This window comes from Pseudomonas syringae KCTC 12500 (assembly GCF_000507185.2).
Classification (GTDB): Bacteria; Pseudomonadota; Gammaproteobacteria; order Pseudomonadales; family Pseudomonadaceae; genus Aquipseudomonas; species Aquipseudomonas syringae.
Genome location: NZ_AYTM02000002.1, coordinates 205,172 through 262,842, shown reverse-complemented (window position 1 = coordinate 262,842; position 57,671 = coordinate 205,172). Strand labels below are relative to the sequence as shown.

49 protein-coding genes and 1 pseudogene (2 of these 50 running past the window's edge) are annotated in these 57,671 nt (G+C 60.1%); 27 read left to right on the top strand and 23 right to left on the bottom strand.

What is annotated here, in order from left to right; genetic code table 11:
- The 4 genes and pseudogenes from V476_RS01660 to V476_RS01645 all read right to left on the bottom strand — a co-directional run.
- A protein-coding gene (locus V476_RS01660; RefSeq protein ID WP_024960535.1) for an aldose 1-epimerase family protein crosses the window boundary here: on the bottom strand, positions 1-1,178 show its 5' portion. Its footprint begins 40 nt before the window's first position; 1,178 of the gene's 1,218 nt are visible here — the first part of the coding sequence; the start codon lies at positions 1,176-1,178; the stop codon falls past the left edge of the window.
- A 554-nt stretch (positions 1,179-1,732) separates the two neighbouring features.
- Positions 1,733-2,078, bottom strand: a pseudogene (locus V476_RS01655) (DUF7693 family protein).
- An 81-nt stretch (positions 2,079-2,159) separates the two neighbouring features.
- Complete coding sequence (locus V476_RS01650; RefSeq protein WP_024960534.1) at positions 2,160-3,092, bottom strand: hypothetical protein; 933 nt, start codon at positions 3,090-3,092, stop codon at positions 2,160-2,162.
- 65 nt (positions 3,093-3,157) lie between these two features.
- A complete protein-coding gene (locus V476_RS01645) occupies positions 3,158-4,318 on the bottom strand; it encodes a TDT family transporter (protein ID WP_024960533.1) in 1,161 nt (386 codons plus the stop codon).
- A gap of 128 nt (positions 4,319-4,446) precedes the next feature.
- On the opposite strand from V476_RS01645, the gene V476_RS01640 reads away from it, so the two are divergent.
- Positions 4,447-5,400, top strand: a complete 954-nt coding sequence (locus V476_RS01640) for a LysR family transcriptional regulator (RefSeq protein ID WP_024664520.1) — start codon at positions 4,447-4,449, stop codon at positions 5,398-5,400.
- Here V476_RS01640 and V476_RS01635 read toward each other — a convergent pair.
- From V476_RS01635 to V476_RS01585, 11 genes are all read right to left on the bottom strand, one after another.
- Entirely contained in the window at positions 5,334-6,749 is a 1,416-nt protein-coding gene (locus tag V476_RS01635) for a lipid II flippase MurJ (RefSeq protein ID WP_024960532.1), read from the bottom strand. The two genes, V476_RS01640 and V476_RS01635, sit on opposite strands and share 67 nt — an antisense overlap.
- A gap of 15 nt (positions 6,750-6,764) precedes the next feature.
- On the bottom strand, positions 6,765-7,586 hold the full coding sequence (locus V476_RS01630; RefSeq protein ID WP_024960531.1) for an acyltransferase: 822 nt from the start codon (positions 7,584-7,586) through the stop codon (positions 6,765-6,767).
- Positions 7,583-8,998 (bottom strand): O-antigen ligase family protein, encoded by a 1,416-nt coding sequence (locus tag V476_RS01625; RefSeq protein ID WP_003427162.1) that lies wholly within the window; start codon positions 8,996-8,998, stop codon positions 7,583-7,585. The genes V476_RS01630 and V476_RS01625 overlap by 4 nt, the downstream gene beginning before the upstream one ends.
- Positions 8,998-10,098: a glycosyltransferase family 4 protein gene (locus tag V476_RS01620; protein WP_024664516.1), complete on the bottom strand. Its 1,101-nt coding sequence runs from the start codon at positions 10,096-10,098 to the stop codon at positions 8,998-9,000. Before V476_RS01620 ends, V476_RS01625 begins: the two co-directional genes overlap by 1 nt.
- Positions 10,089-11,306 carry a glycosyltransferase family 4 protein gene (locus V476_RS01615; protein WP_024960530.1) on the bottom strand — a complete coding sequence of 406 codons (1,218 nt, stop codon included), beginning with the start codon at positions 11,304-11,306 and terminating at the stop codon, positions 10,089-10,091. Before V476_RS01615 ends, V476_RS01620 begins: the two co-directional genes overlap by 10 nt.
- Before the next feature lie 3 nt (positions 11,307-11,309).
- Positions 11,310-12,623, bottom strand: a complete 1,314-nt coding sequence (locus V476_RS01610; RefSeq protein WP_024960529.1) for a cellulase family glycosylhydrolase — start codon at positions 12,621-12,623, stop codon at positions 11,310-11,312.
- Position 12,624: 1 nt separating this feature from the next.
- Positions 12,625-13,803 (bottom strand): glycosyltransferase, encoded by a 1,179-nt coding sequence (locus tag V476_RS01605; protein ID WP_016568507.1) that lies wholly within the window; start codon positions 13,801-13,803, stop codon positions 12,625-12,627.
- Complete coding sequence (locus V476_RS01600; RefSeq protein ID WP_024960528.1) at positions 13,803-15,794, bottom strand: GumC family protein; 1,992 nt, start codon at positions 15,792-15,794, stop codon at positions 13,803-13,805. The genes V476_RS01605 and V476_RS01600 overlap by 1 nt, the downstream gene beginning before the upstream one ends.
- A 17-nt stretch (positions 15,795-15,811) precedes the next feature.
- A complete protein-coding gene (locus V476_RS01595; RefSeq protein ID WP_024960527.1) occupies positions 15,812-16,591 on the bottom strand; it encodes a polysaccharide biosynthesis/export family protein in 780 nt (259 codons plus the stop codon).
- Positions 16,592-16,723: 132 nt separating this feature from the next.
- Positions 16,724-18,181: a mannose-1-phosphate guanylyltransferase/mannose-6-phosphate isomerase gene (locus tag V476_RS01590; RefSeq protein ID WP_024960526.1), complete on the bottom strand. Its 1,458-nt coding sequence runs from the start codon at positions 18,179-18,181 to the stop codon at positions 16,724-16,726.
- A complete protein-coding gene (locus tag V476_RS01585; protein ID WP_003315821.1) occupies positions 18,181-19,617 on the bottom strand; it encodes an undecaprenyl-phosphate glucose phosphotransferase in 1,437 nt (478 codons plus the stop codon). The genes V476_RS01590 and V476_RS01585 overlap by 1 nt, the downstream gene beginning before the upstream one ends.
- Positions 19,618-20,140: 523 nt before the next feature.
- On the opposite strand from V476_RS01585, the gene yegS reads away from it, so the two are divergent.
- Positions 20,141-21,058: a lipid kinase YegS gene (gene yegS / locus V476_RS01580; protein ID WP_003315820.1), complete on the top strand. Its 918-nt coding sequence runs from the start codon at positions 20,141-20,143 to the stop codon at positions 21,056-21,058.
- Here yegS and V476_RS01575 read toward each other — a convergent pair.
- Complete coding sequence (locus tag V476_RS01575) at positions 21,042-21,704, bottom strand: response regulator (RefSeq protein ID WP_024960525.1); 663 nt, start codon at positions 21,702-21,704, stop codon at positions 21,042-21,044. The two genes, yegS and V476_RS01575, sit on opposite strands and share 17 nt — an antisense overlap.
- Before the next feature lie 166 nt (positions 21,705-21,870).
- Positions 21,871-22,302: a hypothetical protein gene (locus tag V476_RS01570; RefSeq protein WP_024960524.1), complete on the bottom strand. Its 432-nt coding sequence runs from the start codon at positions 22,300-22,302 to the stop codon at positions 21,871-21,873.
- 450 nt (positions 22,303-22,752) lie between these two features.
- Between V476_RS01570 and V476_RS01565 the strand changes: the two genes are divergently transcribed.
- Both V476_RS01565 and V476_RS01560 read left to right on the top strand, forming a co-directional pair.
- On the top strand, positions 22,753-23,679 hold the full coding sequence (locus tag V476_RS01565) for a chemotaxis protein CheV (RefSeq protein ID WP_003315817.1): 927 nt from the start codon (positions 22,753-22,755) through the stop codon (positions 23,677-23,679).
- A gap of 102 nt (positions 23,680-23,781) precedes the next feature.
- On the top strand, positions 23,782-24,591 hold the full coding sequence (locus V476_RS01560) for an MOSC domain-containing protein (protein WP_024960523.1): 810 nt from the start codon (positions 23,782-23,784) through the stop codon (positions 24,589-24,591).
- Positions 24,592-24,648: 57 nt separating this feature from the next.
- Here V476_RS01560 and V476_RS01555 read toward each other — a convergent pair whose 3' ends face one another.
- Positions 24,649-26,577 (bottom strand): transglycosylase SLT domain-containing protein, encoded by a 1,929-nt coding sequence (locus V476_RS01555; protein WP_024960522.1) that lies wholly within the window; start codon positions 26,575-26,577, stop codon positions 24,649-24,651.
- A gap of 204 nt (positions 26,578-26,781) precedes the next feature.
- Here V476_RS01555 and V476_RS01550 point away from each other — a divergent pair, with 204 nt between their 5' ends.
- A complete protein-coding gene (locus V476_RS01550) occupies positions 26,782-28,692 on the top strand; it encodes an ATP-binding cassette domain-containing protein (protein WP_024960521.1) in 1,911 nt (636 codons plus the stop codon).
- Between the two features lie 68 nt (positions 28,693-28,760).
- Here V476_RS01550 and V476_RS01545 read toward each other — a convergent pair whose 3' ends face one another.
- Positions 28,761-29,213: a universal stress protein gene (locus V476_RS01545; protein ID WP_003315809.1), complete on the bottom strand. Its 453-nt coding sequence runs from the start codon at positions 29,211-29,213 to the stop codon at positions 28,761-28,763.
- A 130-nt stretch (positions 29,214-29,343) separates the two neighbouring features.
- On the opposite strand from V476_RS01545, the gene V476_RS01540 reads away from it, so the two are divergent.
- The 7 genes from V476_RS01540 to V476_RS01510 all read left to right on the top strand — a co-directional run bounded on the left by V476_RS01540 (position 29,344) and on the right by V476_RS01510 (position 37,828).
- Complete coding sequence (locus tag V476_RS01540) at positions 29,344-29,781, top strand: hypothetical protein (protein ID WP_003391608.1); 438 nt, start codon at positions 29,344-29,346, stop codon at positions 29,779-29,781.
- 693 nt (positions 29,782-30,474) lie between these two features.
- Complete coding sequence (fadB, locus tag V476_RS01535; protein WP_004417184.1) at positions 30,475-32,640, top strand: fatty acid oxidation complex subunit alpha FadB; 2,166 nt, start codon at positions 30,475-30,477, stop codon at positions 32,638-32,640.
- A gap of 4 nt (positions 32,641-32,644) precedes the next feature.
- Positions 32,645-33,820, top strand: a complete 1,176-nt coding sequence (gene fadA / locus V476_RS01530; RefSeq protein WP_003370497.1) for an acetyl-CoA C-acyltransferase FadA — start codon at positions 32,645-32,647, stop codon at positions 33,818-33,820.
- A 102-nt stretch (positions 33,821-33,922) separates the two neighbouring features.
- Entirely contained in the window at positions 33,923-34,159 is a 237-nt protein-coding gene (locus V476_RS01525; RefSeq protein ID WP_024960520.1) for a DUF1653 domain-containing protein, read from the top strand.
- Positions 34,160-34,272: 113 nt separating this feature from the next.
- Positions 34,273-36,885 carry a type I DNA topoisomerase gene (topA, locus tag V476_RS01520; RefSeq protein ID WP_016568498.1) on the top strand — a complete coding sequence of 871 codons (2,613 nt, stop codon included), beginning with the start codon at positions 34,273-34,275 and terminating at the stop codon, positions 36,883-36,885.
- A 123-nt stretch (positions 36,886-37,008) separates the two neighbouring features.
- Positions 37,009-37,530, top strand: coding sequence for a DUF6586 family protein (locus V476_RS01515; protein ID WP_024684405.1), 522 nt, complete (start codon positions 37,009-37,011; stop codon positions 37,528-37,530).
- Positions 37,531-37,594: 64 nt separating this feature from the next.
- On the top strand, positions 37,595-37,828 hold the full coding sequence (locus V476_RS01510; RefSeq protein WP_003315798.1) for a hypothetical protein: 234 nt from the start codon (positions 37,595-37,597) through the stop codon (positions 37,826-37,828).
- Between the two features lie 14 nt (positions 37,829-37,842).
- Here the strand turns inward: V476_RS01510 and sulA are convergent, their stop codons facing one another.
- Together sulA and lexA are read right to left on the bottom strand one after the other, a co-directional pair.
- Positions 37,843-38,313, bottom strand: a complete 471-nt coding sequence (gene sulA, locus V476_RS01505) for an SOS-induced cell division inhibitor SulA (protein WP_003315797.1) — start codon at positions 38,311-38,313, stop codon at positions 37,843-37,845.
- Positions 38,314-38,322: 9 nt separating this feature from the next.
- Positions 38,323-38,931 (bottom strand): transcriptional repressor LexA, encoded by a 609-nt coding sequence (lexA, locus tag V476_RS01500; protein WP_003315796.1) that lies wholly within the window; start codon positions 38,929-38,931, stop codon positions 38,323-38,325.
- A gap of 257 nt (positions 38,932-39,188) precedes the next feature.
- On the opposite strand from lexA, the gene psrA reads away from it, so the two are divergent.
- From psrA to V476_RS01485, 3 genes are all read left to right on the top strand, one after another.
- Positions 39,189-39,905: a transcriptional regulator PsrA gene (gene psrA / locus V476_RS01495; RefSeq protein WP_003315795.1), complete on the top strand. Its 717-nt coding sequence runs from the start codon at positions 39,189-39,191 to the stop codon at positions 39,903-39,905.
- A gap of 107 nt (positions 39,906-40,012) precedes the next feature.
- Positions 40,013-41,023: a beta-N-acetylhexosaminidase gene (gene nagZ, locus V476_RS01490; protein WP_024960519.1), complete on the top strand. Its 1,011-nt coding sequence runs from the start codon at positions 40,013-40,015 to the stop codon at positions 41,021-41,023.
- 9 nt (positions 41,024-41,032) lie between these two features.
- Positions 41,033-41,773, top strand: coding sequence for an S-methyl-5'-thioinosine phosphorylase (locus V476_RS01485; RefSeq protein WP_024960518.1), 741 nt, complete (start codon positions 41,033-41,035; stop codon positions 41,771-41,773).
- 1 nt (position 41,774) lies between these two features.
- Here the strand turns inward: V476_RS01485 and V476_RS01480 are convergent, their stop codons facing one another.
- On the bottom strand, positions 41,775-42,314 hold the full coding sequence (locus V476_RS01480; RefSeq protein WP_004417189.1) for a cytochrome b: 540 nt from the start codon (positions 42,312-42,314) through the stop codon (positions 41,775-41,777).
- Positions 42,315-42,518: 204 nt separating this feature from the next.
- Between V476_RS01480 and V476_RS01475 the strand changes: the two genes are divergently transcribed.
- From V476_RS01475 to V476_RS01465, 3 genes are read left to right on the top strand one after another with little or no spacing between them, the layout of a single operon-like run.
- Positions 42,519-43,304 (top strand): endonuclease/exonuclease/phosphatase family protein, encoded by a 786-nt coding sequence (locus V476_RS01475; RefSeq protein WP_004417190.1) that lies wholly within the window; start codon positions 42,519-42,521, stop codon positions 43,302-43,304.
- The gene (clsB, locus tag V476_RS01470; RefSeq protein ID WP_024960517.1) at positions 43,301-44,551 is read left to right on the top strand and encodes a cardiolipin synthase ClsB; all 1,251 of its coding nucleotides are present in this window, start codon (positions 43,301-43,303) and stop codon (positions 44,549-44,551) included. Before V476_RS01475 ends, clsB begins: the two co-directional genes overlap by 4 nt.
- Complete coding sequence (locus V476_RS01465; protein WP_004417191.1) at positions 44,548-45,546, top strand: lysylphosphatidylglycerol synthase domain-containing protein; 999 nt, start codon at positions 44,548-44,550, stop codon at positions 45,544-45,546. Before clsB ends, V476_RS01465 begins: the two co-directional genes overlap by 4 nt.
- Positions 45,547-45,557: 11 nt before the next feature.
- On the opposite strand, the gene V476_RS01460 is transcribed toward V476_RS01465, so the two are convergent.
- Positions 45,558-46,466 (bottom strand): MurR/RpiR family transcriptional regulator, encoded by a 909-nt coding sequence (locus V476_RS01460; protein WP_003315787.1) that lies wholly within the window; start codon positions 46,464-46,466, stop codon positions 45,558-45,560.
- Between the two features lie 283 nt (positions 46,467-46,749).
- Here V476_RS01460 and V476_RS01455 point away from each other — a divergent pair, with 283 nt between their 5' ends.
- The 9 genes from V476_RS01455 to V476_RS01415 all read left to right on the top strand — a co-directional run.
- Complete coding sequence (locus V476_RS01455) at positions 46,750-48,687, top strand: bifunctional 5-dehydro-2-deoxygluconokinase/5-dehydro-2-deoxyphosphogluconate aldolase (RefSeq protein WP_024960516.1); 1,938 nt, start codon at positions 46,750-46,752, stop codon at positions 48,685-48,687.
- 62 nt (positions 48,688-48,749) lie between these two features.
- The gene (gene iolE, locus V476_RS01450; RefSeq protein ID WP_003348013.1) at positions 48,750-49,655 is read left to right on the top strand and encodes a myo-inosose-2 dehydratase; all 906 of its coding nucleotides are present in this window, start codon (positions 48,750-48,752) and stop codon (positions 49,653-49,655) included.
- Positions 49,656-49,668: 13 nt separating this feature from the next.
- Complete coding sequence (iolB, locus tag V476_RS01445) at positions 49,669-50,478, top strand: 5-deoxy-glucuronate isomerase (RefSeq protein ID WP_003348011.1); 810 nt, start codon at positions 49,669-49,671, stop codon at positions 50,476-50,478.
- Positions 50,479-50,506: 28 nt separating this feature from the next.
- Positions 50,507-52,009, top strand: coding sequence for a CoA-acylating methylmalonate-semialdehyde dehydrogenase (locus V476_RS01440; RefSeq protein ID WP_024960515.1), 1,503 nt, complete (start codon positions 50,507-50,509; stop codon positions 52,007-52,009).
- Positions 52,010-52,044: 35 nt separating this feature from the next.
- Positions 52,045-52,875 carry a TIM barrel protein gene (locus V476_RS01435; protein WP_024649387.1) on the top strand — a complete coding sequence of 277 codons (831 nt, stop codon included), beginning with the start codon at positions 52,045-52,047 and terminating at the stop codon, positions 52,873-52,875.
- A gap of 58 nt (positions 52,876-52,933) precedes the next feature.
- Positions 52,934-54,871 (top strand): 3D-(3,5/4)-trihydroxycyclohexane-1,2-dione acylhydrolase (decyclizing), encoded by a 1,938-nt coding sequence (gene iolD, locus V476_RS01430; protein WP_024960514.1) that lies wholly within the window; start codon positions 52,934-52,936, stop codon positions 54,869-54,871.
- A 68-nt stretch (positions 54,872-54,939) separates the two neighbouring features.
- A complete protein-coding gene (iolG, locus tag V476_RS01425) occupies positions 54,940-55,950 on the top strand; it encodes a bifunctional inositol 2-dehydrogenase/D-chiro-inositol 1-dehydrogenase (protein WP_003391656.1) in 1,011 nt (336 codons plus the stop codon).
- Between the two features lie 51 nt (positions 55,951-56,001).
- Complete coding sequence (locus V476_RS01420) at positions 56,002-56,862, top strand: sugar phosphate isomerase/epimerase family protein (protein WP_003349149.1); 861 nt, start codon at positions 56,002-56,004, stop codon at positions 56,860-56,862.
- 66 nt (positions 56,863-56,928) lie between these two features.
- Positions 56,929-57,671, top strand: partial view of a Gfo/Idh/MocA family protein gene (locus tag V476_RS01415; protein ID WP_024960513.1) — the 5' portion only. The gene runs 277 nt beyond the window's last position; the window shows 743 of its 1,020 coding nt (coding positions 1-743); the start codon lies at positions 56,929-56,931; its stop codon lies off the right edge, out of view.

Sequence of the window (57,671 nt, the reverse complement as noted above, 5' to 3'; positions counted from 1 at the left end):
ACTTCGGTCTCGCGACCGTCCTGAATGTGCTTGACCTGTCCAAGGGCTTTGTCGACCGCGCCTTTGTCAGCCAGCAGGCTGTAACTGATCTGGAACTGACGTTGCTCTTTCGGGGCAATGGTTGGTACCAGATTCAGTGGGCGCTGGAATCGGCGGTTATAGGAGAAGCTGGTCCCCGGTTCCAGCCCGGTGACGTAGCCCTGGCCTTTGGTGTCGGTGTTTTTCCACAGCGAGAACACCGGCAACTGCTTGGTATTGAAACCGACCGACACGCCCAGGCTGCCAGCCTTGTTGTGCAGCACGGTCAGCGTGTCACCCTTGGCATCACCGTAGGGCACGATGTTGTAGACCGTCTCGTCGTAATCCGGCGTCGGCGCGCGGTAGGTCTGCCAGTCGCCGAGATCACCCTTGGCTTTGTCGTTGAACGGCGAAACCTGCTTGACGGGCGCTTCGAAACGCGCCCCTTGCTCAAGGAACGGCGTGCTGAAGTTGCTGTGGTACAGCGCCTGGTATTCCTTCGGATAGTCGCCATTGTTGGTCAGTGTATCGTTGAGCGAAAAGCTTGTGCTGCCTGGCTCGGTGACCAGTTCGGTCTGCACCGAGAAGTCGACCTTCTTGAACGCCTGCTCCTTCAATTCGCCCTTGAGGCGGATTGCGTACGGCGGTTTTTCGTCGATCTGCAGTGTCACCTTGCTCGCCGGAATGTTGGCGGCACGGCCGTGCAGGGTCAGCAACTCGCCGTTGTCCATCCCCGGATGGCCCACCCACTCGTAGCCGCAGCGAGCCACCAACTCGTTGAAACCTTCCAGCCAGCCCAGGCCGCCGCGGCCATTGAGCTCGATGAAGGCCGGATTGACCACGTCCTTGACCGGCGAATCCCAGCCCATGCGCACATCGCCGACTGACGCCTGCAGCACATTCATGCCACGGGTCGGGACGACTGACAGCTTCATCGTGCCATTGTCGATATCGATGATGCTCACGCCCTCCTGACGACCGCCATGCAGCGTACGCATCGTGACAGTGAACGGCTTGTCGGTCTTGACGCCCAGTTGCTGACTGGTGATCTGCTGATTCTGCGCAGCCTTGTCGGTGTCGAGCAGCACGTAATCCCAGGCAAACACACTGGAAGCGGCTGTAAGAGCACCGAGGCCTACGAGCATAGGAAGGGATTTCATGGTGGTGGTCCTTCTGTAATTATTGGAATTATGGTGTTGCACATCGTCTGAGTAGCCATTTAACGCCGAGTTAAACGATTCAGCAATGGGCTTAGTCCAGGCAAAGCACTTTTCAACCACAATGGCACTGACGGCACAGAGTGTGAGGTTACTTTAGCCTCATCAAAATCACTCGCTGATGGTCGAAAAGGAGGCCTGAGTCGAAACCCCAGTCCACCTGAAATCGCAGAACCGCTGTGTGACGCAGAGCGTCACGAACTGCATTCCCACGCGCAGCGCTCAGCGTTATATACAAGTTCTAGAATGCCCGGAATAAAGGACTTACAGGCTTCTGCCCGAAGGGCGTGGAAGTGAGCCGGGTGACGCTTCGCTTGTTCGCGAAGACGGTGTTTCAGTCGATGTATTTTCGGCGATTATACAGCCCCCTTCGCGAACAAGTTCGCTCCCACGGCCTTCGGCCAGAATCAAAAGCAGACTTGTGTATAACGATGAGTACGGACGATGAGGAGCGAGAGGTGCCTCGGTCAAACATAACCAGGCAGTTAAAGCACCGCTCATTGAGAGTCAGGTGACTGCCCCCGGAACCTGATCGAGCCCAAGCTGCCCGGCTGCCGCCTCACCCAGCAACCGCTCGATCTGCGCATGCTCCCAGCCACTGAGCAAACTCACCGGATCAGTGCGCAGCCAGCTTTCGAACGAGCCTTCCCGACCCAGCGGACAGCGGCACGCCCGACAGCGGGTCGGGCTGCCCTCGGTGACTTCCAGCGTCAGTAGCCAGCCGTCGATGTCCACCTGTTGCAGCCCGAAGCCGGAGGGTGTGCCGGTAAACTTCAGCGACCGTGTACCCATCGCAGCATCCCGCAGTTGCTGATACACCTCACGAGTCGTCAAAGCTTTCACAGGCATCACCCAATTCCATTTTGCTGAGTAAAGCACGATTCCGAATCGTGCCGGTTAAAGCAGACATGCGGGGCAGATATATTAAAACGTCGACGGCGCACCAAACAGGCTTTCGATCTCGGGCCGGGTCTGGTTGATCGCACCCAATTGACGAATCAGCTCTGCCTGCCTGCTGCCACGCACACCAGCAGTGGTCATCAGCGCATCGCGTACGTAGGTGTAGACACCGCTGACACCGAACGGCGTGATGTAGCGAACATGCTTGCTGATGCCTTGAGTGATCGTCTTGAACTGCTCACTGGCATAGTAGGTCCGGCGCGTCCAGGCCGATTCGAACACCAACTCCATCATGACGATGTTCAGGCGCGACGCTTCGACCTCATGATTAACATCCGGCGCAGGCGGTGCAGGTTTGGCGTTATCGTAAGGTTGTGCGAGGTGCAGGCGCAGTTTCAGCACGGCATCGGAACCTGCCATGTCATGGGCCAGCTGCTCAATGGCTTTTCGCGCTGCAGGCAGGTCAGCGCTGGCGAGATGAAAGTGCAGATGCATCTTGTCCAGTGTGGCGGTTTCGTTGGGGATCGGGTCAGGCAGGCGATCCACCAGCGTGCTGGAGCCATCCGGTACGTCGTAGGCGATGGTTTCCTCGAACATGTTCTGCTCGTCGGAGAACAGCAGGGCGCTGGCATCCTTGAATTGTTTCTGCGCTTCGGCGGACAGAAAGCCGATCTCCACGCCACCATCCAGTACGTAGCCAGGCAAGGCCGTAACGCCTTCGATGACTGGCCACAGGTGGCCGTCCTTTTCCCGCGTCAGGTGATGCTGAACATACCAGCCCAGGCCTTCGAGCCTGGCGCACAGCGGGCCATGAACGTCGCGCCAGTAGGTCGCGAACAGCTCATGGGGAACGCCCGTCTTGCGCAGCACGGTGGTGTGGGAGTTGATGACGATGTTTTCATCGCGAGCGGCGTGGTTGCCGGAAAAGTGGCTGGCGGAAAATGCTGAGTTGGGCATGGAGGCTCTCTGTCATGAAGATATTCCTCTCAGGCGCCTCGCCGCCGAGGTAAGTTCAAGGAAACTTACCGACGGATGCACCCTTGTGCTGCGATGCAGGGCGAGACGAACAGGTAACCCCGGTAGGCGCCGGCCAGAGTGCGTATCGACACGACCGACCACATCAGCGCCAGCAGCGCCACGAGCCACGTGCCAAAGACATCGAAGAAGCCCAGATGCAGGGTGGCGCCGAGTTTGAGCGTCGCCACTGCGTACACGCCGAGTGGAAAGGTGAACGCCCACCAGCCCAGGTTGAAGCCGATACCCTGTTTCACGTAGCGCGCTGTAATCAGCACGGCCAGCGCCATCCACCACAGACCCAGCCCCCAGAACAGCATACCGACCAGCACACCGATGCCTGCTGCCACTGTACCGATGGATGCAAGGCCGTGGGCGGCGAAGACGGCCGGGGCGTCGCTGCCCATCACCAGCATGCCCAGTGCGCCCGTACCGATGGGACCGAGTGCCAGCCAGCTGGAGGCGGCCATGCTTTCGTGGGGCAGTTTATGCAGCGCCAGGCGCAACAGCAGAATCACCAGAATGCTCAACGCCACGGGCACCGAATAGGCCCACAGTACGTAGCTGGTGATCAGCACCGTGAACTGCGAGTCAGCACCCGCAAGATGCGTTGTCAGCGATCCCCCGCAGGCCGCTGCAACTTCTGCCGCGACCACCGGTAACAACCAGACAGCGGTCATCTTCTCGATGCTGTGCTCCTGACGGGTGAACATCATGAAAGGGATCAGCACCCCACACGCCAGGGCCATCGCCACGTCCAGCCACCACAAGGCCTCGGCAACCGGGACAATGGCGCTGCCCCAGCGCGCCGGCCCGAACACCAGCAGGCCGTTGATGATGGTCGCCAGGCCCATGGGGATGGTGCCGAAGAACATCGATACGGTGGAGTGCCCGAAGACCTGACGCGCTTCATCGAAAAACAGCAACCAGCGGCTGGCGTACATCACGCTGAACAGCGTGAACAGGGCGATGTTCAGGAACCACAACGCTTCGCCCAGTGCGCGCAGCGGAGCAGGGCTACCCGGCAGTTGAGCCAGCGCCAGCGACAGAATACCGGTGCCCATGGTCACGGCGAACCAGTTGGGGGTGAATTGCCGAATCGCCTCCCGCGGACTGGTCAGTGCTGCGAAGGGGGCGTTGCCCTTGATGAGGATTGCGAGTCTGCTCATGGCAGTCTCCTGCTGGTGATTTCGGGACGTGCCATCAGTCTACGGATCGACAGTCAATCTTCTAAATGGGTAATCTCTCTCATCGTTACCTGTTTTTCAGGTAGGTCTACCCGGCGAGAAAAACGGCCTTGAGAATCAACCTGCGGCAATTACAGATTTTTTGCGCGATCACCCGCTGTGGCAGCACCACCAGCGCAGGTAGCGCTCTGGCGCTGTCCCAGTCAGCCACCAGCGCGGCATTGAACGAGCTGGAAAGCGCGCTGGGTACGCGTTTGTTCGACCGGGTAGGCAAGCGTCTGCTGCTCAATGACAGCGGGCAGGCACTGCTGCCCCGTGCCATGAAGATGCTGGAAAACGCCCAGCAGATCGAGGACAGCTTTCTGTTGCCCGACGCGGCGTTGAATGCTCGCCTGCGCATTGGCAGTAGCAGCACCATCGGCAATTACGTTGTGCCGCAGATCGTCGGGGCACTGCGCGGCTCGACGCCTCAGTTGCGAATCGATGTGGACATCGGCAACAGCGCGCTGATTGCTCGCAAGGTCGCGCAGTTTGAAATCGACATGGGTCTCATCGAGGCTCCCTGTCATCTGCCTGAGCTGATCGCCGAGCCATGGCTGGTCGATGAAATGCTCATCGTCGCCGGCTGCGTCCATCCGCTGGCCGGGCAAGAACACGTGTCGCTGGGCGAACTGCAGAGCGCGGAGTGGTTGCTGCGTGAGCAGGGTTCGGGAACGCGCGAAGAGGTCGAACACTTGCTGCTCAGGCATTTGCATGACCTGCAGGACATGCGTCAGGTAGGCAGCTCGGAAGCGATCATGCGCACCCTCGCGCAAGGCATTGGCATCAGTTGCCTGTCCCGCCGTGTGGTCGCCGACCTGCTGGCCAGCGGGCAGTTGCGCACGCTCGCCAGCCCGCTGCCGCCGCTCAATCGCCGGTTCTTCATGATCAGGCACCGCGACAAGTTCATCTCGCCGAGCCTGGAGCGCTTCAGGGAAGCCTGCCGTCAGGCCGCCGATCAGGCTGACACGTTACGCCACGGCTTGAGCCACAACGCCAACCCGACCAGCAGTAGCGCGCCATAAACACAGCTCAGGCCCAGTTGCAGCCAGGTGTCGTGCAACGGATGCAGCAACAGGGCGGCGATAGCCATCAGCAGGCTGGCCAGCAACCAGTGGCTGCGCCACGGCAAGACATTCAGCAAAGACTGGCGGCGCATCAGCAGCACGCCGGTGACCAGCGCGCCGCCCAGCGCGGCAAGGGCAATGCCGGTCAGGCCGAAAGCGAAGGGCAGTGCGCCGAGCAGCAGCGCATTGCACAGACTGCCGACTAGTTCGCAATTGAGCGGCAGGCGTGTGTCACCGGCGGCGTAGGCATAGCGCGCCAGCAAGGCATTCCAGGCACCGAACATCAGCGGCACGGCAAACCAGGCCAGCAATTCCGGTAGCGGCCCGCCCTGGGTCTGATTGGGCAGCAACAGTGTTACCAGCGCCCCGGCCGCGCCGATCAGCCCGGCCACCGCCGGCAGAGTCAGCAATGTCGCGCTGCCCAGCCCGCGTTTCAGCAGCGACAGGCGCTGATCGCCGGCACTGCCGCTCATCAGGCCGAGTAACACCTGATTCAGGCTCATCAAGGCAATCAGCGGCAGGTTGATCAATTTGCGCGCCAGGTTGACCCAGGTCACCGCGCCTTCGCCGAGCAGCGAAGCCACCATGCGCTCCAGCAGGGCAAGCCCCTGGCTGGCCAGGTTGCTGCTCAGCAGCGGACCGATGCGCTGCAACAGCTCACGCATTGCGCCGGCTTCTGATTGCCACTGCCAAGGCCGCCAGCCCGAGCGATACAGGGCTGGCAACAACACACCCGGCATCAGCACGCTACCCAGCACGCACGCGCCGGCCAGCCCGGTCGACGTCGAGGCATGGCTTAACGTGGCGAGGTAGATGACCGGCGGCAGGTTGAACAGCAGCGAGCCGAGCCCGGCGAGCACGAAGCGCGAGCGAGCCTGCAGCGGTACGCAAAACAGCGCATGCAGCATGAAACCCGGTGCGCACCAAGCCAGCCAGCGCAGGCCGCTGGCAGCCTGCGCGTAGCCGTCGGCGTCCAGCCCCGGACCGATCAGGCGCACCAGCCCCCCGGCGCTCAACAGCAGAATGACACTCACTGCCAGCCCGGTCAGTAACAGACGCGGTGCCATGCCTCCCAGCCAGCGCTGTTGCCGTTCAACGCTGCGCTGCTGATAAAGGGGCAGGGCAGCGGCGCTGAGCAGGCCCGCCGCCAGTGACATGCGCAGCGCCTCGGGCAGGAACATCGAAACCAGAAACGCGTCGCTCTGGCCTCCGGCACCCCAGGCCGCCACCAATAGCCATTCGCGGGCAAATCCGGCAGCCAGCCCGGTAAGGGTGGCCAGTGTCAGCCAAAGTGTCGAACCCAGCATCGCCTGCGCTTCTGATCAGTGAAACAAGGTGAACAGGCCTTTGCCGCCCACCTTGTAGTTGAGGCCGCGAGCGCGCTCGCCCTTGATTTCCGCGTTCGGGCCACTGACGATGGCGTAGGGCGGAACCGGTTTGGAGACCACGCTGTTACCGCCCACCACTGCACCTTCGCCGATGTCGGCACCGAACGAAAGCAGCGCGCGGCTGCAGACCCAGGCGTAGTCGCCGATGAACACCGGCCCGCCTACTGCCCAGAATTCAGGCTCATTGAGATCGTGCCCGCCAGCGATGATCAGCACATGTGAAGCGATGGTGACGTGATCGCCGATCACCAGGCCGCCGCGTGCGTCCAGCTGGCAGTGCCAGCCCACCGTGCTGTCATTGCCGATGCGCAGGCTGTCGACGCCCAGCACCTCGGTATTGCGCCAGACCGTCGAGCCCTTGCCGATCTTTGCGCCGCCGATGCGCAGCCACAGCAGGCGCAGGGTGTGGCTGGGGATCTTGCAGATCAGGATGTTGTACGCCTGCTCCCAGGTCCGCAACATGCGGTCGCGCAGGGTCGGCCAATTGATCCCGTACAGTGGAATAAGGGGGCCTTTGGTTTCGATGGCCAGCAGCTTGTAGAAGCGTCGCGCCAGCGGGTGTTCGATTCTTGGCTCGATATTGAGGTAGCAGATGAACGACAGGGTACGATCCTTGATCCGCGTTTCAAAGCACACTTCGTTGTCCAGCATCCACTGGTAGGCGGCTTCCAGCTCGTCGAGCGGCACCGCCATCTTGCGCGCGTAATCGGGCAGTGCCTCCCTGAGATTATGAGAATGCATCATGCGGTGTTTCATGAGGAGGCTCCCGGCTCGTGTGAGGCTTCAAGATGTCTGGGTGTTGTGTAGGCGCTGGCGCGCAGGCGTCTGGTTTCGTACAGGCTGATGCCGACAAATAGCCAGAAAAATGCGACCAGCACACTGGTGAAACTGAAGTAATGGTCGAACAGGCCGCTGAACAGCGCTGCCAGCACACCGGTGGTGCAGCCCAGCGCAATGCCGTTGTCGCGAGTCAGCACGATCCGGCCGCTTCCGGGGCGCACTTCCTTCCACCAACTGACGGTGATGGCGATGAACAGCAGCATGCCGGGTATGCCGATCTTGTAGATGTAGTTCAGCCACAGGTTGGAAATGCCAAACTCTGTGTAGCCCAGTACCGGCGGGTCGGTCTTGAAACCGATGCCGAACGGGAAGGTGGCAACTGCATCGGGGAAATGGCTGTATTCCAGAAAGCGAATCGCGGTACTGGCGTCGTCATCGCTGAACAGCCCCATCAGGCGGTCTTGCAGAGGCGGGTAGAACATAAGCAGAACAATGCCGGCCACCAATCCACCCATCAGCAGCCGCCCCAAGTGCGGGATGCGTCGCCGGGCCATCAGCAGCATCATCGCGATCAGGCTCAATAGCGCACCGCGTGATCCGGTCAGCAACAGGCCGACCGCGCCCAGTGCGGCCACCGTCAGGCCCAGCTTGCGAGCCGCGCCGCTGCGCGTCATGCCGAAGCAGAAGGCTAGCGGCAGCAGCATCGCCAGCGCACCCCCGGCCACGTTGGGGTGCATCCACGGTGAGCCCATGCGGCTGGCGAGCGAAAGCAGGCTCTGGCTCAGGATGTCGGCACCGCTGTAGCCCAGGCTGCCGAGGATCGGAATAATTGCAGTGGCCGAGCCTTTGGTGACATAGACTCCGATCGAGAGCAGCAGCAATAACAGCGTCCCGCCCAGCAGCGCGATGACTGCATTTTCCAGCGTCTTGAGGTCGGTCAGCAGGCGTGGCACCAGAAACAGGATCGACAGGTTGAACAACCAGCGTATCCAGTTGATCGGTCCGTTGCCCTCGGCGACAACCGTCAACTGCCCGACCAGAAAAGGAAACGCGCTGAACAGCATCAATGCCACCAGCAGCCGTTCGGGTCGCAGCATATGGGGCACACGCTGGCGCTCCTGGAAGACTGCATGCAGCAGGTAGCTGGCCCAGGTCAGCATGATCAGCGCTTCGGACACCGTGGTGCGAATGCCGATTTGAACCGTCGAGTAGGGCAGGAAAGTTCCGATCAGGCAGAACAGCAGCAGCCCGCGTACCGGCCGACGCATGATCGTGGCAACCGCCACGATACCGATTGCTGCCGCCACCACGAAGGGCGCGGGCAACATCCAGATCATCACGCCGAACAGCAGGCTGAACAGCAGCCCCAGGGGTAAGGCCATTGGCATCAGCGCAATTCCTCCAGCGCCGCGTGCACGCGTTCGCTAAAGGCTTCCAACTGGTAGCGCTGCGTCCAGTCTTTGGCAATCGCCGGATCCTCTTCGGGCGCCTGAGAAAGTGAGCCCATCAACCTGATCAGATTACCGCTGTCGACTGGCGAAAAGCGCGGGCTGTCGGGCGGGGCGACTTCGTCCAGCGACGAGCCAGTGGCCACCGCAACCGGTGTGCCGGTGTTCAGTGCTTCAATCACCGGCAGCCCGAAACCTTCGCTTTTGGAGGGTTGCCAGAGCCGTTCGGCATTTTTGTAGACGGCGTGCAGTTCGGCGTCGCTCAGGCCGCTGAGCACATGCAGACCCGGTAACTGGCGCTGGGCCTCGGTCAGCGGATCATCGCCACCGACCAGTACCAGCTCCGGGGTATCGACGAATTGCATGCGCGCGGTCTGCCAGGCATCCACGAACCATTTGATGTTCTTGCGCGGTTCGCGCGTGCCCACGCACAGCCAGTAACGCAGCGGCAGGCGCAGTTGCGCGATGTCGGCCGGCTCACCCTTGAACGCCTCCACCAGCAGCGGTATGACGCGCAGCTTGGCCTTGATCCTGGGGAACATCCGAGCAGCTTCATTTGCCGTGAATTGCGAAGGCACCCAGATCTGGTCGGCAACCTTCAGCGACCAGGCAATCGACAGGTAGTCGGTCATCCGGTAGAGCCTGGCTTTCAGTTGCGAGCCGTGACTGTTGTGCTGCGTGAGCTGAAACAGATCGTGCAATTGCAGCACGTAGCGCATACCGGCCGGTTTGCGCCCAAGCGGCAGGCCCATGTTGATATTGGCCACGTAGATCTGAATACCGGCATCGCGCAGGGCTGCAGGCAGGAACTGGCCTTCGAAGCGCAAGCGATCGGGCAGCCGATGCACCGAATTCAATGGGGCGGCCCAGCGCGGGGCATGCATCAGGCGGCGTACCGGATGATCGTAGGGGGCCACGCCGAACAGCTGCAATTGCACGTCCGGATGTTCACGAAACGCCTGTTCCAGTGCCAGGTTCTGGCGTCCGATGCCGCTGGTGGGGTAGCCGGCTGCGGCGCGGTAGTCGAGTCCTATACGCATGAGCGCAATCCTTGCTTGGAGAACGAAAAACGGGTGTAAATCACTTCCAGCTGAGCGGCCGAAACGGACCAGTCATGCCGGGCGCGAACATAAACGCGGCCGGCTTCGCCAATCTGCTCGAGCTGCAGTGGTTTGTCGGTGTATTCAGCGATCAGTGCCGCCAGCCCGGAGGCATCCTCACTGCCCAGGTAATGTTCGCCATGCCGCACCACCAGCCCGGAAACCCCCTGCGCGGTGGTCACTACCGGCAGGCCAGCGGCCATGGCTTCCAGGGTCTTGAGCTTTGAGCCGCCACCCTGGCGCAGCGGCGCGAAGAACATCGAGGCAGTGGCCTGCAAGGCACGCAGGTCAGGCACAAAACCCAGCCAGTCAATGCGCGGGTCAGGCCAGCGCTCGCGCCAGGCCGGGGGCATACCGAAGCCGCCGATGGCAAAACGCACATGAGGTGCCAGGGCCCATACCTTTGGCATGATTTCGTCCAGCGCCCATTCGATGGCGTCGACATTCGGGCCGTATTCATAGTTGCCGATGAACAGCAGGCGATGGCTTTGGCGGTCCGCATGGACGCTGGCGTAATAATCGCAGTCGACACTGTTTACGACATAGGACGTGGCCCTGCCGCTCAGACGCGAAAGCGCCTTGGCATCGTCCTCGGTGACCGCGATCAACTCGCCGGTCTGGCGAAACACGCGGGTTTCCCAGCGCCGGTAGCGCCAGCGGTCATAGACCGCGAAGGCATTGGCCCAGCGAGGCAGACGGTCGTAGCTGGCGGCACCGAGGTCCGATTCGACATTGTGCTCGGTCAGCACGAAGGGCTTGCCGGAGCGCTTGAGCGCGCGCTCGAAGGGCTGAAAGGCATAAGTGTGCTGCAACTGGATAATGTCCCAGTCCTCCTCCAGCAACTGTTCGAAGACCTTTTCCAGTTGCGGCGCGTAGCCGTTCACGCTGGCCAGCATCGGTGGCGCGGCAAACGCCACGGCCAGCAGGGTACGCAGGCTGAGCAGAGGGCGGCGATCAATCACGATCAGGCGTTCCAGCCACGGCTCCAGTGCCGCACGAGCGTCGTCGTCCAGCGGGTTCTTGGACTGCACCAGCAGCGTGATGCGATGGCCACGCGCTGCCAGGTTGCGCAGCAAATGGTATTCCCGGGTCTTGCCGCCACTGGTGGTGGGCCAGGGCAGGTAGGGGAGCGTCCACAGGATTCGCATGGCTCAGGGCTTCCATTCCAGAATTTGCAGAGTCGGCTTCAGCAGCAGGGTGACGCCCTGGCTGCCGGACAGCGGGGTGCGGCTACCGGTCAATGGATCGTGAACTACAGCGTCGGTGATAGCCGGGAAATTCAGCGACGTGCCCGCCGCACTCCAGAACATCAGCAGATGCGTGCCATCTGCACGCGTCCACGGAACGGCATAAAGGTCGTCCGGGACGCTGCTTACAGCTGGGGGTTCGGCGGGTAGCAGGCGCGGGCCGGTGATTTTCAGAAAGTTCTGCAGCGCGGTGTAGACCGGTTTGGGACTGGCTTGCAGGTCAAGCAGTCCGTAGCCCTGATCGCGGGCCGAGGCGCGCTCGTCCAGATCGCTGAGGTTGAACAGGAAGATGCGCTGGAAATCCATGGCGCTCATCAGCGCCAGACGTCGCAGGGTATAGTCAGCCTGGCCGGAGGTGCCAATCAGGTGCTGCATCTCCACCGGGCCTGCATAGCTCGACCAGCCCCATTCAGTGGCCCACACCTGCTTGACGCCGTTGCTGTGCAACAACTGGTTCATGGCATTGGCGCGCACCAGAAAATCGCGATCCGGTGTGGAATCGCCTTCCGGGTACTCGGAGTAGGGGTGATAGGCCGCGACGATATTCTGCTGGCCCAGGCCATTATCGAGCAGGGTCTGCAGCATGTAGCCGGAGGTGCTGTGCATCTGGCTGTAGTAAGCCATGCCCGCAGTGACGATCGTCTTGTCCGGCAGGGCGGCGCGTATTGCGTTGGCAGTGGTGGTCAGCAAACGGCTATAGGCAGCCGGGTCCTCTTTGGGCAGCCAGACGATGTTCGGCTCGTTCCAGACCTGCCAGTTGTTGACCTGAGGATAGCGCTGGGCCAGGGCGGTCATGCGTGCGGCGAACACGTTGAAATCGGTTGGCGGATATTGATCGCGGGCCTTTGCCCCGGCCGGCGCGCTGCTGGCGAAGGGCGCTGACCCGACCAGGTACGCCAAGGTGTTGTAATTATGCGCCTTGATCGCGGCCATGGCGGCGTCCAGCTCGGTCAGGGCGTAACGATCCTTTTGCGGCTCGATTACTGGCCAGTGAATGGTCAGCCGCACCCAGTTCAGGCCCAGTTCATCCAGACGGCTCATCTGCTGTTGATAGATGTCAGGCGCGAAGTACTGAAACTGCACGTTGACGCCCAGAAAGTCTGCCCATACTACCTCGCGGGGAGCCTTGAGGACCGTTGACGCTTGCGCGGCACAGCTCAGCGCTGCGCCGAGCAGTGCGCTGGTGACGAGTTGCCCGAATCTGCATGGACGCTGCATGTCACTTCTCCTGGCAAGCCTGGCGAAATACATTCTGAAAATGTTCTGCGGTATGGCTCCAGACCCTGGCCTTGCCCATCTGCGCAGCGTTATCGGCCCATTGCCTGACCAGTTCCGGTGTTGCGCAGGCGCGGGCCAGGGCTTGCGTCAGCCCGTCGACGTCGCCTTGCGGGTAGATCATGCCGTTACCATGTGAGACTTCTTCGGCAAACGAGCGTGCATCCGAGGTAATGACGCCTCTGCCACAGGCCACTGCCCACGACAGCGCGCCACTGGTGCCGCGCAGCTTGCCAAGAATCTTCAGTTTGCTCGACTCGCGATAAGGCAGGACCATGACGTGGTGGGCCTGGATAACCTGCGGGATCTGTTCGGCAGGCAGGTCCAGTTGCCAGTCGATCAGATCGACAAGGCCCAGTTGGCGGATGCGCAGTCGCAGTTGTTCCAGATAACTGCCGGAAGGGCCGAAGGCCATTTCCGGCTCGCTGCCGCCGGCCAGGGTCAGGCGCACGGTCGAGCGCAGCGCAGGCTGGGCAGTGAATACACTGGACAGCGCATCGAGCAGGTCCTCGATACCCTTGCCGCGATAAATGAAACCGAAATACAACAGGCGCAGGGGATTCAATGGCGGCAACGGCGCGGGGGCGATGTCGAGGTTGCCGTGATTGATGACCGCCATCTGCGCCGCTGTCAGCCCCATGCGCTGGCGCAGGCTCTGGCTGCCCGCCTGGGTCAGGGTCACCAGGCGGGTCATGTGCCGCGCTAGCTGCCGTTCTTCATGCAGGCACAGCGGGTCGGCCAGTACCGTGGCGATTTCCGGCAGCGGCGAGCGCATGCCGCTGACCATCGACAACGGCCAGGGCAGTTTTTCGCGCCGCCAGACCAGCCGCTCGGGATCGTGTACGGTCGCGGTCAACGGCAGCTTGGGGAAACGCCGACGCAGTGCGCGCAGCGCTTGAAACTCTGCCAGTCGCCCACCGCCCAGTTCAGCGTGGACCAGATCGATGCCGCTCCAGTCAGTTTCGGCCACCCGCTGCTCTGCGGCACGGGGATCGTTGCCGACGCCCTGCAGCGGTGTAGTGACCTGCAGACCCAGGCCTTCAAGCGCGTTGCGCAGATGTCCGGCGTAATCGGCGATGCCATTCTGCTCGGGTGGCAGCGGCGCCAGCAAAGCTATTCGCATCAGCCTCTGCTCCCGATTCGCTTGAGAAAACTCAAGACTTTTTCAGGCACTTCGAAGCGCCGACGGTTGATGATGATGCCGTCGACTTTCTTGAACGCGGTGTTGAGGTTGTTCAACGTGTCTTCCAGCATCGGCACGGTGGTGTCCTGGGCGCGAACCACCAGCACGATCAGGTCAGCCTTGCGCAACAGCACGAAGGCGTCCTGATTCGCTGACAGTGCCGAAGCGTTGATCAGCACAATTTCGCCCGGAATGGCCGGACTGCGGCCTTCGGTACGCACCCGATGGCCCTGTTCGATCAACAGCGTGCTCAAACGCGCGATCACGAACGACACGCCGGCCCCGTACTTCACCGACGTAAAGCCAATGGTCAAACCGCGTTCTTCTACCTGATCCAGCGGCAGAATGCCGTACACCCGATGCAGGTTCGAGGTAAGGGCTGCACTGCGTTCCTGGGCACGTTCCAGGTCGGGAAGGCTGGTCCAGACCGGAACACCGAAGCTGCTCTCGATCTTGTCGCCGTCATGAATGCGCTGGTCCAGCAAGTAGAAGGAGTACAGCGCCACGGCACCGACCACGACGCTCAGCGGGAACGCCAGAAACAGCATCATCAGGCTTTTCGGGAATACCCGGCTGGGGTTGAAGGTCGCCTCCTCGATGGTCGCGATATTACTGATCTGACTGTTGTCCAGTTCACGGTCGATACGCGATTTTTCCAGGCTGTTTTTGTACAGCGCATAGCTTTTTTCTGCCGCATCCAGCTCGTTCTGCAGGCGTGACAGCTCCGGCTCCAGATTCAGTGCCTGCTGGCGGTCACGTTCCAGCTGCGCGATTTGCTCGTTCTGCTGGATGAACTGGGTTTGCAGGCGTGCGTAGCTGGTCTGCTGGTCGGCGTACACGTTCTGCATGCGGTTGTAGATCGGGTTGGGCGTGATGCTTTCGGAGCGCTGTACGGTGGCGTCCTGTTCCTTGAGCAGCTTTTTGAGGTTACTGACTTCCTCATTGATCGCACGAATCGGCGGCGCCTCGTCCTTGAACGAGCGGAGCATCTCCTGGCGTTCCACTTCCTTGCCGTTGATGCGGTTCTGCAAGTCCTGGCGATTGGGGTTGAGGGCCAGTTCGCGGCCTGCCGAGACGGTCTTGGGCTGCTCTGCCAGTTGTTTTTTCAGCAGGTCCAGACCTGCCTTGGTCGAGGCAATCGAGCGGGTGGTGTTGTTGCGCTCGGTGCGCAGATCGTTGAGCGCCTGCGAGGTGTCCGCCAGACGCTGGGAAATACTTACCGCGCTCAACTGGTTCAGGTAGTTCTGGATCTGCTTCTTGTACTCGATGATGTTCGCACCGGTCGCCTTCACTTCCGCTTCGTAGAACGCGTACAGGCTGACCCGGCCCAGCGTCTTGGTGCGCTGCGTCTGGTACTCGGCGATCCAGGTCTTGAGCACGGTCTGCGCGACTTCCGGGTCGCTCCAGGTAAACCTCAGTTCCATCACCGACGAGCCAGGCTCATGGCTGACCTTGAAGTTTTTCTCCAGATCCTCCGCCAGGCGCTCGGCCTGGGAGCGGTGTTCCACCAGCCCGATGAATTGCAGAACGCTGCGCACGCCGTTGACGAGCGCCCCGACGACGGTCTTGATGCCGTTCTTCACCGAGGCCAGAGCGCCCGTTTCAGGCGGCACCATGGACAGCTCGGCGAGGTATTTCTCGGAAACGGCACGCATGATCGGCCGCCCGCTTAGCATGCGCTCCTCGTCGAGCAGCGGATCGCGCAGGCCGCTCGGTATCACGATGGCCTGTCGGTCGGACAACTCGATAGGCACCGTGCTGCTGTCGCGGCCGGGCTTGACCAGCAGCAGGGCGGTGGACTCATAGCGGTTGGGGAGCAGAAACGCGCCCAGAAGAATGATGACGAACGTCGCCAGTACGGTAATCCTGACTTCGCGCTGGAAGATGAAGAGCAGGCGCAGCAAGTCGCGGAATGAGCGGATGTTGATCATGTCTGTTTCCCTGACAATTAATTGTTATTGCGCAGCTCGTAGTTCAGGCCCAGGCCGATCGACTTCGCGAAGGGGATCAACTGGTTGAAATACAGGGACACGCCGTCAACCTTGTTGCCGACCGATGATTTGGGAACGAACACGATATCGCCGCGTTTCAACAGGACCGGTGCGGTAGGGCCATCGACGCCGCCCGCCCAGAGGAACTTGCTGTAATCGAAGAAGTAGGTCTTGTAGAGCCCGTTTTCTTCCTGACGCAGAAGCGCGACCTGACCGGCATCGGCATCGAGCGCCACGCCGCCCGCGCCGACGATGGCCTGGTCTAGGTTGGTGGCGACGTTGACCGGCAAGGTGACCGAGTTGCGCACTGCGCCACCGACAAACACCGTGTTGCCCGGCGACTGGGAAATGTTGATCGTCAGCGCGGTCTCGCGGTAAACGGTCTGCAGTTTGCTTTCCAGCAGGTCGTTAAGCTGCTGGAGGGTCAGGCCCGCGGCTTTCACCGTGCCGATGTAAGGGTAGGAAAAGGTGCCGTCGTTGAGCACCTGAAACAGGGTCAGTTCATAGATGGAGTTGGCGGTAAACGCCGAAATCGACGGTGCCTCGCCACTGTTGCGCACGATGCGCAGCGTGTCGCCGGGGCGGATTCGCTCCGGCGGCAGTGGCTTGCCAGCCAGTGCACGGCCCGCAGCCTGGCCGGCCTCGATTTGCGCACGGTCATCGGGCAGGCCCACCCTGGAAGGGGTATTGCACGCACTCAACAGCAATAAGCTGGCGATCAGCATCATGCTTTTCATTGTTCCTGAGCTCCTGTCATGCACAAATACGGCTCCCTCGCGGGTAATAAATTCATGTAGGCGGGTCATACCTGTTCCGGGTGCAGTCGATTGCGTGGCGCTTGAATCAAGCGACGCTTGTTGCTGCGCCGATCAGCTCTTCACGGCCTTGTCGGGTACACGTCCATAAATGTCGGTAAAACGCACGATGTCGTCTTCGCCCAGGTACTCGCCGCTCTGCACCTCGATCATCACCAGATCGATGACGCCGGGGTTGACCAGACGGTGTGTGTGGCCCGGCTTGATAAAGGTCGACTCGTTGGTATCGAGCATGAACTCGCGCTCGCCGTTGGTGACGGTGGCCATGCCGCTGACCACGATCCAGTGTTCGCTGCGGTGATGGTGCATCTGCAACGACAGGGACGCCTGCGGGCGAACCACGATGCGCTTGATCTTGAAGCGCTTGCCCTCTTCGAGGACGGTGTAGGTGCCCCATGGGCGTGTGACCGTGCGGTGCAGGCGGTAGGCATCATGGCCTTGGCGCTTGAGCTCCTGAGCGATGATCTTGACCTCTTGGCTGCGGCGACCGTCGGCGATCAGCAAGGCGTCGGGGGTGTCGATGATGATCAGATTGTCGAGGCCGATAGCGCCCACCAGACGCTTTGGGGAGTCGATGTAGCAGTTGCTGACGTCGTGCAGCACGGCTTCGCCATTGCAGTAGTTGCCTTGAGCATCGACCGGAGACAGCTCACGCACTGCCTGCCACGAGCCGATATCACTCCAGCCAAGCTGGCAGGGCACCACGGCGACTTTTTCGGAGCGTTCCATCAGCGCGTAGTCGATGGAAATGTCCGGTGTCAGGGCAAACGATTCACCGTCCAGCTCGACTTGCAGCTCACGATTGCCTTCCTTGCGCGGGCTCGATTCCAGGCACGCGCTGACGGCGCTCAGGACGTCCGGCGCATGCGTGCGCAACTCGCGCAGCACGGCGTCGGCGCGCATGCAAAACATGCCGGCATTCCAGAAATGCTGACCGCTGTCCAGATATCCTTGGGCGGTGATCGCATCGGGCTTTTCGACAAAGCGGGCGACCTGACAGGCGTCCGCATTGAGTGCCGGGCCTTTCTCAATGTAGCCAAAACCGGTTTCCGGTGCGGTCGGCAGAATGCCGAATGTCACCAGCCAGCCCTCGGCAGCCAGCTTCTGTGCAGCGCTCACCGCTCTGGAGAATTCCCCCACGTCGGTGATCAGGTGGTCGGCAGGCAAAACCAGCAGTTGCGCCTCGTCGCCATACAACTGACTGACGTGCAGCGCCGCAGCGGCAACCGCAGCTGCCGTATTGCGGCCGAAGGGTTCGAGGATGAAATCCAGGCGCGCATTGCCTTTGTTCAACTGGCGGTAGTCGTCCACCGTACGGAAATACACTTCCCGGTTGGTCACCGTCAGCAAACGCTCGACGCCGGGCAGACCCACCGCACGCAGAAAAGTCTTCTGCAGCAGGCTCTGACCGTCTGGCAGGCGCATGAACGGTTTGGGCATGGCTTCACGCGAAACCGGCCACAGGCGAGTGCCGGAGCCGCCGGCAATAATGCAGGGAATGAGAGTGCTCATCAGTAAGCCTCACGGGTGAATAGCACTGCAGGCACAGTGCGCATAAGGATGTAGAGGTCGAACCAGACGGACCAGTTTTCTATGTACTCAAGGTCGAACTCGACGCGTTTTTCGATTTTTTCAACGGTGTCGGTTTCGCCCCGATAGCCGTTGATCTGCGCCAGTCCGGTAATGCCTGGTTTGACGCGATGCCGCGAGGTGTATTCCTTGACCGCCTGCTCGAACAGAATCCCCGCAGCCTTGGTCGCCGTGGCGTGCGGGCGCGGCCCGACCATCGACATGCTGCCCGCCACCACGTTGAACAATTGTGGCAGTTCATCAAGGCTGGTCTTGCGAATGAAGCGTCCTACCCGGGTGATTCTGGCGTCGCCGCGGGTGGTTTGCCGTTCGGCGGTTGCATCGGCCTGGTGCTGATGCATGGAGCGAAACTTGAATACTTCGATCAAGCGATTGTTGTAGCCGTAGCGCTTCTGACGGAAAAACACCGGGCCTGGGGAATCGAGTTTGATCGCCAGTGCGACCAGCAGCATCAAGGGTGACAGCGCCAGCAATGCCAGCGATGACAGCACGATGTCTTCAGCACGTTTGATGAACGGCGACCAGCCACTGAGCGGCAGATCCGAGGCATTGAACATCGGCAGCCGGGCGACTTCAGTGATGCGGTTGTGGGTGTGTCGGAAGGCAATCATGTCCGGCACCAGCAACACGTTGACCGGTAGCCTGCGCAATTCGCGGATGATGTAGTCCATGCGGTTTTCTGCGGTCCAGGGCAGGGCGACCAGCACCTGAGTCACTTTCTCTTCGCGGATCAGCCGTTCCAGATCGCTGGTATTGCCCAGCAGCGGCAGGTTGGCCACGGTCTTGGGCATGCGGCCGATACGGTCGTCGATAAAACCGGTCACGCCTGAACGAATGTCCTGATGTTCAAGCAGGTATTCGGCCAGACGCTGGCCGTTCTCCGTCGCGCCCAGAATCACCGCGTGCTGCAGGAAGACGCCCTTGCGCATCTGATGTTTGAACAGCGTCAGTAACAGCAGGCGAATGATGCCGAACAGTGCAAGGCTGGTCAGGTACCAGATCAGCAGTTCTTCGGGTGGCAGGTAGCCGAACAGGCCCATTGCCTGCTGCATGAACAGCAACAGTCCGAAAGCGGCGGTCCAGGCCAGCGCCATCGCGCCCATGCGCAGATCGTTGCTGAACAGCGCTTCGGAATAGACGCCCATGGCTTGAAATACCAGCACCCCGACACAGCCGAAAAACAGCAGCATGGTCAGGTAGCTCTGATGAGCGTCCGTGCCGCCGTCCTTGATCAATAACATGATCACCAGGCCCGGCAGTATGCAGGCGATGCCATGCGCCAGGCGGATGCCGAAAAGAAAGTATTCGACCAGGCTGGTGCGGGTCAGCGAAAGACTGTCGACGGGCTGCAACCTCATAGAAATCCCCTACTCCCTGTATGCGCCTGAATTCTGCTGATTCAGGACAGCTTTCTACTGTCTGCCTGCAACACCCTGGAGGTGTTTATGCGTGAACTGTGTCCAAGCGTAGCCAGTTACACATCGTGCTGATGAGGAATCCAGATCGTCTTTTGTGAATAGCACTTTATGTATGTCGTCCCTGACCGGATTTTATTTAAGCCTTTTCAATCATTTGTGAAGGAAATTTCCCTCAGTTGAGGGTGATGCTGTCAGTAAAGCTCATGAAACGAATAGCGACAGTACAAAAGTGCTTCATTCATGACGCAGGCGTTGATCCGGACCGCCCGTTAAGTGGCTCTCGCCAGTGCCTGCGGGGCAAAACGAGCGGTTGCCAGGGTGAAAAAAATTTCCGCATCGGATGGGCTTTTTCCGACCGCCCGGGGTCACAGTCATGCGTCGTGCGAAATGTAAGCGGGCGCCGATAACAGAAAAGAGCGTCGCTCGCAGGTTTCAATTCGTAGGGTTCGGCAGAGGAGGTGTCATGACACAACGCAGGGCAATGCTCATTCTTCACGGTAAACAGGCACTCAATGAAGACGTGCGTGACGCAGTGGCAGACAAGCGTAAGCAGGGCTGGGAACTGGACGTGCGACTGACCTGGGAAGCCGGCGATGCCCAGCGCCTGGTCGACGAAGCCTTGGCCGCCGGTCATCGGCACATTGTCGCAGGTGGTGGCGACGGCACCTTGCGCGATATCGCCGAAGCTCTGGCACTGGCCGAAACCAAGGCCAGCCTGACTATTCTGCCGTTGGGGACTGCGAACGATTTTGCCCGTGCGGCCGGCGTGCCTCTCGAGGTCTCCAAAGCCCTGCAACTCATGGACGTGGCTCCGCGTGCGGTCGATCTGGGTGAGGTGGGCGGCAAGCTGTTCCTCAATATGGCGACCGGCGGGTTTGGCAGCCAGGTCACGGCGAACACGTCCGAGGACCTGAAGAAGGTGCTGGGCGGTGCTGCCTACCTGTTTACGGGCCTGACCCGATTCAGCGAGCTGCATGCGGCGCATGGTGAGCTCACCGGGCCGGATTTTCATTGGCGCGGTGACTTGCTTGCACTGGGTATCGGCAATGGTCGGCAGGCGGGCGGTGGACACGAGCTGTGCCCGACCGCGATGGCCGATGATGGTCTTCTCGACATCAGCATCCTGCCAGCGCCTCAGGAAGTGGTCGGCACGCTGAGGAGCCTTCTGGAGGGCGGGCTGGGTATCGACAATATGTTCATTCGCGCGCGTTTGCCTTGGGTAGAGCTCAAGTCCGCCCAAGGCCTGGATATCAATCTGGACGGTGAGCCGCTGTCGGGCGAGGACCTGCGTTTCGAGGCCCGGCCGGGGGCGCTTCATGTTCACCTGCCAGCGGACTCTCCGGTACTGGGCGGTGCACCGAAGCTCAGTCGTCCAGACTGATAATCCGTTCGCGAACGCAAAACAGCACCAACCCGGCCACGTCGAATATCTGCAGGCGTTTCATGACCTGGGCGCGGTGAGTCTCGATGGTCTTGACACTCAGCCCCAGGCCATCGGCGATCTCCCGAGTAGACTTGCCGCGCACGATCAGGCGCAGGATTTCAAGTTGGCGAGCGGTCAGGTGATAGCGCTCTTTCGCCGCCTGAGCCCTTTTCGAGGGTGTACCGCGCAGTGCGCACTCGATGACCAATTGAGCAATGGCCGGGCTCAGGTAACGCTCGTTGCTACGTAACGCTTCCAGTGCCTGTTCGAGTTCCGCAGCCGTCGTGTCCTTGAGTAGATAGCCTTGCGCGCCGATGTCGAGCGCACGCACGATCATGTCCGGATCATTGTGCATCGACAGGATCAACACCTTGCAGTGCGGTTGCACCTTCAGCAGGTGCTCAAGTGCAACCAGGCCGTCGATGCTTTTCATGCAGATGTCGAGCAGGATGATGTCGGGCTTGAGGCGCTGCGCAAGACTCGCCAGTTGCGAGCCGTCAGCCGTTTCGCCCAGGATGGTGTATCCAGGCATGTCTGCAACCAGCGCTCGCACGCCGGCTCTGATAAGGGAGTGGTCGTCGACCAATAACAGATTGCAGGTCATTGTGATTTCTTGTGCAAATGAGACCGCTCAAACGTGTGTGCAGCCTCGGGTCATACTTGAATAGGATGTTAGCTGCAATAAAGACAATGAACGGAAAATGCTGACGTGACAACGCTGCCTCAATGACATCGCGATGTGACTCTCAACGGCCGGATGTGATCGAGTGTTATTGGCGGGTTGCATCTTTCGGCGAAGCCGATTGCGCGGAGACGCTGGCCAGTTTTTCCAGCAGTTCAAGCTGTTCGTTGTCGTCCATCGTCAGCTCGCCGGTTTGCGGATCGAGAAGCTCGACTTGCCAGTACATCAGTGTCAGGCAGTTCTTGACGGCGAGCAGGGCTTCCTGAGAAAGCTCGTTGGCCTGGCCGCCGGTTTTCAACAGCTGGCACAGCTGGCGGGAAAAATCGGCGATACACGGCACAGGAACGGCTTCTGCCTCCTGCGCGAGCTTGCGCAGGGTGGTCAACAGGCAGCCGGTAGCGTCCTCATCGTTGGGGATCAGCTCCAGATGCGAAAGACATTCTTCCGACTTGTGCAGAAGTGCCTGAGACAGGCTCAGGAACTCGTCGTGCTTGTGCTGCCAATCGTTGTGGCTCAGCATCCTTTGTCTCCACTGATCATGGATAGCGAACTTCCGCCCGCGGCGAATGGCTGACAGTTAATGTCGATTTCAAACAAAAGTATGTAGGGCGTTTCTGAATGTTGCCAGCGCCACTCGATTGCAAGTATTGGGACGCGGACACAAATCAAACGCCATTCATGTAGTGAGAATGCCGTCACAATAGTGGCAATTAGATGTCGATCATATCAGGTTATCCCTGATTGACTTTTTGCAGATATTTGATTTGGTTTTGGTCGCAGAGAGGCACCGAGGCATTTTCGGTGCTGGTTTGGAGCTGCATTTGCGTGTCTTGAAAGCGACATCAGTAAAGCATGATGGTAAAATGACATCAATGCTTGAGAGTGGCCGTTCATCGCCATTAAGGTCCGGCTGATTTCAGCCGATACATGCTCAACAGAATCAATGTGACCATCGCTTCAGGAGCTAATAATGGCAGGCATTCTCGACACAGTAGATCAGCGCACACAACTGGTGGGCGAGAATCGCCTGGAAATCCTCATGTTTCGCCTTGCCGGTCGGCAGTTGTTTGCGATCAACGTGTTCAAGGTCCAGGAAGTATTGCAACTACCCAAACTGACCCTCATGCCGCAACGTCATTCGTTTGTGTGTGGCGTGGTCAACCTGCGCGGCCAGACCCTTCCGGTCATCGACCTTTCCCAGGCCATCGGCATGCGCCCGCTGGTGCCGGGTCCGGGCAGCACGATAATCGTCACCGAATACAATCGATCGGTTCAGGCCTTTTTGGTTGGTGGTGTCGACCGCATCGTCAACATGAACTGGGATGCAATCATGCCGCCGCCGGTCAGCGCCGGTCGTCAGCATTACCTGACCGCGATCAGCAAGGTCGATGATCAACTCGTAGAGATCATCGACGTTGAAAAAGTACTCGCCGAGATCGTCCCTTACAACGCCAAGGTGTCCCGCGAGAAGCTCGAAGACCCGGTGCTGGAAAACGCCCGTGGCCGCGAAGTGTTGCTGGTCGACGACTCCAAGGTTGCGCTGGCGCAGTTGCGCGACACGCTGTCTCAGTTGGGCCTCAAGCTGCACGTCGCCAGCGATGGTCTCAAGGCGCTGAACATGCTCAAGGCCTGGGCGGATGCAGGCGAGAACGTGCATGAGAAGCTGCTGATGGTGTTCACCGATGCGGAAATGCCGGAAATGGACGGCTACCGCCTGACCACCGAGATTCGTAACGATGCACGTCTGCGTGGTCTGTACATCGTCCTGCATACCTCATTGTCCGGCAGTTTCAACGAATCCATGGTCAAGAAGGTCGGCTGTGACAACTTCCTCTCCAAGTTCCAACCCGACAAGCTGGTCGAGGTGGTGCGCGAACGTCTTTTGATGATTGTCTGACGCCGCGCTCGATTCTTCATCGCGAGTGCCGTCGGCTCCGGCTTCGGATAAGCTTTGCTGTCTGCATCAAAGCTTATCCAGCCCTCAAAGGAATCGGCGCCCATGTTACGCCTCAGCTCGCTCTATCGTTTCCCGCTCAAATCCTGCAAGGCCGAGTCGATGCAGCGTGCATCGTTCGATGCGTTGGGGTTGGCGGGTGATCGACGCTGGATGCTGGTCGACGCCAGCAATGGCCGGTTCTTCACTCAACGCGCGCTGCCGCACATGTCCCAACTGTCGGTATTGTGGAACGCTGGCGGCGGTGTGACGCTTTCGGCACCTGGCTTCGAACCCCTGGACGTCGCGGTTCCGCTGAATATCGAATTGAATCTGCGTGGCGTCACCGTCTGGCGCGACTCGTTGCAGGTACCGGATGCGGGCGATGAGGCAGCCGAATGGGTCAGCCGGTTTATCGGCAAGCCCACGCGTATGGTCTATCTGCCGGCGGAGCGTGCACGCTGGATCCCTGGCGGCTATCAGACGGTCAACGATCGGGTGAGCTTTGCCGATGGTTTTCCACTGTTGCTGATCGGTCAGGGCTCGCTCGATGACCTGTCAGCGCGTATGGGCAGGCCTCAGGAAATGCTGCGCTTCAGACCCAATCTGGTGATCGAAGGGGCCGAGGCCTTTGCCGAGGATGGCTGGAAGCGCATCCGCATCGGCGATATCGAATTCCAGCTGCTCACGCCTTGCGCGCGCTGCATCCTGACCACTGTCGACCCGGCAACCGGCGAGCGCAGTGCAGATCGCGAACCGTTCGCCACGCTCAAGACTTATCGGGAAGTGGAAGGCAACGTGCTGTTCGGCCAGAACGTGGCCAACGAGGGGTTGGGCGAGCTTGAAGTGGGCATGTCCGTCGAAGTGCTGGAGTAGGGGCGGGGACTGCCGTTGTCCGGCAGGAGTGCTGAGCGCAGCACTCCTGCCGACCGGTCACTGGTCGTCGAAAAACCGCTCGTGCCAGTCCACCAGAGGCTGGGGCGAGTTGAGCTTCTGGCCGTAGATCACCGAGTACGACAACACGTTTTGCACGTACTGACGGGTTTCATCGAACGGAATGCTCTCTACCCAGACATCGAAGGCCAGATGGTTGGCACCTTTAAGCCATTGGCGCACGCGCCCCGGGCCGGCGTTGTAGGCCGCTGAGGCGAGCACCCGGTTGCCGTTGAACTGCGCATGCACCGAGCTCAGGTAGGCGGCACCCAGCTGGATATTGGTGTCCGGGTCCAGCACCTGCTGAGGCGAGGCCAGCGGGATGCTGTACTTGCGCGCGGTCTCCTTGGCAGTGGCAGGCATCAGTTGCATCAGCCCGCTGGCACCGACGCCCGAGCGAGCATCGTCCATGAAGGCGCTTTCCTGGCGCGTGATGGCGAACACCCAGCTCGAATGCAGGCCACGCACCTTGGCTTCGCGTACCAGCGTGTCGCGGTGTGCCATCGGGAAGCGAATATCCAGATCGTCCCAGTATTGCGCCTGGCTGATGGTACGGATTGCCGGGAAATACCATTGCATGTCGTAGGCCAGCTTGGCCTGGGCAACCATCTCGTCACGATTGAACAGGCGGCTCACGTGATACCACTCGCGCCGACCGTTGACGATCTCGCCGCGATCGTGAAACTCCAGCGCGCGACGCACGCCCGGCGTGTTGCGTACCTTGTTGATCAGCGCCTGGCTCAGCACCAGCGGCTTGTTGTTGAGCTGGTAAGGGCTCTGGGTGCGGTCGGCAGCCAGAAAGCCGTAGAAGTCACGCTCTTTGGCGACATCCTTGTACAGCGCGGCAATCAGCGGGCTGTTGGGTTGTGCCAGTTCCAGAGAGCGGGCTTCCCAGTAACGCCAGCGATTGGTCGCTGCCAGATCCTTGGGCAGTCGACGCGCGAGCTCGTAGGCATCTTCCCAGCGACCCAGACGCAGCAGCAGGCGCAGGCGCCACTCGGTCACGGTGTCGTCACGCAATTCGGGGTCGTATTTGGTCATGACCTCCAGCGCGCGATCGTCATAGCGACGTGCCAGGGTCAGGCCGATTTCCTTGGCAATCTCGACCTGCTCTTCGCGGGAGAAATGCATGGTCGCGGCGTAGCCATCGAGCATCGACAGGGCTTTCTGCGGGTCCTGCTTGGCGAGTCGGCGCAGGCCGAGACCGACCACGTCGGACATCGCTTCGTCTACCGGGGTAAATTGCGCCGGGTTGTTGACCATCTCGGGTTTCTGCGCGACAGCCAGCAGCAGGCGTCCTTGCGGTGCCAGCCAGTTGAGGCTGTCCACCAGCGTGCTGGCCAGACTGTAATTGCGCGTCTGCGCCGCCAGCTTGGCACGCTGCCAGCGCTTCTGTTCCGTCAACTGGCCTGCGGCCGCCCACTGGGCAAAGAAACCGTCACAGGCAGCAGGTAATGTCTTGCCGGTCATCCAGAGCTTTTCGGCACTGGCGAAACCTTCGGCGCGCTTGTTGCTGTTCAACTGATACTGCCCGTACAGGCAGTCCAGCTCGACGAATTTCATCTTCGGGTCGTAATACTTGACGAAGGTTTGCCAGTCGCCACGCTCGGCCAGCCAGCGCAACCAGCGCAGCTTCATCCAGTTGGCTTGCGGCAGGTCGCCGTGCTCGGCAAGAAACTTCTCGATTTCGGGATTGCTTGCCGTTTTCAGGCGCGCCGTCAGTTCGTCGTATTCGAGGTAAGGCTCCAGCGGATAGTCGGCCAGGGCCGTGGCGTACATCTGGTAGGGGCCTGAATCGCCCTTGGCCAGTGCGCGCTTGGCTTCGTCGTAATACTTGCGTTGTTGGTTGAGGTCTACCGCATGAGCAGTCTGGACGGCGGTGGCGGAGAGGAGCAGGCACGATAAAAAGCTGAACAAACGACTGCGCATGAGACTTCCGAGCAGATGAGTCGGTGAAAAGTATTGCTAGCTTAGCCTTTTGCCAGCTCTTGGTGAAAGCATTGCCGACGAGCTTGTCTCATATGGAAATAATTGGCGGTCATAAAGTCTTGTCGAGGCGCGCGGCGGTGCCATGAATGCCGACATCTGCCTGCTATCTCAGGTAGAATGCGCGCCCGGTTTTTGGAGAAGCTCATGACCCTGCTCAAATTCAGCGATGTGTCCCTTGCTTTCGGCGCCATGCCGTTATTGGACAAGGTGTCCTGGCAGATCGCCCGTGGCGAGCGGGTGTGCATCATCGGCCGTAACGGCACAGGCAAATCCAGCATGTTGAAGCTGGTAAGAGGCGTTCAGAAGCCTGATGAAGGAGCCGTCTGGCGCGCGCCAGGGCTCAAGATCGGCGAATTGCCCCAGGAATTGCCGGTAGCCGACGGACGGACGGTGTTCGACGTGGTTGCCGAAGGTCTGGATGGCGTCGGTGCCTTGCTGGCCGAGTACCACCACCTGGCGCAGAACTGCGTCACCGAGGAAGACCTGAACAAGCTGATGCATGTTCAGCAGGACCTTGAAGCCCGTGATGGGTGGCGCCTGCAGCAGTTGGTCGATAGCACTCTCAGCCGCTTGCAGCTGCCTGCCGACAAGACCCTGGCCGAATTGTCCGGTGGCTGGCGTCGCCGTGTTCTGCTGGCCCAGGCGCTGGTGTCCGAGCCGGACCTGCTGTTGCTCGACGAGCCGACCAACCACCTGGATATCGGCGCCATCGCCTGGCTTGAAGAAGCCCTCAAGGATTTCCAGGGTGCAGTGCTGTTTATCACGCACGACCGGGCATTCCTGCAAAACCTTGCGACCCGCATCCTTGAGCTGGACCGCGGCGGCCTGATCGACTGGGACGGCGACTACGCCAGTTTCCTGGTCCATAAGGAAGCCGCGCTGGCTGCCGAAGAGACCGCTAACGCACTGTTCGACAAGCGTCTGGCCCAGGAAGAGGTCTGGATCCGTCAGGGCATCAAGGCGCGTCGTACCCGTAACGAAGGTCGCGTGCGGGCGCTCAAGGAGCTGCGTGTAGAGCGCAGCGAGCGCCGTGAGCGTACCGGCAAGGCCAACATTCAGCTGGACACTGCCGAGAAATCCGGCAAGCAGGTCATGATCCTTGAGAACGTCAGCTTCGCTCATCCGGGCGGGCCGACCCTGATCAAGGACTTTTCCATGGTCCTGCAGCGCGAAGACCGTATCGGTCTGCTCGGTGCCAACGGTACCGGCAAGACCACGCTGCTCAAGCTGATGCTCGACAACCTGCAGCCGACTGCCGGCAAGGTTGAAGTCGGTACGCGTCTGGACGTGGCCTATTTCGACCAGTTGCGTCACCAGCTCGATCTGGAAAAGACCGTAATCGACAACGTTGCCGAGGGACGTGATTTCATCGACATCGACGGCCAGAGCCGTCATGTGCTGAGCTACCTCGGCGACTTCCTGTTCAGCCCGCAGCGTGCCCGCACGCCGGTCAAGGCGCTGTCCGGTGGTGAACGAGCCCGTCTGTTGCTGGCCAAGCTGTTCAGCAAGCCAGCCAACCTGCTGGTGCTCGACGAACCGACCAACGACCTGGACGTCGAAACGCTGGAGCTGCTCGAAGAGGTTCTGCTGACCTTCAAAGGCACCGTGCTGATGGTCAGTCACGACCGGGCATTCCTCGACAACGTCGTCACCAGTACTCTGGTGTTCGAAGGCGAGGGCAAGGTTCGCGAATACGTGGGTGGTTATCAGGACTGGCTGCGTCAGGGCGGTTCGCCGCGTCTGCTGGGCGTCGCCGACACCAAGTCGGGCAAGGCCGAGCTGGCCAGCGCTGTGGTGCAGGCCGCGCCGGTCGCCGCTCAGGACATGCCGGTGGCGAAGAAGAAGCTCAGCTACAAGCTTCAGCGCGAACTGGAGGCGTTGCCTGCGCAGATCGATGAAGTCGAAGGCAAGATGGCCGCGCTGAACGCGGAAATGGCCGAGCCGGGCTTCTATCAGCGCTCTGCGGAGCAGACTGCAGCCGTGCTGGCGCAACTGGAAAACCTGCAGGCCGAGCTGGACAAGCTGCTGGAACGTTGGGCCGAGCTGGACGAGTGATCGTCCGGCGCGTTCCTGACATGCAAAAAAGCCCGGGTTGACCGGGCTTTTCGCTGTGGCGGGTCAGCTTACTCGGGCTTCTTGAGGCTCACCGCCAGCACATCGCAGGGTGCGCCGTGCAGAACGTCGTTGGCGGTCGAGCCGAGCAGCAGGGCCAGGCCGTGACGGCCATGGCTGCCGACAACGATCAGATCGCATCCTTTGCTTTTGGCCAGCTTGTGGATCTCCTGGCGTGGCTGGCCGAACACCATTTCGTCTTTGCTCTCGCTTTCGCTGTTTTGCAGTTGCGGATGCTTGAGCTTCAACTTATCGAGTTTCTCCCGGGCCTGGTCGATCTGTTGCTGTTGTAACTGTGAAAGGTCCATCGGCACGTCGCCGCCGAACGCCATGGCGATCGGTTCGACGATGTGCACGACCGACAGTTTCGCCCCGCTGGCCTTGGCCAGCCCGCTGGCGCGAAGTATGACCGGGTCACACTCATCGGTGAGGTCGATGGCAACCAGAATGTGTTTGTATGGCATGAGGGTGTCCTCCGGGAGAATTGCAATGATGAGAGTATGGCTCTTTCGTTCGCATCTGGGCAGACCCATGTGCAAGTCATTGTTTTCTAGAATGTTGTAACGAGCCTGAAATCGGCTGGGGGCAAGAAATATGACGGTCTGGATAGTCCTGTCAATCATTGGTGTGATGTTGAGTCCACTGGTGTGGCTGCGTCCCTCGCGCCAGCAGAGCGGCAGGATGGCGTTGCGCATGCAGGCGCGGCGCCTGGGCATGGGCATGCAACTGACCCCGCAGGAGTGGCCGCACTGGCTGAGCAAGGAGCCGCCCAGCCCTTGCGCGCAGTACCATCGCCCGCGCCTGGGCTCACATGCAGATGCCTGGGTGTACTGGCAAAGCGAGCCGGGCGTGTGGCGCAACCGCTGGCGCGAGCCTTGCGAAGACGCGAAGCTGCTGCCTTACCTGCAAACATTGCCCGTGGATGCCTACAAGGTCGAGGCTGACGGGCAGCTGGTTGCGGTGTACTGGGCGGAGCGGGGCGAGGCAGAAGTGTTACAGCGTATTGATGCGCTGCTCAAGGCCTTGGCCTGATCCTGAATCGCAGGCATTAAAAAGCCCGATAACAACATCGGGCCGGGGTTGGCCAGGCAGGCCGATAATTCGTCGCGTGCCGACAGGCTTTCGCCGCCATGTCGGCTTTCGCTGTTGCGCACCCGCAAATCAGCTGCATTGCGAGCCTCTTGTGGCGCAGTGCTGCGACTCTAGACCTTTTGCTCCTTTTTGTCGCGATTCCTGCAAATATTTTTTGCGCGTGCCCTCGTACGGTGCGTTCGTGGCTAATTGTTCGCTGCGCCTATCGAATGTCACGCGGCGTGGCTATCGTCATACAGATGCCCGCCAGGCCTTGCGTGGCGGCGTATTACCGCGTGCCCCATGCGGCAGCTGCATGGCATTCGAATGGCCACTATCATTACTGCGAATGATGGAGGATCGTAGGTCTTCGTGGGCATTATGAAGCCTGCGCATGCTCCTGTTAAAACGTGGATTTTCAGGCGTTTTGTCGAATTGACAATCGTGTGGTTATGCCTGATGGTGTGCGTACCCAAATCAAACGGGCGTATGAAATGAGCGTTTGGTCGTCAGATAGCTCTGACAGAATCCCGACTACCACGTCGCGGCGGTAAGCGTGTGATTTGGCGTGTTCATCGACGGCGACGTCGTAGCCCCGTCGGACATTGAGGTCCGGCGGGTATTGTTCAGCTTCCATATTGTGGAGATCAGTTGATGATTTACGAAGGTAAAGCCATCACGGTTAAGGCTCTTGAAAGTGGCATCGTCGAATTGAATTTCGACCTCAAGGGTGAGTCCGTCAACAAGTTCAACCGTCTCACCCTCAATGAGTTCCGCCAGGCAGTCGATGCGGTCAAGGCCGACGCATCGATCAAGGGCGTGATTGTCACCAGTGGCAAAGATTCATTCATTGTCGGCGCCGATATCACCGAATTCGTCGACAACTTCAAGTTGCCGGAAGCTGAGCTGGTCGCCGGCAATCTGGAAGCGAACAGGATTTTCAGTGATTTCGAAGACCTGAACGTGCCGACTGTCGTGGCAATCAACGGTATCGCGTTGGGCGGCGGTCTGGAAATGTGCCTGGCCGCAGACTATCGAGTCATCGCCAGCAGCGCTCGCGTCGGTCTGCCCGAGGTCAAGCTGGGCCTGTACCCGGGTTTCGGCGGCACCGTGCGTCTGCCACGCATCATTGGTGCCGACAACGCGATCGAGTGGATTGCCTCGGGCAAGGAAAACGCTGCGGAAGATGCGCTCAAGGTGGGTGCCGTGGACGCGGTAGTAGCGCCCGACAAGCTGCAGGCCGCCGCCCTTGATTTGATCCAGCGCGCCATTTCCGGCGAGTTCGATTACAAGGCCAAGCGTCAGCCGAAGCTGGACAAGCTCAAGCTCAATGCCATCGAACAGATGATGGCATTCGAAACCGCCAAAGGTTTTGTCGCAGGTCAGGCCGGCCCGAACTATCCGGCCCCTGTCGAAGCCATCAAGACCATCCAGAAAGCCGCCAACTTCGGTCGTGACAAGGCACTGGAGATCGAAGCCGCCGGTTTCGTGAAAATGGCCAAGACTGCAGCCGCGCAGAGTCTGATCGGCCTGTTCCTGAACGATCAGGAACTGAAAAAGAAAGCCAAGGGCTACGACAAGATTGCCAAGGACGTGAAGCAGGCGGCCGTACTGGGTGCCGGGATCATGGGCGGCGGTATCGCCTATCAGTCGGCAGTCAAAGGTACGCCGATCCTGATGAAGGATATCCGTGAAGAAGCCATTCAGTTGGGTCTGAACGAAGCGTCCAAACTGCTTGGCGGTCGCCTGGAGAAAGGTCGTCTGACCGCGGCGAAGATGGCGGAAGCGCTTAACGCCATTCGTCCTACGCTGTCCTACGGCGATTTCGGCAATGTCGATCTGGTCGTCGAAGCAGTCGTCGAGAACCCCAAGGTCAAGCAGGCGGTACTGGCCGAAGTCGAAGCCAACGTGGGTGAAAACACCATTCTGGCGTCCAACACCTCGACCATCTCGATCAGCCTGCTGGCCCAGGCCCTCAAGCGCCCGGAAAACTTCGTCGGCATGCACTTCTTCAACCCTGTGCACATGATGCCGCTGGTGGAAGTGATCCGTGGCGAGAAATCCAGTGAAGAAGCGGTCGCCACGACCGTTGCCTACGCCAAGAAAATGGGCAAGAACCCGATCGTGGTCAACGACTGCCCGGGCTTTCTGGTCAATCGCGTGTTGTTCCCGTACTTCGGTGGTTTCGCCAGACTGGTCAGTGCGGGCGTGGATTTTGTGCGCATCGACAAGGTCATGGAGAAATTCGGCTGGCCGATGGGCCCTGCCTACCTGATGGACGTGGTCGGTATCGACACCGGCCACCACGGTCGTGATGTCATGGCCGAAGGTTTCCCTGATCGCATGAAAGATGATCGTCGCTCTGCGATCGATGCTCTGTACGACGCCAAGCGCCTCGGGCAGAAGAACGGCAAGGGTTTCTACGCGTACGAGACCGACAAGAAGGGCAAGCCCAAGAAGGTCAATGACCCGGCAGTGCTGGACGTGCTCAAGCCTATTGTCTATGAGCAGCGCGAAGTCAGCGATGAAGACATCGTCAACTGGATGATGATCCCGCTGTGCCTGGAAACGGTCCGCTGCCTGGAAGACGGCATTGTCGAAACCGCTGCCGAGGCTGACATGGGCCTGATCTACGGTATCGGTTTCCCTCCGTTCCGTGGCGGCGCGCTGCGCTACATCGATTCCATCGGTGTTGCCGAATTCGTTGCCCTGGCTGACCAATACGCCGAGCTGGGTGCCCTGTATCAACCGACCACGAAGCTGCGTGAGATGGCCGCCAAAGGCCAGAGCTTCTTCGGTCAAGCGTCTTCCGAGGAATGAACCAATGAGCCTTAATCCAAGAGACGTCGTGATTGTTGACTTCGGTCGCACCCCGATGGGCCGCTCCAAGGGCGGCATGCACCGCAACACCCGCGCCGAAGATATGTCCGCGCACCTGATCAGCAAGTTGCTCGAGCGCAACAACAAGGTCGACCCGGCTGAAGTCGAGGACGTGATCTGGGGCTGCGTCAACCAGACCCTGGAGCAGGGCTGGAACATCGCGCGCATGGCGTCATTGCTGACCCAGATCCCGCACACCTCGGCCGCCCAGACGGTAAGCCGTCTTTGTGGTTCGTCCATGAGCGCGCTGCACACGGCTGCTCAGGCAATCATGACCAACAACGGTGATGTGTTCGTCATCGGCGGTGTCGAGCACATGGGCCATGTCAGCATGATGCACGGCGTTGACCCGAACCCGCACATGTCCCTGCACGCTGCCAAGGCCTCCGGCATGATGGGCCTGACCGCCGAAATGCTCGGAAAAATGCACGGCATCACCCGCGAGCAGCAGGACGCTTTCGGTCTGCGTTCCCACCAACTGGCGCACAAGGCGACGCTGGAAGGCAAGTTCAAGGACGAGATCATCCCGATGCAGGGTTACGACGAGAACGGCTTCCTCAAGGTCTTCGACTACGATGAAACCATCCGGCCGGACACGACCCTGGAAAGTCTGGCGGCACTCAAGCCTGCCTTCAATCCAAAAGGTGGCACCGTGACTGCCGGTACGTCCTCGCAGATCACTGACGGTGCATCGTGCATGATCGTCATGTCGGCCCAGCGTGCCCAGGACCTCGGTATCCAGCCGATGGCGGTGATACGCTCCATGGCAGTGGCCGGTGTCGACCCCGCAATCATGGGCTATGGTCCGGTTCCGGCCACCCAGAAAGCGCTCAAGCGCGCCGGCCTGAGTATTGCCGATATCGACTTCTTCGAGCTCAACGAAGCCTTCGCTGCACAGGCCTTGCCGGTGTTGAAAGATTTGAAAGTGCTCGACAAGATGAACGAGAAGGTTAACCTGCACGGCGGCGCCATCGCTCTGGGGCATCCTTTCGGGTGTTCCGGTGCACGCATCTCCGGCACTCTGCTCAACGTCATGAAGCAGAATGGCGGCACCTTTGGTGTATCGACCATGTGTATTGGTCTGGGTCAGGGCATCGCGACCGTTTTCGAACGCGTCTGATTCCCGAGTGTGATGCGAGCCGGGGCTTGGTGCCCCGGCTTTTGTTTTTTGAAAAAATGGTTTCAGGCAAATTTTTTGGACGTGTTACAAGGGGACCGCAACATGCAGCTGCAACCAGGGCTCTATCGCCATTACAAGGGCCCGCACTACCGGGTTTTCAGCGTTGCAAAACATTCCGAAACCGAAGAGGAAGTCGTGTTTTATCAGGCTTTGTACGGCGATTTCGGCATGTGGATACGTCCCTTGAGCATGTTTCTGGAGTCGGTCGAGGTTGACGGCGAGCACGTCCCGCGCTTTGCTCTGGTTGAGGCTGAACCCAGCCTGTTTTCCCGAACGTGAGAGGCGATTGCACAACAGGCTGTGCTTGACCTCACCTTGTAGCCACTATATATAGCGTGGCCTTTACAAGCTCCTCACTGTCTTTCATCTAGTATTCAGGAATTTTCTGATCCATGGGCAAATCGCTGGTCATCGTGGAATCCCCGGCTAAGGCCAAGACCATCAACAAGTATTTGGGCAACCAGTACGTGGTGAAGTCGAGTATCGGCCATATCCGAGACCTGCCCACCAGCGGTTCGGCGAGTGCCGCCAAAGATCCTGCCGCCAAGCGTGGCAAGGCTGCCGCGGGCGAAGGCCCGGTGCTGACGCCGAAAGAAAAGGCGCAACGCCAGCTGGTCTCGCGCATGGGAGTCGACCCGGAACATGGCTGGAAAGCCAAGTACGAGATCCTCCCCGGCAAGGAAAAGGTCATTGAAGAGCTGCGCAAGCTCGCCAAGGATGCCGACATCATCTATCTCGCGACGGACTTGGACCGCGAAGGGGAAGCTATTGCCTGGCACCTGCGCGAAGCCATCGGGGGTGATGACAGCCGCTACAAGCGCGTGGTGTTCAACGAAATCACCAAGAAAGCCATTCAGGAAGCGTTTTCCAAGCCAGGCGAACTGGATATTGCCCGGGTCAACGCCCAGCAGGCGCGTCGCTTCCTCGACCGCGTCGTCGGCTACATGGTCTCGCCGCTGCTCTGGCAGAAAGTTGCCCGTGGCTTGTCTGCCGGACGTGTGCAGTCGGTCGCAGTAAAACTGGTAGTCGAGCGCGAACGTGAAATCCGTGCGTTCAACCCCGAGGAGTACTGGGAGATCCACGCCGATCTGGGCACTGCCAAGGGCGCAAATGTGCGTTTCGAAGTGGCGCGTGAAAATGGCGAAGCGTTCAAGCCGCTGAATGAAAGCCAGGCCATGGCCGCCCTTGAAAAGCTCAAGGCGTCCAGCTACAGCATCGTCAAGCGTGAAGACAAGCCGACCAGCAGCAAGCCGTCGGCGCCATTCATCACTTCGACCCTGCAGCAGGCGGCGAGCAATCGTCTGGGCTACGGCGTGAAGAAGACCATGATGATGGCTCAGCGCTTGTACGAAGCGGGCTACATCACTTACATGCGTACCGACTCGACCAACCTGTCGGCTGATGCCGTCAGCATGGCGCGCGACTACATCGAAACCGAATTCGGCAAGAAGTACCTGCCGGAGTCGCCCAACGTCTACAGCAGCAAGGAAGGCGCGCAAGAAGCTCACGAAGCGATTCGTCCTTCCGACGTCAACACTCACCCGAGCAAACTGACCGGGATGGAGCGTGACGCCGAGCGTCTTTACGAGTTGATCTGGCGTCAGTTCGTGGCCTGCCAGATGCTGCCCGCGCAATACCTGTCGACCACCGTTACGGTCGCCGCGAGCGATTTCGAGTTGCGCGCCAAGGGCCGAATCCTCAAGTTCGACGGTTACACCCGTGCGCTGCCGCAGATGGCCAAGCCGGGCGATGACGACGTTCTGCCGGACATGGCCCAGGGCGAAACCCTGAAACTGAACAAGCTCGACCCAAGCCAGCACTTCACCAAGCCGCCTGCGCGTTACTCGGAAGCGAGCCTGGTCAAGGAAATGGAAAAGCGTGGCATCGGTCGCCCGTCGACCTACGCAGCGATCATCTCGACCATCCAGGATCGTGGCTACGTGGCGTTGCATAACCGCCGCTTCTACTCGGAAAAGATGGGCGACATTGTCACTGGACGTCTGTCCGAAAGCTTTTCCAACCTGATGGACTATGGCTTTACCGCCGGGATGGAAGAAAACCTCGACGACGTGGCTCAGGGTGAGCGCGACTGGAAGAACGTGCTGGACGAGTTCTACGGCGATTTCCGTAAAAAGCTTGAGGTGGCCGAGGCCGCTGATGGCGGTATGCGTGCCAACCAGCCAGTGATGACCGATATCCCGTGCAAGGTGTGCGGCCGTCCAATGCAGATCCGTACGGCCTCGACGGGCGTTTTCCTGGGTTGCTCCGGCTACAGCCTGCCACCCAAGGAACGCTGCAAGGCGACCGTCAATCTGACTCCCGGCGACGAAATTGCCGACGATGATGAGGGTGAGTCCGAGTCGCGTGTTCTGCGCGGCAAGCATCGTTGCCCGATCTGCAGCACGGCGATGGACGCCTACCTGCTGGACGAGAAGCACAAGCTGCATATTTGCGGCAACAACCCCGATTGCACCGGTTACGAGATCGAGGAAGGCACTTATCGCATCAAAGGCTATGAAGGTCCGAGCCTGGAGTGTGACAAGTGTGGCAGCGAGATGCAGCTCAAGACCGGCCGTTTCGGCAAGTTCTTCGGCTGCACCAACCCGGACTGCAAGAACACCCGCAAACTGCTGAAAAGCGGTGACGCGGCGCCGCCGAAGATGGACCCGGTGAAAATGCCGGAGCTCAAGTGCGACAAGGTTGACGATACCTACATCCTGCGTGATGGTGCTTCGGGTCTGTTCCTGGCTGCCAGCCAGTTCCCGAAGAATCGCGAAACCCGCGCACCGCTGGTCATCGAAATCGCTCCGCACAAGGACGAAATCGATCCCAAGTATCACTTCCTTTGCGAAGCGCCGAAGAAGGATCCGGACGGTCGTCCAGCAGTGATCCGCTACAGCCGCAAGACCAAAGAGCAATACGTCCAGACCGAAGTAGAAGGCAAGCCTACCGGCTGGCGTGCGTTCTATGACGGCAGCGCCTGGAAGGTTGAAGACAAGCGTTGATCGCAAGCGCCCGGCTCAAGTGAGCCGGGCGCTGTTTTCGATAGGCATCCGCCTGTTTCGCCGGACGGCCCAAGTGCCGCAGGCTATGCTGTTCTCTATCCTATCGTTATGGAGAGTGTCGCCATGGCTCATGAGCTCTATACCCGTACCAACCAGAAAATCTATTTCGCAGGGCTCTCGCTCGACGCGTTGGGCAGGGCGGAGAAGGGGCAGGCGGTGAACTCTCCTGCGTTGCTGCAGGCAGAACGCGAGTCCGCGCTGTTTCATCTGTATGGTGCGCTGCTGGGCCTGTGTCATGAGATCGCAGGTTACTACCGTCTGCCGCAAGCCAGTGCGCGACGTGCGGAAGAGTTGTTGACGCAAGAGGTGCTGAACGCCATCGCCATTCCGGAAATGGCCGAGCTGGTAGAGCTCGCCCAGAATCGCCAGACATGGCTTGCGCAACTGCTGGCAGCCTATAACGCGTTGTATGAGCCACCACGAGCGCCGAAAAAGCTCAAGGGTGATGTCACGCAGCCGATGATACAGGCAGTGAACCTGGACGCAGAGCCGGAGTCTGAACTCTCACGTGAAGAGCTCGAAAATTGGCGCCAACAGCTTAAAGGGTTGGCCATCCGTTTTCGTGAAGGCCTGAGCGAGTGCTGAAAACCAATGAAGTAAGGGCTGGCAGGCTGTTACAATGCCGGCTTATCGCGGAGTAACTGTACCAATGCCTACCTCTTTCCTGGAAATTGTCGAACTACCTGACGGACGTATCGAGCTGCGTCGTGCCGATGACGAGGGTTCTCTGGTAACGCTTGATTTCTCTGCGGATGCCAAAGCGTTCATGCAGGGTCAGCATGTCGAAGTCGCCAAAGCCATGTTGAGTGTGGGTGTGCAGATGGCTGGCCGCTTGGCGGAAGGCGAAATCGAAAAGGATGATGTGCCTCACGTTCTGCATTGATCGACGACTGGGCCTTAGCCCAGCCGGATGTTCAGGCTCTGTGCTTCCCCGATTTTTGCTGCACTGATCAGTTGCTGACGCGCTATGGCGCCTAGCGGGTTGATCCAGCTCACCACCGTATGACTACGCCCCAGTCTAAGTGCTTCGCGAGTCAACTCCAGTACGCTTTGCGTGCCGCGTGGCTGCAGAAGAAGAATCCGCTCCCTGTTAAGCCCGGCATCGCGCAGCCATGTCTGCGTCAGGCTGGATGGCGGTGCGATCAGTGTCAGCCAGCGCGCATCCAGCTCCTCACTCAGTTCCCGAAGAATAGGGGCCAGAAGGTTGAGGCAGTTCCCGGCAGCGCCGCGCAATGACAGTTCACTGAAGGGCTCTGGTTCATCGCCCCACGGCGTTTCGACTGCATCTGTGAGCAGCGGGGCGATGGGCTGAGCCAGAAACGCCTCGAACAGCGGCAATTGCGAATGCGGTGCTTGATGGAACTGCATAACGTCTCCTTAGCGGCGAATGACGCCGACGCTCAAACCTTCGATCACCAGTTCCTGATCCTTGAGATCGACCTCGATGGGGGCGAAATCAGGGTTTTCCGCCAGCAGCCAGACCTTGCTGCCTTCACGCTTGAAACGCTTGACTGTCACTTCATCGCCAATCCGGGCAACCACGATCTGGCCGTTGCGGGCCTCGCGTGTGGTGTGCACGGCGAGCAGGTCGCCATCCAGAATGCCGACGTCCTTCATACTCATGCCGTGAACGCGCAACAGGTAGTTGGCGCTGGGGTGGAAGAAGGAAGGATTGATGTTGCAGGACTCTTCGATGTGTTGCTGGGCCAGGATCGGTGCACCTGCTGCAACGCGGCCGATGACTGGCAGACTGCTGTCATCCGGCCGCGCTTCGAAGCCGGGGATGCGAATACCGCGTGAAGCACCTGGGGTCATTTCGATGGCGCCTTTACGCGCCAGGGCTTTCAAGTGTTCTTCCGCCGCGTTGGGCGATTTGAAGCCCAGCTCCTGAGCGATTTCCGCACGTGTCGGCGGGAACCCGTTGTCTTCCAGGCAGCGTTTGATGAAACCCAGGATTTCAGCCTGGCGTGGCGTCAGTTTGATCATGAGGGGCGCTCTGGCTTTTTATACAGTGACTGGGATTATATACAGTGAAGGCGCGTTGGCAATCATCCATTTCATTTTCGCTGCCGAGCGGTGGCCCTACTCATGCAGCGCCTCCCGTCAAAAACCTCGGCAATACCTGAGGTTTGTCATTTAACATCCATTACCGTGACTGTTCGGCCACAAAGTGAACGCGCCGACTTGACAACCGAGGCGTTTGATACGTATGTTTCAAACGTTCGTTTGTTAGGCAGAGAGCCATGGCCCAGTCGGAAACCGTTGAACGCATTCTTGATGCTGCAGAGCAGTTGTTTGCAGAGAAAGGCTTTGCCGAAACGTCATTGCGTCTTATCACCAGCAAGGCGTCGGTCAATCTGGCTGCAGTGAATTATCACTTCGGCTCGAAGAAGGCGTTGATTCAGGCCGTGTTCTCGCGTTTTCTGGGACCGTTCTGCATCAGTCTCGATCGCGAGCTGGAGCGTCGCCAGGCAAAACCCGAACACAAGCCAAGCCTTGAGGAACTGCTGGAGATTCTCGTCGAGCAGGCGCTTGTGGTGCAGCCGCGCAGCGGTAACGACCTGTCGATCTTCATGCGCCTTCTGGGGCTTGCCTTCAGTCAGAGCCAGGGCCACCTGCGCCGCTACCTCGAAGACATGTACGGCAAGGTGTTCCGTCGCTACATGACGCTGGTCAACGAAGCCGCGCCGCGCATTCCACCCATCGAGCTGTTCTGGCGCGTGCACTTCATGCTCGGCGCTGCGGCGTTCAGCATGTCCGGTATCAAGGCCCTGCGCGCCATTGCCGAGACCGATTTCGGCGTCAATACCTCCATTGAGCAGGTCATGCGCCTGATGGTGCCGTTTCTGGCCGCCGGCATGCGCGCCGACACCGGGGTCAGCGACCCTGCGATGATCGCCGCCCAGCTCAGGCCGCGGACCAAGAGCAGCACCAGCGCGCCTGCGGTCGCCAAGGCCTGAAGCCTCTGTATTGATCCGGCTGTAGCGGCGTGTCGGATTGCGTCGGGCTTCAGGATCAAGCACCATGCCCGGATTGTGAACGAGCACTGGTGTGTAAGGGTTTTTCTATGAGTTCTGGCCTGCAAGGCTCCTTGATGGTCGATGTCGCCGGCACCTGGCTGACCAGCGAAGACCGTCAGTTTTTGCGCCAGCCCGAAGTGGGCGGTTTGATCATCTTTGCCCGAAACATCGAGCATCCCCGTCAGGTTCGTGAGTTGAGCACCGCGATTCGTGCTGTGCGCCCGGACCTGCTGCTGGCCGTCGATCAGGAGGGCGGCAGGGTGCAGCGCCTGCGTGAGGGCTTCGTACGCCTGCCGCCGATGCGCGCCATCGCCGACAAGCCTGACGCCGAGCTTCTGGCTGAACAGTGTGGCTGGCTGATGGCGACCGAAGTGCTGGCGGTCGGACTGGACCTGAGCTTCGCTCCGGTACTGGACCTCGACTACCAGCGCAGCGCTGTGGTCGGCACGCGTTCGTTCGAAGGCGATCCGCAGCGGGCGGCGTTGCTGGCAGGGGCGTTCATTCGTGGGATGAACGCTGCGGGCATGGCTGCCACCGGCAAGCATTTTCCCGGCCACGGCTGGGCTGAAGCCGATTCTCATGTGGCTATCCCGAATGACGAGCGTAGCCTGGAAGAGATCCGCGCCAGTGATCTGGTGCCGTTTGCTCGTCTGAGTCAGCAGCTGGCTGCAGTGATGCCAGCGCATGTCATTTACCCGAAAGTCGATTCGCAGCCCGCAGGCTTTTCAAGGCGCTGGTTGCAGGACATTCTGCGCGACGAACTGCAATTTGACGGTGTTATTTTCAGCGATGACCTGTCGATGGCCGGGGCTCATGTCGTCGGTGATGCGGCCAGCCGTATCGAGGCAGCGCTGACAGCCGGATGCGACATGGGCCTGGTGTGCAACGACCGGGCGGCCGCAGAGCTTGCGCTGGGCGCTGCGCAGCGTCTGAAGGTCAAGCCTTCGCCACGTATCGCGCGTATGCGCGGTCAGGCGTCGGCCAGCACCGACTATCGGCAACACCCGCGCTGGCAGGCCGCGCTCCAGGCTCTGCGTGCTGCTCAACTGATCGATTAAGGATTTGCGATGACTGTTTACGCGATTATTGGCGGTACTGGCCTGACCCAGCTCGAGGGCCTGAACATTCGGCAATCCCTGCCGATGAACACCCCTTATGGCGCACCGTCCGGCGAAATCCAGATCGGCGACTATGCCGGTCGTGAAGTGATGTTTCTGGCGCGCCACGGCCACCCGCACCGCTTGCCGCCGCATCAGGTTAACTACCGGGCCAATATCTGGGCACTCAAGCAGGCAGGTGCCGAAGCGATTCTTGCGGTCAACGCAGTCGGTGGCATTCATCCGGCCATGGGCACCGGGCATTTCTGTGTGCCGCATGATCTGGTCGACTACACCAGCGGTCGTCAGCACACCTTCTTTGCCGATGATCTGGAAGCGGTCACGCACATCGACTTCAGCTATCCGTACAGCGAACCGCTGCGTGCTCGGCTGATTGCGGCGTTGGCGGCAGAGGGATGCGCGTTCTCCGATCGGGGCGTCTATGCCTGTACCCAGGGACCGCGTCTGGAGACTGTTGCCGAAATCATTCGCCTGGAGCGTGATGGTTGCGACATCGTCGGCATGACTGGCATGCCCGAAGCCGCCTTGGCGCGTGAACTGGAGCTTGAATACGCCTGCCTGGCGCTGGTGGTCAATCCGGCAGCGGGCAAATCGACGACTGTCATTACCATGGCGGAAATCGAACAGGCCCTGCGCGAGGGGATGGGCAAGGTGAAGGCTACGCTTGCCCAGGTTCTTTCGGCGTCCTGAGTTACAGCATGCGCTTGAGGGTATCGTCCTTGCGCACCAGGTGGTGCCAGAGCGCAGCGATCACATGCAGACCGATGACATAGTAGAAGATCGAGCCCAGCAACTTGTGCACGTCTTCGAACGTTTCGGCCAGGTGGTCCGAGGTGGCCAGCGGCCAGGGAATCTGCAGGTCGGTGAGGGGGATGGGCAGTGCGCCTTTCTCCACCATCACCGTCAGCAGGCCCAGTAACGGCTGAGCAAACAGGAACGCATACAGCGCGTAATGGGTCAGGGTTGCGACGATGCGCAACGCCCCTTCAAGCGGCGGTGTAATGCCGGGTGGACGATGACGTCGACGCTCGGCGGCACGGAAAAACGCCATGATCAGAATCAGAATGCCGACCCAGTAATGGCTCTGCACGACCAGCAAACGGTATTCCGAGCCCTTGCTGAACTGGGTGCGGCTCAGAATCAGGGTGTACGCCAGCACGATCAGAATGGCCATTGACCAGTGCAGCCACCTGGCCCGGGCGGTGTAGCGTTGAGAAGTCGATGCATCCACGGTTTGATTCCTTGTCTCTTTGTTTGCAGGTCTGGTGCACAGCTTAGGCTGTCGATCGGGCGCCTGCGTTTCATGTTGGCCTGATTTTTTTCACGTGCCTCTCCGGCCACTAAATATGGCAAATACACAGCACGTGAAATACGCGACGGAACCTGTGCCCACGGGTGGCTTCATATGCCGTGAATATTCACCCGGGAGCAAGTCTTGACCAGTGCCAATCCGCCTGTCGGCCCAGCAACACCAGTGTCCGCCAGTGTTTCATTGAATGTACTGACCATGAACATGCACATGGGCTTTGGCATTTTCAATCGCCGCTTCATTCTGCCGGAGTTGCGTGAAGCTGTGCGCACTGTATCGGCCGATATCGTGTTTCTTCAGGAAGTGCACGGCGAACAACAGAGCCATGCGCGCAAGGTCAAGGACTGGCCGACGATTTCGCAGTACGAGTTTCTGGCCGACAGCATGTGGAGTGATTTTGCCTACGGCCGCAACGCGGTGTACCCGGATGGCGATCATGGCAACGCGTTGCTGTCCAAATACCCGATCATCCAGCATGAAAACCTTGATATTTCCATTCATGGCACCGAGCAGCGCGGCTTGTTGCACTGCATTCTCGAGGTGCCACACGCGGGCCGGGTGCATGCGGTCTGTGTGCACCTGGGGCTGCGTGAAAGCCATCGTCGTCAGCAGCTCAAACTGCTTAACGAGCTGATGGCACGTATTCCCGAGGGCGAGCCGGTGATCGTTGCCGGTGACTTCAACGACTGGCGCCGGCGCGCCGATGCATCGCTGCAGGGCAGCGGGCTGCATGAGGTTTTCGTCGAGCGCTTCGGGGCACCGGCCAAAAGCTTTCCGGCCCGTTGGCCCTTGCTCTGCCTGGACCGGATCTATGTCCGCAATGCGACGTCGCACCGGCCGAAAGTGTTGTCCAGCCGACCGTGGTCCCACCTTTCCGATCATGCACCGCTGGCGGTGGAGTTGACCTTATGAGCGATACGACAGGGCAGTGGCGTGACGGCAACTCGGTAGAGTTGCTGATCAATGGCGAGGATTTCTACGCCCGGGTATTCGAGTGCATACGTGCCGCGCGCAAAGAGGTGCTGATCGAGACCTTCATCATCTTTGAAGACCGAATCGGCGAAAGTTTGCAACAGGCATTGCTCGAAGCCGCCGCGAATGGCGCGAAGGTGGTCGTCACGGTGGACGACTATGGCACTTCGGACCTGAGTTCGACGTTTGTCAGAACCATGATCGACGCCGGTATCCAGATCCAGTTGTTCGATCCGCGCCCGCGGTTCATGGGCATGCGCACCAACTTGTTCCGTCGCCTGCACCGCAAGGTGGTGGTGATCGACGGCGAACTGGGTTTCATCGGCGGCATCAACTACAGCGTCGATCATATGACCGACACCGGGGTGACGGCCAAACAGGACTACGCCGTTCTGGTCCGCGGGCCGATTGTTGGCGATATTCACCACAGCGCGTTGAATATGCTCAGCAAGGTCGTTCGTGACAAATTGCCACCCATTGAACTCAAGCTGGACCGCGCCGGTGACGCCAGTATGCTGCTCGCCGAGCGCGACAATGACGAGCACAGCACCGATATCGAAGAGCAGTACCTCGAGGCGATTCGCGCTGCGACGCAACGCATCACCCTGGCCAATGCATATTTTTACCCCAGCTACCGCTTTCTGCGTGAGCTGCGTAATGCCTCACGGCGGGGCGTCAAGGTCACCCTGATTCTGCAGGGGCAGCCCGACATGCCGTTCGTGCGGGTCTGCTCGCGGCTGACCTACACCTACCTGCTGCGCGATGGCGTGGCCATTCACGAATACAAGCAACGTGCATTGCACGGCAAGGTCGCGCTGATCGACCAGGACTGGTCCACCGTGGGCTCCAGCAATCTCGACCCGCTGAGCCTTGCGCTGAACCTGGAAGCCAACCTGTTCATTCGTGATCGCGCGCTCAATGAGCATCTGCAAAACCATCTGATGGAACTTGCCGCTGCGCACAGCAAGCAAATGAGCCTCAAGGGGGCGGCGCGTGGCCAGTGGTGGCGTGCGCCGATGATCGTATTGAGTTTCTTTTTCCTGCGCCGTTTCCCGGCCATTGCCGGTTTGTTCCCGGTTCACGGTGTGCGCCTCAAGCCACTGCGTGCCGGTGATGTAGTGCCCGAAGCGAAAGTGATCGAACAGCAGCAGAACAACCATCCGATGGACCAGGAGAAAACCCTATGACCCAAGCCACGCAGGCAGCGCCGCAAAGTGCGCAGGGAACCAAGTGGAAGTGGGCAAAGCGGGTGTTCAACCTGTTTTTCTTCATCGCCGTCCCGGTTCTGCTGTTTATGTTGGTCAAGAAGCTTGACTGGCAAGAGGTGAAACAGGCGTTGGCGTCCTACAAGGCCAGCACCTTGGCCATCGCGGCGGCGGTGGCTTTTGCCAGCTACGCGACCTACTGCGGCTTTGACGTGTTGGCGCGCTATTACACCCGGCACAAGTTGTCGATCAAGCAGATCGTGCCGGTGACGTTTGTCTGCTACGCGTTCAACCTCAATCTCAGTTCCTGGGTCGGCGGCATCGCCTTGCGTTACCGCCTGTATTCGCGACTGGGGCTGGACGTTTCGACCATCACGCGGATTCTCAGCCTGAGCCTGATTACCAACTGGCTGGGCTACATGCTGCTGGCCGGTTTTGTGTTTTCGATGCGTTTTCTGGAGTTGCCCAAGGAGTGGTCGATCGGCACCACAACGCTGCAACTGATCGGCTTCGGACTGTTGGCCGTGTGTTTTGCGTACCTGCTGGCCTGCCGGTTTTCGAAGAAACGCTCATGGACCATCCGTGATCAGGAATTCAATCTGCCATCGATGAAACAGGCGCTGATGCAGGCCAGTCTGGGCGCTCTGAACTGGTCGTTGATGGCTGCGGTAATTTACACCCTGCTGCCGGACAAGGCGTTTTATCCAGCGATTCTCGGTGTGTTGCTGATCAGCAGCATCGCCGGGGTGATCACTCACATTCCAGCAGGCCTCGGCGTGCTCGAGACTGTGTTTATCACCTTGCTGGCGCACCAGTTTTCCAAGGGCAGCCTGCTCGCAGCGTTGATCGGTTACCGCGCGATCTACTTCCTGCTGCCGCTGCTGCTGGCGCTGGTGGTGTATCTGGTGCTGGAAAAACGCGCGAAGAAAATGGGCGAGAAGAACCAGCAGCGCATGGGCGAGGAAGCCAAATCCTGAGGGCTCAGCCCTCAGTCATCAAACCCGACCTGCTCGTGTATTTCATCGACCTTGAGTTCCAGGCGATACGCCACGGCAATGAACAGCGCCTGGCACAGGCATAGCGTGGCGCTCAGGGAGCGGAAGGCGAACGAGCTGCCCTCGTTGACCAGCAACACCGAGTTGGCGCGCTTGGCCAGCGGCGACAGGTTGCTGTCGGTGATGATCAGCGTCTTGGCCTGATGATGCTGGGCAATGCGCAGGCAGTGCTGGGTCTCCTTGCCATAGGGCGTGAAGCTGATGGCAATCACTAGGTCATTGGCGCGCACACTGCGCATTTGCTCGCGATAGCTGCCACCCAGGCCAGAGATCAGGTGAATGCGCTTGTTGGTGTGTTGCAGGTTGTAGACCAGATAATCAGCCACCGCAAACGAGCGGCGCACGCCCACCACATAGATGTTGTCGGCGTTGACCACCAGGTCCACGGCTTTTTCGAATTCATCGTCATCCAGTTCGACACTCAGGCGTTCCAGGCCAGAGAGGGTGGCGCTGACGCATTCGCGTGCCAGATCGCCTGCGTTGGCTTTCTGTGACTTGTTGGCGATCAGGCTGCGGATACGCTGCTGGTAGTTCTGCACCGGCGTGGTCTTGTGCGTATAAGCCTCGCGAAATAACGCCTGCATCTCGCTGAAACCGCTGAAGCCGAAGCGCTGGGAAAATCGCACGATGGCCGAAGGGTGGACTTCGCACTCGCGGGCGATGTCGCTGATCCGGTCAACCATGATCCGGTCGCTCTGCTGGCTCATATAGCTGGCGATCCGCTTGAGCTGACGTGGCAGTCCCTCGTATTCATCAGTGATCAGCCGCAACAAGCCTTCGGCACTGTTCGGCGGCATGTCGACGCTCGTCCCGGGCAAAGTGGGCTGATCGGCGCTGGTCATATTCACATCCTATCTGCTTGTTCTTTTTCAGGGCAACTTCGTGCACAGCACGACTGTTGTGGGCCTGACGGTGGAGGCTGCCTTGGGGCAGGAGCGACGACTATATCCTACCCGCCTGTGCAGCGTGCCAGCACTTGAGTGGCGGCATGGAAAAAATATTCCAATAAAAATAATTATAGAAAAAATATTGATTGATGCGCGCTTACGTTTTACGCTGCATTCACAAAGCAGCGTGTACACATGATGCAGGCGCTGCAGGCTGATAAAAATAACAGGAGCCACCATGGGCCAGACACGCTTTGCCACTGGGCGTCAGTTGGATCTGATTTGCCTCGGACGCCTGGGCGTCGACCTTTATGCACAACAAGTGGGCGCGCGGCTGGAAGACGTTTCCAGTTTCGCCAAGTACCTGGGCGGCTCGTCGGCCAACATCGCCTTCGGCACGGCCAGGCTCGGGCTCAGGTCGGCCATGCTCAGCAGGGTCGGCGATGATCACATGGGCCGCTTTCTGATCCAATCCCTGGCCCGCGAAGGCTGTGATGTCAGCGCCATCAAGCGCGACCCCGAGCGCCTGACGGCAATGGTGCTGCTGGGGCTGAAGGATCGTGAAACCTTCCCTCTGGTGTTCTACCGTGAAAACTGCGCTGACATGGCCCTGCGCGCCGAGGACATCGACGAGCAGCAGATTGCCTCGAGCAAGGCGCTGCTGATCACCGGCACGCATTTCTCCACTGATCAGGTGTTCAAGGCCAGCAGCCAGGCGCTCGACTATGCCGAGAAGCATGACGTCAAACGCGTGCTGGATATCGACTACCGCCCGGTGCTCTGGGGGCTGGCAGGCAAGGCCGACGGCGAGACCCGGTTCGTTGCCGATCAGAAGGTCAGCCAGCATGTGCAGCGCATCCTGCCGCGTTTCGACCTGATCGTCGGCACTGAAGAGGAATTTCAGATTGCCGGCGGTTCGACCGATTTGCTCGCTGCCCTGCGCAAGGTGCGTGAACTGACGGCCGCAACGCTGGTGGTCAAGCTCGGCCCGCAAGGCTGCACGGTGATTCACGGGGCCATTCCTGCGCGGCTGGAAGAGGGCGCCATCTACCCCGGCGTGCAGGTCGAAGTGCTCAACGTGCTCGGTGCGGGCGATGCGTTCATGTCCGGTTTTCTCAGCGGCTGGCTCAAGGAGGCCAGCGACGAACGCTGCTGCCAGCTGGCCAATGCCTGTGGCGGGCTGGTGGTGTCGCGGCACGCCTGTGCGCCCGCCATGCCGACCCCGGCCGAACTCGATTACCTGTTCAACAGCCCTGAACCCATTACTCGCCCTGATCAGGATGTCGCCCTGCAACGGCTGCATCAGGTCAGCGTGCCGCGCAAGCAGTGGCGACAGTTGTTCATCTTTGCCTTCGACCATCGCGGCCAGTTGGTCGAACTGGCGCAACAGGCCGGGCGTGATCTTCGCAGCATCAGCCAGCTCAAGCAGCTGTTCGTGCAGGCGGTCGAGCGGGTCGAAGCCGACCTGCGCAAGCGCGGCATCGAAGCCGATGTCGGTCTGCTTGCCGACCAGCGCTTCGGTCAGGATTCACTCAACGCGGCGACCGGTCGCGGCTGGTGGGTAGCGCGTCCGGTGGAAGTGCAGGGTTCAAGGCCGCTGGCCTTCGAGCACGGTCGCTCCATCGGCAGCAATCTGCTCGCCTGGCCGCAAGAGCAGATCATCAAGTGCCTGGTGCAATATCACCCCGATGACGAGCCGATGTTGCGCCTGGAGCAGGAAGCGCAGATCAAGGCGCTCTACGACGCTTCGAAAGTCAGCGGCCATGAGTTGCTGCTGGAAATCATCCCGCCCAAGGATCACCCGTCGCCTCATCCGGACGTGATGCTTCGCTCGCTGAAGCGCTTGTACAACCTGGGCATCTACCCGGCGTGGTGGAAGATCGAGGCGCAGAGCGCGCAGGTCTGGCAGCAACTGGACGAACTGATCCAGCAACGCGATCCGTATTGCCGCGGCGTGGTGCTGCTCGGGCTCAATGCGCCTGTCGAAGAGCTCGCCGCCGGCTTTGCTGAAGCACGCCACAGCCGCGTCTGCCAGGGCTTTGCCGTCGGCCGGACAATATTCCGTGAGCCAAGCCGGGCCTGGATGGCCGGCGAAATAGACGATGCGACGCTGATCAGTCGGGTGCAGAGCACCTTCAACTGGTTGATCGAATCCTGGCGCGAAAGCCGCGCCTGATCGGTTCCGGGTTTCGACGTCACGACAACAACGTCGCGATAACAACAAAAAAAGGTGCAGCCATGCCCGTTTCGACTTCCACACCCAGGATCCGCATCGGCATCAATCCGATCTCCTGGAGCAACGATGATTTGCCGGCCCTTGGCGGAGAAACCCCGCTGAGCACGGCGCTGAGCGAAGGCAAAGCCATTGGCTACGAGGGCTTCGAGCTCAACGGCAAGTTTCCGAAAGATGCCAAGGGCGTCGGTGATGTATTGCGGCCCCATGATCTGGCGCTGGTGTCCGGCTGGTACTCCAGCCGCCTGGCGCGGCGTTCGGTGGCCGAGGAAATCGAAGCCATCACTGCGCATGTGCAACTGCTCGCCGAAAATGGCGCTTCGGTGCTGGTGTATGGCGAGGTGGCTGACTCTATTCAGGGGCAGCGTATTCCGCTGGTCGAACGACCGCGTTTTCACACCGATGCCGCCTGGCATGAGTACGCCGAAAAATTGACCGAGCTGGCGCGCTTCACCCTGTCCCGGGGCGTGCGTCTGGCGTATCACCACCACATGGGTGCTTACGTCGAGTCGCCGCAGGATATAGACCGGCTGATGGCGCTGACGGGTGAGGAAGTCGGGCTGCTGTTCGATTCCGGGCATTGCTACATGGGCGGTGGCGACCCTCTTCAGGTGTTGAGCAAGCACATCCAGCGTATCTGTCATGTGCATTTCAAGGACGTGCGCAAGCCGGTGGTGCAACTGGCGCGCAACAATCTGTGGAGCTTTCCGGACTGCATCATCAACGGCACCTTCACGGTGCCGGGCGACGGCGACATCGACTTCTCGGCGCTGCTCAAAGTCTTGTTGCAGGCCGATTACAACGGCTGGCTGGTGGTCGAGGCCGAACAGGACCCAGCCGTAGCGCCGAGTTATGTCTACGCCAAAAAAGGCTATGACACGCTGCGCCAACTGCTGGCCGATGCACGATAAGGAGGACTCAAGCATGAATCTGCTGACCAAGAGTAAATCCACTGGCCGCGACGTCGTAGCGCTGGCCCCCGGTTCGCTGGAATACGTGAACTTTGCCGCCTACCGGCTGGAGTCCGGAGAAACCCTGCCACTGAGCGCAGGAGAAAACGAGCTGTGCGTGGTCCTGCTGACCGGGCACGCCAGCGTCAGTGGCGAAGCGCCGGGGCAGGGCGCTTTCAACTGGGAAAACATCGGCGACCGACAATCGGTATTCGAAGAAAAATCGCCATTCGCGGTCTACCTGCCGCCGCATAGCCAGGCGCAGTTTGTCGCGCGTGGCGCGGTGCAGCTTGCCGTATGTACGGCGCCGGGCGATGCCGGCAAACATTTTCCGGCACGCTTGATCATGCCGGGCAGCATGAAGCGCAGCGTACGCGGCAAGGGCGCCAATACCCGCTATGTGTGCGACATATTGCCGGACAGCGAAGCGGCGCATTCGCTGCTGGTGGTCGAGGTGCGTACACCTTCCGGGCATTCCTCCAGTTACCCGCCGCACAAGCATGACCGGGACAACCTGCCGCACGAGAGCTTCCTCGAAGAAACCTACTACCACCAGGTCAACCCGCCGCAGGGCTTCGTTTTCCAGCGGGTGTACACCGACGACCGCAGCATCGATCAGGCCATGGCCGTGGAAAACAATGACCTGGTGACCGTGCCCAAGGGCTACCACCCGGTCTCCGTCCCCTATGGCTACGAATCCTGGTACCTGAACGTAATGGCCGGCCCGACGCGCGCCTGGCAGTTCCACAACGATCCGCAGCACAGCTGGCTGCTGGATCTCTGATTTCCCCTTTTTGTTCTGGAGGCATGAGATGAACGAGTCACCGGTAATCGGCCACTACATCAACGGACACCTGGACACGGGCGAGGGCGAGCGTTACAGCGATGTCTTCAACCCGGCAATCGGCACGGTCCAGGCGCGTGTTGCGCTGGCCAGCGTGAAGACCGTGGATGAAGCGGTTGCGGCGGCCAAGGCGGCGTTTCCGGCCTGGTCCGAGCAGTCCTCGTTGCGCCGTGCGCGGGTGATGTTCAAGTTCAAGGAACTGCTGGACCAGCACCACGACGAACTGGCGCAGATCATTTGCCGCGAGCACGGCAAGGTGTTGTCCGACGCACGCGGCGAGGTGGTGCGCGGTATCGAGATCGTCGAATTTGCCTGCGGTGCCCCCAGCCTGTTGAAGAGCGATTTCAGCGACAACATCGGCGGCGGTATCGATAACTGGAACCTGCGTCAGCCACTGGGCGTCTGCGCCGGGGTCACGCCGTTCAACTTTCCGGTCATGGTGCCCTTGTGGATGATCCCCATGGCGTTGGTGACCGGCAACTGCTTCATCCTCAAACCTTCCGAACGCGATCCGTCGGCCAGCCTGCTGATGGCGCGCCTGCTCAAGGAAGCCGGTCTGCCCGATGGCGTCTTCAATGTGGTGCAGGGTGACAAGGTGGCGGTTGATGCGTTGCTGCAGCACCCTGACATCGAGGCTATTTCCTTCGTCGGCTCGACCCCGATCGCTGAATACATCCATCAGCAAGGCACTGCCCACGGCAAGCGCGTGCAGGCGCTGGGCGGGGCCAAGAACCATATGATCGTGATGCCCGACGCTGATCTGGATCAGGCCGCCGACGCGTTGATCGGGGCGGCCTATGGCTCGGCAGGGGAGCGCTGCATGGCGATCTCGATTGCCGTGGTGGTCGGCGATGTCGGCCAGCGTCTTATCGACAAGCTGCTGCCGCGCATCGACCAGCTCAAGGTCGGCAACGGCATGCAGGCCGATTCGGACATGGGGCCGCTGGTCACCGCCGTGCACAAGGCCAAGGTCGAGGGTTTCATCGATCAGGGCGTCAAAGAGGGCGCCAGGCTGCTCGTCGATGGGCGCAACTTCAAGGTGCCGGGTGCCGAGCAGGGCTTTTTCGTCGGCGCGACGCTGTTCGACCACGTCACGCCGCAGATGCAGATTTACAAGGAAGAAATCTTCGGCCCGGTGCTGGGCATCGTCCACGTTGCGGATTTCGCCAGCGCCGTGGCGCTGATCAACGCACACGAGTTCGGCAATGGTGTGTCGTGCTTCACCAGCGATGGCGGCGTGGCCCGCGCGTTCGCTCGCAGCATCAAGGTCGGCATGGTCGGCATTAACGTGCCGATCCCGGTACCCATGGCCTGGCATTCGTTTGGCGGCTGGAAGCGGTCGTTGTTTGGCGATCACCATGCCTATGGCGAAGAAGGCCTGCGTTTTTACAGCCGCTACAAAAGCGTCATGCAACGCTGGCCGGACAGCATCGCCAAAGGCCCCGAGTTCAGTATGCCGACTGCCAAATAGTCTTCATCAATGGAATGTTGCGGAGAACAAAAACAATGAACCACCCTCTGCGTTTCGCCCTTAATCGAATGGTCGCGCCGCGCCTGTCTCTGGAAAGTTTCGTCGACCTGGCGGTCAAGCTGGGTGCCGATGCCATCGAGATTCGCAACGACCTCAAGGGCATCGAGATCGAAGACGGCACTGCCCCCGAGGTCGTCCGTGATCTTTGTGCGGCCAGGGGGGTAGAGGTGTTGTCCATCAACGCCCTGTACCCGTTCGATGTCTGGAACCAAGAGCGCGCTGCCCAGGCGACGAAGCTGGCGCAGTACGCCCGCGACTGCGGTGCCCGCGGTCTGGTGCTGTGCCCGCTCAATGACCGTGCCGACCCGCGCAACGGTGCGCAGCGCGCTGCGGGATTACGCACCGCATTGACGGCCTTGGCCCCGATTCTTCGCGAGCACGGAATTCTCGGCTTCGTCGAACCCCTCGGCTTTGAGGAGTGCTCGCTGCGACTCAAGCGTCAAGCGGTGGATGCGATCAAAGCTGTCGGCGGGCTGGATGTTTACCGACTGGTTCACGATACCTTTCACCACCATCTGGCCGGCGAGGTCGAGTTGTTCCCGGAGCTGACCGGGTTGGTACATATCTCCGGTGTCGAGGATGCGCAGACACCGCTCAACAGCATTCGCGATGGTCATCGCGTGCTGGTCGGCGAAGGCGACATTCTGGGTAATGCGTCGCAGATCGAGCGCTTGCTGGACAGCGGCTATGAGGGACATCTGTCGTTCGAACCGTTTGCTGAAAGCGTTCACGTGCTGGATGACATTCCTCAGGCAATAGCGGCAAGCATGACGCATTTGTCACGAGCCGTTTCGCAGCGTCACTGACTTCAGCCGTCAGGCCGGCTTAAACCCTGGCCACCTCAAACAAGAACAAGGTGCGAACATGAGTACAACCCGACTGACCATGGCCCAGGCCCTGGTGAAGTTTCTCGATAACCAGTACGTCGAAGTCGACGGCGTACAGAGCAAATTCGTCGCCGGCATTTTCACCATTTTCGGGCATGGCAACGTGCTGGGGCTTGGGCAGGCGCTGGAGCAGGACAGCGGCGACCTGGTGGTCCATCAGGGCCGTAACGAGCAGGGCATGTGCCACGCCGCCATCGGTTTTGCCAAGCAGCACCTGCGTCGCAAGATCTACGCGTGCAGTTCATCGGTCGGCCCTGGCGCGGCGAACATGGTCACCGCTGCGGCAACGGCCTCGGCCAACCGTATTCCGTTGCTGCTGTTGCCGGGCGATGTCTACGCCAGCCGCCAGCCCGATCCGGTGCTGCAGCAGATCGAGCAGTTTCACGACCTGAGTATCAGCACCAACGACGCGTTCAAGGCGGTGAGCAAATACTGGGACCGCATCAACCGGCCCGAGCAGTTGATGAGCGCAGCGCTCAATGCCATGCGCGTACTGACCGACCCGGCCGACACGGGCGCCGTTACCCTGGCGCTGCCTCAGGATGTGCAGGCTGAAGCCTACGACTATCCGGATAGCTTCCTGCAAAAACGCGTGCACCGTATCGACCGGCGTCCTCCAAGCAAGGCCATGCTTGACGACGCGTTGCAACTACTTGTCGGCAAGCGCAAGCCGTTGCTGATCTGCGGCGGCGGGGTGCGTTACTCCGGCGCGGCGGATGCCTTGCAAGCCTTTGCCGAGCGCTTCGATATCCCGTTCGCCGAAACTCAGGCCGGCAAAAGTGCCATCGTTTCGGCGCACCCGTTGAACATGGGCGGCATCGGCGAAACCGGCACGCTGGCGGCCAATCGGCTGGCCAAAGAGGCTGACCTGATCATCGGCGTAGGCACCCGTTACAGCGATTTCACCACCGCGTCGAAATGGCTGTTTCAGAACCCGGATGTGCAGTTTCTCAACCTCAATGTCGGTGCCTTTGATGTGCAGAAACTGGACGGCGTGCAGGTCCTGGCCGATGCGCAGATGGCATTGCAGGCGCTGACCGAAAGCCTCCAGGCCTGCGGTTATCGTGCGGCCTGGGGCGATGCACCGCGATCGGCACGTGCCGAGCTGGATGCCGAGGTGGATCGCCTGTACGCGGTCGAGTACCAGCGTGAGGATTTTGTCCCGGAAATCAACGATCACCTGGACCCTGCCGTGCTGCGCGATTTCATCGAGCTGACGGGTTCGTGTCTGACTCAGAGTGGTGTATTGGGCATCCTCAACCAGAGCCTGCCTGCCGATGCGGTGATCGTTGCAGCAGCGGGCAGCTTGCCGGGTGATCTGCAGCGCGCCTGGCGCAGTACCGGAGTCGACACCTATCACGTCGAATACGGTTATTCGTGCATGGGTTATGAGGTCAACGCCGCACTGGGCGTTAAGCTCGCAGCGCCGCACCGCGAAGTCTTTGCGCTGGTCGGCGATGGCTCTTACATGATGCTCCATTCGGAACTGGCCACCTCGATCCAGGAGCGGCGCAAGATCAACGTGGTGCTGCTGGACAACATGACTTTCGGCTGCATCAACAATCTGCAGATGGAGCACGGCATGAACAGCTTCGGCACCGAGTTCCGTTTCCGCAATCCGGAAACCGGCAAGCTCGACGGTGACTTTGTGCCAGTGGATTTCGCCATGAGTGCTGCCGCCTATGGCTGCAAGACCTACAAGGTGAGTACTGCCGAACAACTGCGCCAGGCGCTCGCCGATGCGCAACGTCAGACCGTGTCGACGCTGATCGACATCAAGGTCCTGCCCAAGACGATGATCCACAAATACCTGTCGTGGTGGCGTGTCGGGGTTGCCGAAGTGTCGACCACCGGCACTACCGCTCAGGTGTATAAAAAGCTCAATCGCGAGCTGCTCAAGGCTCGTCAGTACTGATCACTTTTATCGTTCAGCGCCCGTGATCCCTTCACGGGTACATCCAATAACAAAAAAGGAACATGAAAATGGCATTGAAACTCGGCGTGATCGGTACAGGCGCAATCGGTCAGGATCATATCCGGCGTTGCAGCAAGACGCTGGTCGGCAGTCAGGTGGTGGCCGTCACCGACATCAATCTCGAACAGGCAGCGAAGGTGGTGCGCGATCTGGACCTCGGCGCCGAAGTGTATGCCGACGGGCACGCATTGATCGCCGCGCCGGATGTCGAGGCGGTCCTGGTCTGCTCCTGGGGGCCCAGTCACGAAGAATATGTGCTGGCAGCCATCGCTGCGGGCAAGCCGGTGTTCTGCGAAAAGCCGCTGGCAGTCACTGCCGAAGGCTGCCGGCACATTGTCGAAGCCGAGATCGCCAGTGGCAGGCGTCTGGTACAGGTGGGGTTCATGCGCCCTTATGACCAGGGCTATCGCGCGCTCAAGGCAGTGATCGACAGCGGCCGGATCGGCGAGCCGCTGATGCTCCACTGCGCGCACCGCAACCCGAGTGTGGGCGAGAATTACAAGACCGACATGGCCATCACCGATACGCTCATTCACGAACTCAACGTACTGCGCTGGCTGCTCGACGATGACTACGTGTCGGTGCAGGTGGTATTCCCGCGCAAGACCAGCAAGGCCCTGGCGCACCTGAAGGACCCGCAGATCGTGATGCTGGAAACGGTCAAGGGCACGCGCATCGACGTCGAAGTATTCGTCAATTGTCAGTATGGCTACGACATCCAGTGTGAAGTCGTCGGCGAGACTGGCATTGCCAGACTGCCGGAGCCCTCTCAGGTCCAGTTGCGCAGCGAGGCGAAGCTGTCCAACGCGATTCTGATGGACTGGAAAGACCGCTTCATCGCTGCTTACGACGTCGAGTTGCAGGACTTCATCGATGGCGTCAAAGCGGGGACTCTCTACGGCCCTTCGGCCTGGGACGGATATGCCGCCGCTGTGGCCGCCGATGCCTGCGTGCTGGCGCAGAACACGGGTGCAGTCGTGCCGATCACCCTCGCCATGCGTCCGGTGTTCTATAGCTGACCATTCTGCGTTTAACCAGTACATCTCTTGAAAGGAATAAAAGGAGGCATCATGCGTATTGCACTGGACCCTTACATGTATCGCCATCTGTCTCTGGGGGCGATGGTCGATAAAACCGCGGAGCTGGGTTATGACTATATCGAGCTGTCGCCGCGTGAAGATTTCATGCCGTTTTACAAATACCCACGGGTGGATCGGGCGCGGATCAGGGAGTTTCGCAAGGCGCTGAGCGATGCCGGGGTGAAACTCTCCTCGCTGCTGCCGCTGTACCACTGGGCTGCGCCAGATGAAGACCTGCGTATTGCAGCGGTTCGCAACTGGAAACGTGCCATTCAGGTCGCCGTTGAAATGGACTGCGACCTGATGAATACCGAGTTCAGCGGGCAATCCGACCATGCGCTGGTCTGTGAAAACCAGTTCATGAAATCCATGGATGAATTGATGCCGCATTTCGAGCGCGAAGGCATAAAGCTCGATATTCAGGCGCACCCCTACGATTTCTGCGAGCGCAACAACGAGTCGGTGGATATCATTCGCGGGCTCGATCGCGACTGGATCAACTACCTGTACGCGGCACCACACACTTTCTTCTACGACGATGGCGTTGGCGATATCGCTTCGATGCTGCGCTATGCCGGCGACAAGCTCACGCATCTGATCATTGCCGACACCTATAATCACCGGGCTTCTTCCAACCTGCGCTACATCGTCAACCCGCCCGGCGTGACGGCGACGGTGCATCAGCACCTGGACATCGGCCAGGGCGAGGTGAACTGGGAGGCGTTCTTCTCGACGTTGCGGGACATCAAGTTCGACGGCATTGCCACAGTGGCGGTATTTGCCTGGGAGGAACGCGCAGACGAATCGAGCCGATTCATGCTGGAGCGGGTCAAAAGCGAGCTGCTCCGTTGAAACGGCGGCATCAACTACACAACCGACGGCTGCGGCCATGAGGTTCATGGACTACAGGAGACATGCATGCGAGCAGGGCTGGTGGGCTATGGCAAAGGCGGGCGTTACTTTCATGCGACGCTGATTTCAAGTTTGCCGGGTGCCACGTTTGTGGGTGTGGTGACCCGTTCACCCGAGCGCAAACAGGAAGTGGCCAAAGACCATCCCGGCGTGGCGACCTTCGACACGCTGGCCGAGCTGGTCGCTGCCGGGGTTGATGTGGTGGTGATTTCCACACCGTTGGCCTCGCGCCGAGCGTTGATCCTCGAAGCGATAGAACTGGGTGTCGGAGTGGTCAGCGACAAGCCCTTCGCCAGTGATGCAGCGCAGGCACGCGAGCTGGTGGACGCGGCCGAGCGCCGTGGCGTACTGCTCAGCGTTTATCAGAACCGCCGCTGGGATTCGGACTTCCTCACCGTGCGCAAATTGCTCGACAGTGAGGCTCTGGGCGCGGTTAGCCGGTTCGAGTCCAGCATCGAGCGTTATTCGCCACGGTCTGTCGGCAAAGCCAGCGGCGGTGGCGTGCTGCGTGATCTGGGCAGTCATCTGGTGGATCAGGCGCTGGTGCTGTTCGGGCCGGTCGAACGGGTGTATGCCGAATTGCAATTCGCTGCGCCGCAAGACGAACTGGACCACACGTTCTTCGTTTCCCTGAGGCATGCCAGCGGCGTGACTTCACACTTGTCCGGCAGTTGCCTGCAAAACAGTGCCAAACCGCGTTTCAGGGTCAGTGGGGCGAAGGGCTGTTACAGCGTGGACGGGCTGGACGG

Bases quoted from the DNA above. Each gene is read 5' to 3' on its own strand.
- V476_RS01650 (WP_024960534.1), bottom strand. From the start codon at position 3,092: ATGCCCAACTCAGCATTTTCCGCCAGCCACTTTTCCGGCAACCACGCC.
- V476_RS01645 (WP_024960533.1), bottom strand. From the start codon at position 4,318: ATGAGCAGACTCGCAATCCTCATCAAGGGCAACGCCCCCTTCGCAGCA.
- V476_RS01635 (WP_024960532.1), bottom strand. From the start codon at position 6,749: ATGCTGGGTTCGACACTTTGGCTGACACTGGCCACCCTTACCGGGCTG.
- V476_RS01630 (WP_024960531.1), bottom strand. From the start codon at position 7,586: ATGAAACACCGCATGATGCATTCTCATAATCTCAGGGAGGCACTGCCC.
- V476_RS01625 (WP_003427162.1), bottom strand. From the start codon at position 8,998: ATGCCAATGGCCTTACCCCTGGGGCTGCTGTTCAGCCTGCTGTTCGGC.
- V476_RS01620 (WP_024664516.1), bottom strand. From the start codon at position 10,098: ATGCGTATAGGACTCGACTACCGCGCCGCAGCCGGCTACCCCACCAGC.
- V476_RS01615 (WP_024960530.1), bottom strand. From the start codon at position 11,306: ATGCGAATCCTGTGGACGCTCCCCTACCTGCCCTGGCCCACCACCAGT.
- V476_RS01610 (WP_024960529.1), bottom strand. From the start codon at position 12,623: ATGCAGCGTCCATGCAGATTCGGGCAACTCGTCACCAGCGCACTGCTC.
- V476_RS01605 (WP_016568507.1), bottom strand. From the start codon at position 13,803: ATGCGAATAGCTTTGCTGGCGCCGCTGCCACCCGAGCAGAATGGCATC.
- V476_RS01600 (WP_024960528.1), bottom strand. From the start codon at position 15,794: ATGATCAACATCCGCTCATTCCGCGACTTGCTGCGCCTGCTCTTCATC.
- V476_RS01595 (WP_024960527.1), bottom strand. From the start codon at position 16,591: ATGAAAAGCATGATGCTGATCGCCAGCTTATTGCTGTTGAGTGCGTGC.
- V476_RS01590 (WP_024960526.1), bottom strand. From the start codon at position 18,181: ATGAGCACTCTCATTCCCTGCATTATTGCCGGCGGCTCCGGCACTCGC.
- V476_RS01585 (WP_003315821.1), bottom strand. From the start codon at position 19,617: ATGAGGTTGCAGCCCGTCGACAGTCTTTCGCTGACCCGCACCAGCCTG.
- yegS (WP_003315820.1), top strand. From the start codon at position 20,141: ATGACACAACGCAGGGCAATGCTCATTCTTCACGGTAAACAGGCACTC.
- V476_RS01575 (WP_024960525.1), bottom strand. From the start codon at position 21,704: ATGACCTGCAATCTGTTATTGGTCGACGACCACTCCCTTATCAGAGCC.
- V476_RS01570 (WP_024960524.1), bottom strand. From the start codon at position 22,302: ATGCTGAGCCACAACGATTGGCAGCACAAGCACGACGAGTTCCTGAGC.
- V476_RS01565 (WP_003315817.1), top strand. From the start codon at position 22,753: ATGGCAGGCATTCTCGACACAGTAGATCAGCGCACACAACTGGTGGGC.
- V476_RS01560 (WP_024960523.1), top strand. From the start codon at position 23,782: ATGTTACGCCTCAGCTCGCTCTATCGTTTCCCGCTCAAATCCTGCAAG.
- V476_RS01555 (WP_024960522.1), bottom strand. From the start codon at position 26,577: ATGCGCAGTCGTTTGTTCAGCTTTTTATCGTGCCTGCTCCTCTCCGCC.
- V476_RS01550 (WP_024960521.1), top strand. From the start codon at position 26,782: ATGACCCTGCTCAAATTCAGCGATGTGTCCCTTGCTTTCGGCGCCATG.
- V476_RS01545 (WP_003315809.1), bottom strand. From the start codon at position 29,213: ATGCCATACAAACACATTCTGGTTGCCATCGACCTCACCGATGAGTGT.
- V476_RS01540 (WP_003391608.1), top strand. From the start codon at position 29,344: ATGACGGTCTGGATAGTCCTGTCAATCATTGGTGTGATGTTGAGTCCA.
- fadB (WP_004417184.1), top strand. From the start codon at position 30,475: ATGATTTACGAAGGTAAAGCCATCACGGTTAAGGCTCTTGAAAGTGGC.
- fadA (WP_003370497.1), top strand. From the start codon at position 32,645: ATGAGCCTTAATCCAAGAGACGTCGTGATTGTTGACTTCGGTCGCACC.
- V476_RS01525 (WP_024960520.1), top strand. From the start codon at position 33,923: ATGCAGCTGCAACCAGGGCTCTATCGCCATTACAAGGGCCCGCACTAC.
- topA (WP_016568498.1), top strand. From the start codon at position 34,273: ATGGGCAAATCGCTGGTCATCGTGGAATCCCCGGCTAAGGCCAAGACC.
- V476_RS01515 (WP_024684405.1), top strand. From the start codon at position 37,009: ATGGCTCATGAGCTCTATACCCGTACCAACCAGAAAATCTATTTCGCA.
- V476_RS01510 (WP_003315798.1), top strand. From the start codon at position 37,595: ATGCCTACCTCTTTCCTGGAAATTGTCGAACTACCTGACGGACGTATC.
- sulA (WP_003315797.1), bottom strand. From the start codon at position 38,313: ATGCAGTTCCATCAAGCACCGCATTCGCAATTGCCGCTGTTCGAGGCG.
- lexA (WP_003315796.1), bottom strand. From the start codon at position 38,931: ATGATCAAACTGACGCCACGCCAGGCTGAAATCCTGGGTTTCATCAAA.
- psrA (WP_003315795.1), top strand. From the start codon at position 39,189: ATGGCCCAGTCGGAAACCGTTGAACGCATTCTTGATGCTGCAGAGCAG.
- nagZ (WP_024960519.1), top strand. From the start codon at position 40,013: ATGAGTTCTGGCCTGCAAGGCTCCTTGATGGTCGATGTCGCCGGCACC.
- V476_RS01485 (WP_024960518.1), top strand. From the start codon at position 41,033: ATGACTGTTTACGCGATTATTGGCGGTACTGGCCTGACCCAGCTCGAG.
- clsB (WP_024960517.1), top strand. From the start codon at position 43,301: ATGAGCGATACGACAGGGCAGTGGCGTGACGGCAACTCGGTAGAGTTG.
- V476_RS01465 (WP_004417191.1), top strand. From the start codon at position 44,548: ATGACCCAAGCCACGCAGGCAGCGCCGCAAAGTGCGCAGGGAACCAAG.
- V476_RS01460 (WP_003315787.1), bottom strand. From the start codon at position 46,466: ATGACCAGCGCCGATCAGCCCACTTTGCCCGGGACGAGCGTCGACATG.
- V476_RS01455 (WP_024960516.1), top strand. From the start codon at position 46,750: ATGGGCCAGACACGCTTTGCCACTGGGCGTCAGTTGGATCTGATTTGC.
- iolE (WP_003348013.1), top strand. From the start codon at position 48,750: ATGCCCGTTTCGACTTCCACACCCAGGATCCGCATCGGCATCAATCCG.
- iolB (WP_003348011.1), top strand. From the start codon at position 49,669: ATGAATCTGCTGACCAAGAGTAAATCCACTGGCCGCGACGTCGTAGCG.
- V476_RS01440 (WP_024960515.1), top strand. From the start codon at position 50,507: ATGAACGAGTCACCGGTAATCGGCCACTACATCAACGGACACCTGGAC.
- V476_RS01435 (WP_024649387.1), top strand. From the start codon at position 52,045: ATGAACCACCCTCTGCGTTTCGCCCTTAATCGAATGGTCGCGCCGCGC.
- iolD (WP_024960514.1), top strand. From the start codon at position 52,934: ATGAGTACAACCCGACTGACCATGGCCCAGGCCCTGGTGAAGTTTCTC.
- iolG (WP_003391656.1), top strand. From the start codon at position 54,940: ATGGCATTGAAACTCGGCGTGATCGGTACAGGCGCAATCGGTCAGGAT.
- V476_RS01420 (WP_003349149.1), top strand. From the start codon at position 56,002: ATGCGTATTGCACTGGACCCTTACATGTATCGCCATCTGTCTCTGGGG.